The sequence below is a fragment of the Enterobacteriaceae bacterium ESL0689 genome (genome assembly GCA_029433525.1).
In the GTDB taxonomy this organism is placed as follows: Bacteria; Pseudomonadota; Gammaproteobacteria; order Enterobacterales; family Enterobacteriaceae; genus JAQTIF01.
This window is the reverse complement of sequence record JAQTIF010000002.1, coordinates 634,150-691,820: the sequence shown is the minus strand read 5'-3', so window position 1 is coordinate 691,820 and position 57,671 is coordinate 634,150. Positions and strand designations below refer to the sequence as shown.

44 protein-coding genes, 1 tRNA gene and 6 pseudogenes (2 of these 51 only partly in view) are annotated in these 57,671 nt (G+C 48.2%); 18 read left to right on the top strand and 33 right to left on the bottom strand.

Annotation, left to right across the window (positions count from 1 at the left end; translation table 11 throughout):
* From PT300_15005 to tssB, 16 genes are all read right to left on the bottom strand, one after another.
* Positions 1 to 337: the 5' portion of a phospholipase D-like domain-containing protein gene (locus tag PT300_15005; GenBank protein ID MDF7681816.1), read on the bottom strand. The gene continues 308 nt to the left of window position 1, outside the view; the window shows 337 of its 645 coding nt (coding positions 1–337); it begins with the start codon at positions 335 to 337; the stop codon falls past the left edge of the window.
* Complete coding sequence (locus PT300_15000; protein MDF7681815.1) at positions 312 to 1,043, bottom strand: hypothetical protein; 732 nt, start codon at positions 1,041 to 1,043, stop codon at positions 312 to 314. Before PT300_15000 ends, PT300_15005 begins: the two co-directional genes overlap by 26 nt.
* 23 nt (positions 1,044 to 1,066) lie before the next feature.
* Complete coding sequence (locus PT300_14995; GenBank protein ID MDF7681814.1) at positions 1,067 to 1,720, bottom strand: hypothetical protein; 654 nt, start codon at positions 1,718 to 1,720, stop codon at positions 1,067 to 1,069.
* 117 nt (positions 1,721 to 1,837) lie between these two features.
* Positions 1,838 to 5,236, bottom strand: coding sequence for an ImcF-related family protein (locus PT300_14990; protein MDF7681813.1), 3,399 nt, complete (start codon positions 5,234 to 5,236; stop codon positions 1,838 to 1,840).
* Between the two features lie 45 nt (positions 5,237 to 5,281).
* Positions 5,282 to 6,523, bottom strand: a complete 1,242-nt coding sequence (locus tag PT300_14985; protein MDF7681812.1) for a hypothetical protein — start codon at positions 6,521 to 6,523, stop codon at positions 5,282 to 5,284.
* Between the two features lie 2 nt (positions 6,524 to 6,525).
* Positions 6,526 to 6,789, bottom strand: a complete 264-nt coding sequence (locus PT300_14980; protein MDF7681811.1) for a PAAR domain-containing protein — start codon at positions 6,787 to 6,789, stop codon at positions 6,526 to 6,528.
* Between the two features lie 169 nt (positions 6,790 to 6,958).
* A complete protein-coding gene (locus PT300_14975; protein ID MDF7681810.1) occupies positions 6,959 to 7,207 on the bottom strand; it encodes a hypothetical protein in 249 nt (82 codons plus the stop codon).
* Between the two features lie 12 nt (positions 7,208 to 7,219).
* Positions 7,220 to 8,509, bottom strand: a complete 1,290-nt coding sequence (locus tag PT300_14970; protein ID MDF7681809.1) for a DUF6396 domain-containing protein — start codon at positions 8,507 to 8,509, stop codon at positions 7,220 to 7,222.
* Positions 8,509 to 10,530 carry a phospholipase D-like domain-containing protein gene (locus tag PT300_14965; protein ID MDF7681808.1) on the bottom strand — a complete coding sequence of 674 codons (2,022 nt, stop codon included), beginning with the start codon at positions 10,528 to 10,530 and terminating at the stop codon, positions 8,509 to 8,511. The genes PT300_14970 and PT300_14965 overlap by 1 nt, the downstream gene beginning before the upstream one ends.
* A complete protein-coding gene (gene vgrG / locus PT300_14960; GenBank protein ID MDF7681807.1) occupies positions 10,527 to 13,247 on the bottom strand; it encodes a type VI secretion system tip protein VgrG in 2,721 nt (906 codons plus the stop codon). The genes PT300_14965 and vgrG overlap by 4 nt, the downstream gene beginning before the upstream one ends.
* Before the next feature lie 321 nt (positions 13,248 to 13,568).
* Complete coding sequence (gene hcp / locus PT300_14955; GenBank protein MDF7681806.1) at positions 13,569 to 14,060, bottom strand: type VI secretion system effector Hcp; 492 nt, start codon at positions 14,058 to 14,060, stop codon at positions 13,569 to 13,571.
* Between the two features lie 14 nt (positions 14,061 to 14,074).
* Positions 14,075 to 15,778 (bottom strand): OmpA family protein, encoded by a 1,704-nt coding sequence (locus tag PT300_14950; GenBank protein ID MDF7681805.1) that lies wholly within the window; start codon positions 15,776 to 15,778, stop codon positions 14,075 to 14,077.
* A gap of 6 nt (positions 15,779 to 15,784) precedes the next feature.
* Positions 15,785 to 16,438: a type VI secretion system protein TssL, short form gene (gene tssL, locus PT300_14945; protein ID MDF7681804.1), complete on the bottom strand. Its 654-nt coding sequence runs from the start codon at positions 16,436 to 16,438 to the stop codon at positions 15,785 to 15,787.
* Entirely contained in the window at positions 16,435 to 17,772 is a 1,338-nt protein-coding gene (gene tssK / locus PT300_14940) for a type VI secretion system baseplate subunit TssK (GenBank protein ID MDF7681803.1), read from the bottom strand. Before tssK ends, tssL begins: the two co-directional genes overlap by 4 nt.
* 281 nt (positions 17,773 to 18,053) lie before the next feature.
* Positions 18,054 to 19,604 carry a type VI secretion system contractile sheath large subunit gene (gene tssC / locus PT300_14935; GenBank protein ID MDF7681802.1) on the bottom strand — a complete coding sequence of 517 codons (1,551 nt, stop codon included), beginning with the start codon at positions 19,602 to 19,604 and terminating at the stop codon, positions 18,054 to 18,056.
* A 46-nt stretch (positions 19,605 to 19,650) separates the two neighbouring features.
* Complete coding sequence (gene tssB, locus PT300_14930; protein ID MDF7681801.1) at positions 19,651 to 20,151, bottom strand: type VI secretion system contractile sheath small subunit; 501 nt, start codon at positions 20,149 to 20,151, stop codon at positions 19,651 to 19,653.
* Between the two features lie 655 nt (positions 20,152 to 20,806).
* On the opposite strand from tssB, the pseudogene PT300_14925 reads away from it, so the two are divergent.
* The 6 pseudogenes from PT300_14925 to PT300_14900 all read left to right on the top strand — a co-directional run bounded on the left by PT300_14925 (position 20,807) and on the right by PT300_14900 (position 27,534).
* A pseudogene (locus PT300_14925) lies at positions 20,807 to 21,463 on the top strand (Rpn family recombination-promoting nuclease/putative transposase).
* A 599-nt stretch (positions 21,464 to 22,062) separates the two neighbouring features.
* Positions 22,063 to 23,724, top strand: a pseudogene (ltrA, locus tag PT300_14920) (group II intron reverse transcriptase/maturase).
* Positions 23,675 to 24,151, top strand: a pseudogene (locus PT300_14915) (hypothetical protein). Before ltrA (PT300_14920) ends, PT300_14915 begins: the two co-directional pseudogenes overlap by 50 nt.
* Before the next feature lie 123 nt (positions 24,152 to 24,274).
* Positions 24,275 to 24,918: pseudogene (locus tag PT300_14910) on the top strand (Rpn family recombination-promoting nuclease/putative transposase).
* 599 nt (positions 24,919 to 25,517) lie between these two features.
* Positions 25,518 to 27,179 (top strand): annotated as a pseudogene (ltrA, locus tag PT300_14905) (group II intron reverse transcriptase/maturase).
* Positions 27,130 to 27,534 (top strand): annotated as a pseudogene (locus tag PT300_14900) (Rpn family recombination-promoting nuclease/putative transposase). Before ltrA (PT300_14905) ends, PT300_14900 begins: the two co-directional pseudogenes overlap by 50 nt.
* 327 nt (positions 27,535 to 27,861) lie before the next feature.
* On the opposite strand, the gene PT300_14895 reads toward PT300_14900, so the two are convergent.
* The 6 genes from PT300_14895 to PT300_14870 all read right to left on the bottom strand — a co-directional run bounded on the left by PT300_14895 (position 27,862) and on the right by PT300_14870 (position 33,661).
* Positions 27,862 to 28,320: a tellurium resistance protein TerW gene (locus tag PT300_14895; protein ID MDF7681800.1), complete on the bottom strand. Its 459-nt coding sequence runs from the start codon at positions 28,318 to 28,320 to the stop codon at positions 27,862 to 27,864.
* A 325-nt stretch (positions 28,321 to 28,645) separates the two neighbouring features.
* On the bottom strand, positions 28,646 to 29,602 hold the full coding sequence (locus PT300_14890) for an HpcH/HpaI aldolase/citrate lyase family protein (protein ID MDF7681799.1): 957 nt from the start codon (positions 29,600 to 29,602) through the stop codon (positions 28,646 to 28,648).
* The gene (locus tag PT300_14885; GenBank protein MDF7681798.1) at positions 29,602 to 30,681 is read right to left on the bottom strand and encodes a cysteine protease StiP family protein; all 1,080 of its coding nucleotides are present in this window, start codon (positions 30,679 to 30,681) and stop codon (positions 29,602 to 29,604) included. Before PT300_14885 ends, PT300_14890 begins: the two co-directional genes overlap by 1 nt.
* Position 30,682: 1 nt before the next feature.
* Positions 30,683 to 31,456 carry a hypothetical protein gene (locus PT300_14880; GenBank protein MDF7681797.1) on the bottom strand — a complete coding sequence of 258 codons (774 nt, stop codon included), beginning with the start codon at positions 31,454 to 31,456 and terminating at the stop codon, positions 30,683 to 30,685.
* A complete protein-coding gene (locus PT300_14875; protein ID MDF7681796.1) occupies positions 31,449 to 32,591 on the bottom strand; it encodes a phosphoribosyltransferase domain-containing protein in 1,143 nt (380 codons plus the stop codon). Before PT300_14875 ends, PT300_14880 begins: the two co-directional genes overlap by 8 nt.
* Positions 32,592 to 32,602: 11 nt before the next feature.
* A complete protein-coding gene (locus tag PT300_14870) occupies positions 32,603 to 33,661 on the bottom strand; it encodes an ATP-grasp domain-containing protein (protein MDF7681795.1) in 1,059 nt (352 codons plus the stop codon).
* A gap of 311 nt (positions 33,662 to 33,972) precedes the next feature.
* Here PT300_14870 and PT300_14865 point away from each other — a divergent pair, with 311 nt between their 5' ends.
* From PT300_14865 to terD, 5 genes are read left to right on the top strand one after another with little or no spacing between them, the layout of a single operon-like run.
* Complete coding sequence (locus tag PT300_14865; GenBank protein ID MDF7681794.1) at positions 33,973 to 34,560, top strand: tellurium resistance TerZ family protein; 588 nt, start codon at positions 33,973 to 33,975, stop codon at positions 34,558 to 34,560.
* Entirely contained in the window at positions 34,557 to 35,708 is a 1,152-nt protein-coding gene (locus PT300_14860) for a TerD family protein (protein ID MDF7681793.1), read from the top strand. The genes PT300_14865 and PT300_14860 overlap by 4 nt, the downstream gene beginning before the upstream one ends.
* Before the next feature lie 22 nt (positions 35,709 to 35,730).
* A complete protein-coding gene (gene terB / locus PT300_14855) occupies positions 35,731 to 36,186 on the top strand; it encodes a tellurium resistance membrane protein TerB (GenBank protein MDF7681792.1) in 456 nt (151 codons plus the stop codon).
* A gap of 23 nt (positions 36,187 to 36,209) precedes the next feature.
* On the top strand, positions 36,210 to 37,250 hold the full coding sequence (terC, locus tag PT300_14850) for a tellurium resistance membrane protein TerC (protein ID MDF7681791.1): 1,041 nt from the start codon (positions 36,210 to 36,212) through the stop codon (positions 37,248 to 37,250).
* Between the two features lie 38 nt (positions 37,251 to 37,288).
* Positions 37,289 to 37,867, top strand: a complete 579-nt coding sequence (terD, locus tag PT300_14845; GenBank protein MDF7681790.1) for a tellurium resistance membrane protein TerD — start codon at positions 37,289 to 37,291, stop codon at positions 37,865 to 37,867.
* Between the two features lie 331 nt (positions 37,868 to 38,198).
* Here terD and PT300_14840 read toward each other — a convergent pair.
* A tRNA-Ile gene (locus PT300_14840) sits at positions 38,199 to 38,274 on the bottom strand.
* A gap of 315 nt (positions 38,275 to 38,589) precedes the next feature.
* Here PT300_14840 and PT300_14835 point away from each other — a divergent pair.
* Positions 38,590 to 40,020 carry a DNA cytosine methyltransferase gene (locus PT300_14835; protein ID MDF7681789.1) on the top strand — a complete coding sequence of 477 codons (1,431 nt, stop codon included), beginning with the start codon at positions 38,590 to 38,592 and terminating at the stop codon, positions 40,018 to 40,020.
* 136 nt (positions 40,021 to 40,156) lie between these two features.
* Positions 40,157 to 40,651, top strand: a complete 495-nt coding sequence (locus PT300_14830; GenBank protein ID MDF7681788.1) for an isochorismatase family protein — start codon at positions 40,157 to 40,159, stop codon at positions 40,649 to 40,651.
* 143 nt (positions 40,652 to 40,794) lie between these two features.
* On the opposite strand, the gene PT300_14825 is transcribed toward PT300_14830, so the two are convergent.
* The 9 genes from PT300_14825 to PT300_14785 form a co-directional block, all read right to left on the bottom strand.
* The gene (locus tag PT300_14825) at positions 40,795 to 41,937 is read right to left on the bottom strand and encodes a Fic family protein (GenBank protein ID MDF7681787.1); all 1,143 of its coding nucleotides are present in this window, start codon (positions 41,935 to 41,937) and stop codon (positions 40,795 to 40,797) included.
* A gap of 205 nt (positions 41,938 to 42,142) precedes the next feature.
* On the bottom strand, positions 42,143 to 43,471 hold the full coding sequence (locus PT300_14820; protein MDF7681786.1) for a condensation domain-containing protein: 1,329 nt from the start codon (positions 43,469 to 43,471) through the stop codon (positions 42,143 to 42,145).
* 393 nt (positions 43,472 to 43,864) lie between these two features.
* Positions 43,865 to 44,827, bottom strand: coding sequence for a hypothetical protein (locus tag PT300_14815; protein MDF7681785.1), 963 nt, complete (start codon positions 44,825 to 44,827; stop codon positions 43,865 to 43,867).
* A gap of 99 nt (positions 44,828 to 44,926) precedes the next feature.
* A complete protein-coding gene (locus tag PT300_14810; protein MDF7681784.1) occupies positions 44,927 to 47,164 on the bottom strand; it encodes an exopolygalacturonate lyase in 2,238 nt (745 codons plus the stop codon).
* A gap of 14 nt (positions 47,165 to 47,178) precedes the next feature.
* Complete coding sequence (locus PT300_14805) at positions 47,179 to 48,678, bottom strand: MFS transporter (protein MDF7681783.1); 1,500 nt, start codon at positions 48,676 to 48,678, stop codon at positions 47,179 to 47,181.
* A 353-nt stretch (positions 48,679 to 49,031) separates the two neighbouring features.
* On the bottom strand, positions 49,032 to 49,568 hold the full coding sequence (locus PT300_14800) for a YgjV family protein (GenBank protein ID MDF7681782.1): 537 nt from the start codon (positions 49,566 to 49,568) through the stop codon (positions 49,032 to 49,034).
* Between the two features lie 65 nt (positions 49,569 to 49,633).
* Positions 49,634 to 49,963 (bottom strand): cupin domain-containing protein, encoded by a 330-nt coding sequence (locus PT300_14795; protein ID MDF7681781.1) that lies wholly within the window; start codon positions 49,961 to 49,963, stop codon positions 49,634 to 49,636.
* 72 nt (positions 49,964 to 50,035) lie between these two features.
* Positions 50,036 to 50,836: a gluconate 5-dehydrogenase gene (locus PT300_14790; GenBank protein MDF7681780.1), complete on the bottom strand. Its 801-nt coding sequence runs from the start codon at positions 50,834 to 50,836 to the stop codon at positions 50,036 to 50,038.
* Positions 50,837 to 50,862: 26 nt separating this feature from the next.
* Entirely contained in the window at positions 50,863 to 52,035 is a 1,173-nt protein-coding gene (locus PT300_14785; protein ID MDF7681779.1) for an oligogalacturonate lyase family protein, read from the bottom strand.
* A 260-nt stretch (positions 52,036 to 52,295) separates the two neighbouring features.
* On the opposite strand from PT300_14785, the gene PT300_14780 reads away from it, so the two are divergent.
* Together PT300_14780 and PT300_14775 are read left to right on the top strand one after the other, a co-directional pair.
* Entirely contained in the window at positions 52,296 to 52,934 is a 639-nt protein-coding gene (locus tag PT300_14780) for an RpiB/LacA/LacB family sugar-phosphate isomerase (protein MDF7681778.1), read from the top strand.
* 60 nt (positions 52,935 to 52,994) lie between these two features.
* Positions 52,995 to 53,534 (top strand): YgjV family protein, encoded by a 540-nt coding sequence (locus tag PT300_14775; GenBank protein MDF7681777.1) that lies wholly within the window; start codon positions 52,995 to 52,997, stop codon positions 53,532 to 53,534.
* Between the two features lie 110 nt (positions 53,535 to 53,644).
* Here the strand turns inward: PT300_14775 and kdgR are convergent, their stop codons facing one another.
* The gene (gene kdgR, locus PT300_14770; protein MDF7681776.1) at positions 53,645 to 54,430 is read right to left on the bottom strand and encodes a DNA-binding transcriptional regulator KdgR; all 786 of its coding nucleotides are present in this window, start codon (positions 54,428 to 54,430) and stop codon (positions 53,645 to 53,647) included.
* 235 nt (positions 54,431 to 54,665) lie between these two features.
* Here kdgR and PT300_14765 point away from each other — a divergent pair, with 235 nt between their 5' ends.
* The 3 genes from PT300_14765 to PT300_14755 form a co-directional block, all read left to right on the top strand.
* On the top strand, positions 54,666 to 55,592 hold the full coding sequence (locus PT300_14765; protein MDF7681775.1) for a sugar kinase: 927 nt from the start codon (positions 54,666 to 54,668) through the stop codon (positions 55,590 to 55,592).
* Between the two features lie 10 nt (positions 55,593 to 55,602).
* Entirely contained in the window at positions 55,603 to 56,220 is a 618-nt protein-coding gene (locus tag PT300_14760) for a bifunctional 4-hydroxy-2-oxoglutarate aldolase/2-dehydro-3-deoxy-phosphogluconate aldolase (protein MDF7681774.1), read from the top strand.
* Between the two features lie 709 nt (positions 56,221 to 56,929).
* Positions 56,930 to 57,671: the 5' portion of a dimethyl sulfoxide reductase subunit A gene (locus PT300_14755; protein MDF7681773.1), read on the top strand. 1,685 nt of this gene lie beyond the right edge of the window; 742 of the gene's 2,427 nt are visible here — the first part of the coding sequence; its start codon is at positions 56,930 to 56,932; its stop codon lies off the right edge, out of view.

The window sequence follows — 57,671 nt, the reverse complement described above, 5'->3', positions numbered from 1 at the left end:
GCTTCGAGTGAATATAGACCGGCATCCAGTTATCCGCGGGCGAATCCAGCGCCACCAGCGAGCAGATATGCACCTTCAGCCCCGGGCGGTCCTCCGACAAAATTTTACTGGCCTTAATTTCATCCACTTTCCCTTTATAGTCTGCAATAACCTTGCCCTGTTCCGCCGCCATTTCCTGCATAACCGCTTTATCAGGTATCCCTCCGCTATCCAGCTGAGATTGATATTTCTCAGCAATACTGCCAGCTTTGTCGAAGGTTTCTGCGGTCAGTTCATTGATTTTAAGCTGTTTAACCACCCCGGATATCGCATCATTTCGTCCGAGAAGCGCAAGCATTCGCTGGGTATTCAGGGGTCCCTTTACCAATCCCTTCATCAATAACATTGGTTACCACAAACAGATGCAGGCTGCCGTGCTCTTTCGGGTCACGCCCGCCTTTCGTCTGCGCCGCCGCCGATTTAAGAATGACCTCCGCCAGCGGCGGCCAGCGAAAATACTGGTTTTCAATATAGATAAACTGTGTGGCGTTACGTACCGTCTGCAGATAGAGTCTTTCTATATCATCTGTGTATTCCTTTCCGGTCGCCTCTGACTTTTCCTGCGCCTGTGTGCGTAACAGCTGGGCAAACACCAGTGCGCCACATTCCCGGTGTATTTTGAGGCGTGACGCCTTCTCATCGGCATTACGCAGGGTCAGCAAATCCTCACCACTGCTTTTAATCCAGCCAGTCGCACCCTGCCAGGCAACAGCAAAATTATCATGCAGTTGTTCAAGAACCGGATGGGTCACCATACAGGAGATGTCCTGGCGTGGCAGATTGCCTCCTGCCCCTCTGTCTGGCGGCAGACGGTCATCCTCTGTGCGGTGTTTTGACGAATGCGCATCCGTGTCCCAGTACTCATCCAGCATGTTATGGCCCATCACAAAACCCACCGCGATTTCCGGCAGTTCATAATCCACCAGCACCGTTTTCTGATGGTGCGTCGGGGCTAAACCCATCATGCCGATTGTGGCTGTGCTGAGTTCCTTATCTGCCGCCATGGAACTCGCCCGGCGCATGATTTTTACCCGTTCAGCAGGTAGAATCCACGACCAATAAATTCCGGCTTGCCGTATTTTTTCCTGAATTTGTCTTTAAGATATTCATGCATTGCCTCTTTTAATTCCCTGTACGGCAGGTCCGGGAGACAAAGCAGCTTCTCATAATCTGTCAGTTCTTTTTCTGCCTCTTTCCGGTTTTTCACTGTATCTGCGTCCGTCTCATAATACTGGAACCACTTGCGGTCATAGGCAAACTGCTTATCCGTGGAGGTCTGCCCGGCCCGGTTTTTAATTCCCCACCTGCCGGGAAGATTGGCCTCATCGGCAACACCGGCCGCATTTAACGGATATTTCCAGCCCAGAACTCTTACCCTGATATCCCTTTCCCGGGCAATTTTTACCAGCAGTTCCCCGATACAGGGATGTTCGCCGTCACGGATAAAATACATCGACGGCTGAAAACCCCAGCAGATGATGTCCACCGATTTCTGCGCTTTCTCAATCGCCAGATAGACTTCCCTGAACGCCTCCTCGCCATTGACCAGCGGTTTCCAGCTGGCAAGACGAGGCTCATGTTTCGTCCCGTTTACTATCCACGGTAATGTTCCGGTTCCCTTCCGGGTTTCATTGATGTTAATAGGAACCGTAATTTCTATGTTTTCATCTTCACTGTTCATTCTTTTTCTTCCTTATTCGTCTCTGTCCGGTCATTAAGTACGGCGTTATACTGGTTACGCAGTTCATGGCGCTCAGTCTCTGCCGTGGTTTCTGAGGCAAAGCACTCAGGTCACGAATTAATACATTCCCTGTATCGCTTCATTCGCCCCGGTCTCCACATCATCCGCCACCGGGGTGACACTGAATATCGTCTCCGGTAGCCGGAAGTGCCGCAGCTTCAGTAATGCCAGCGGCCCCTCTCCCGCCTCCGTGCGCAGGGTGTAATTCAGTGATCGCCCGTCCGGGGCATGCCAGCTCAGGCGATAGCTGCTGTCCACCCCCGGCCACGCACTGACCGTTGCCTTGTCCAGCAGCCGTATCCAGCCCCAGCTCCCCGCTATATTCGCATACTGGCGGGTGCCCGCACGGGTGCTTATCCAGCTTAAAGTCGCCCCCGGCGCTTCACTGTCGGCTGGCCAGGCGAAACGCTTCCATTCCGGCATCTGATTCATGTAACTGAGCCGCTGGCTGTCGATAACCAGCTCGGTCTCCATCACCCCTTCCGCCGTCCCCGGGCGCAGCTCAAAATGTATTCCGCTGTTGCCGTCAGCAAAGGCCACCTCCGCTGTCTGGCTCAGGATGTTGATGGCACGGATAAACGCCGGATTAAATGTCAGCCCCCGGGCATTGATGCTGTCCGCCACCCAGTGGTTGCCCTCCCGGTGCAGCAGTCCGTTCAGCCGGGTGTGTAAAAAACGACTGATATGCCCGTTATCAGCACTGATATAGCGCGCCAGCAGGGACAGTGAGACATCACTGCTGCTGTCCGCAAACGGATAACGACCACCAAAGGCGGCATTCCATTCACTGACCACCGCGTCCTGCCACTGAACATTCAGACTTTCTGCCGCCGGGCTCAGTACCTGCTGCCATGCCTGCTCCATCGGCGCGACAAATACCGTGCGGCCAAATCCGCTCCACTCCTGACCCAGACCGGCCGCCAGCAGACTGCCATAGTCGCGGGTATCGGTGAGATCCACCGATTTTCCCTCAAATACCGTGCGCGCCAGGGTGTGGGTCATCGCCTGCGGATCGGCCGCATTGGTCACCTGCTGCAGCCGCAGCCGTACCTGGGTCACTCGCGTCAGATAGGAGGAAAATACCGGTGCCTCACCGCCACTGCGGGTTCGATCCAGCAGCGCCAGCAGAGGACCAAAGGTCTCTTCCAGTGGCCCGTGCTCACCCGCCTGCTGGTCGATGACCGGCCGCTCCTTATTGAGCAGATTTTTCGCCGATTTCACCAGCGAGGCGGCGATCGCCTCACCGCTCTGCCCGGTGCGACCCTGTACACTGAGGGTGTTCATCAGCGCCACCAGCGGCGACTGACGCACATCAGCCATCAGGGTCAGCTGGTCGATGGCATCAGATAAGGTGGTCGCCCGCTTCCAGCGCAGGCTGTTGAGGAAACCCAGCCACGCATTGCCAAAATCGGCAAAGTAACGCTCAGTCAGCCGCTGCTCCAGCGCCTGCGGGGAGATATCTTCCAGGGAGATAAGTGAGTGCTGACTGTCGGTCAGTACCCAGTCCAGCTCATCCCGCCGACTCTTCACTACCCCGGCTATCGCTGGCTTCACCGCCTGCTCCCACGCCTGGCGGGTAAACATCCCCGGCACCACTTCATCCGTGCTGAACAACCTTCCGGCATCCGTATCGCCCGTCATATCCTCAAGCCGCATATCACTGTACAGATTTGCCACCCTGGCAAGCATCTTCTGATACAGCCCCGATTCGCTGTTACGCATCCCCATCAGCCGTATCAGCAGCGCCCGGCTCTGCCCCGTCAGCGACTCGTCCGCCATCCCGTGCCAGTCAGGATGTTCCGCCAGCTGGGCACCATAAAATGACAGCAGCGATGGCGCTATTCCCTGCCAGACACCACGTTCCACGCCGTCGCGTACCGGCCAGTCCGCCAGCAGCGTTTTACTGAACCACGCCGCATTCATGTGCGCCGGACGGGTCAGCATCAGATACAGCTTCAGCTGGTCATAGGCACTTTTTGCCTGCTTCTCGCGCAGCGGGCTGTCCGGCGGTAGTGCCGTAAAGGCGCTCAGCTGCCCCTGCAGATGCGCCGCCGCCGCATCTCGCAACAGCGGCTGAGCACTGGCCTGATAACGCGGCCACAGCGCCGTCAGTAACTGCTCATTGTGACTCAGCCCGGCACGCTGATACCACGGCACCCCGTGCTCAGCCCGGTACTGCAGCTGCGCCAGCGTCTTCTGCAGCCCCGCCAGCGCCTGCAGCCGCGCCGTCAGCGACGGGCCGGTCTGTGCCGCCTGCGCAGCGATAAGCCCGCTCTCTGTTATCTGGCTGCGGTTGCTGATGTAGGATATTCCCATCCATATCGCCCAGCTGGCCATGCCTGTCGCCATCACGAGGCGCGAAACGCGCCATAACCCGACACGCTTTCTGCGGGCACACAGCGCGGGCGGAAGCTCTGGCAGAGAGGAGTGCAGCACATCCCAGCGGCTATCCCGGCCCCAGTGGTGTTTTGTCTCCCTGACGGCCTCAGGCGCCGCAGGGCTGAACATCATCCCCGCCAGTGGTAGCGGGCGGTATGGGGTCAGCAACACCGACAGTGGCTCGCTGATCTTCTCCGCGCTCTCCGACAACTGAATGCTTAAATCAAGCAACCAGCTGTAATGGGGATCGATACATATCTGTTGTATGCCCTGGGGGATCAGGGCTTCGCTGAGGGTGTTAAGCCGGGCGGTAATATCATCAGCGTTTGCCTGCGCAGGCAGCAGGTATCCCACTGACTGAACAACCCGTCCTGGCCGGGTTTCTCTTCCGGCGACTGACCAGACATAAAGTGGTAATCGCCAGCCAAGCTGATCAAAGCGGGTGTGAATACGCCGGGCAATGCTGTCCATCTCCGCCGACGACGGTGGACTGTTTTCCGCCGGGGCATTCAGGTAAGCCATGTGATCAAACGCCCGGGTTACCCACACTATGGCGTCTGCCGGGCGACGTGATAATTTACTGATATCACTGAACCATGCGTCATCCGGGGGGATATCCATATCGCCACCCCATACCAGTACGGTGCCCTGATCCTCAAGCCACAGCTGGGTACTGAGTCCGGGAGCCAGCGCGTCCACCTCTGCCGCCCGGCCGGTCAGCAACAGGATGCTCACTTTACGCCGCCATCCGCCGCCATACTGGTAATGCAGTGCCTGCTTCAGATCAGATAACCTCTCAGCACCATGAGAAGTGAGCCATGATTCACCGGCTGGCGGAGATCTGGTTGCCGTCGTGTCTTCACGCCGGATATTGCGCAAAAACAGAATAAGCTCTCCGCCATAACGGAGTAGCAGAATGATAAGACACAGGCATAAAAACGCATACAGCTTCGCCAGCGGGGTGTTCAGCCCCAGCAGGTCGCCATAGCGATAAATACCCCAGCCAATAGCTGTCAGTAGCGCGACGATAAAACCAAAGTGACCACTCCAGTGCCCGGTGTTATCTGATTTATCCATCTGTTTTACCTGCCATAATTATCTGAATAAATAATGGGGTGTCTGTTATTTTTCGCAGCTGTTATCCTGCGGATCTTCTTCCGGCGGCGTCACCATGGTGATCCACAGTGGCGTCGTATCCTGGTTATCGCCGCTGATAATCAGCTGTGGTTCCCCGCCATAACAGGCCGCCGCACAGCTCACTGCCACCCATGGCGTTGCCGGGCCGGGGTAGCCCAGCGTCTCGCCAAAATCACTGAGCGCCTGAGCGGCATTGATCGGACTATTGATCGCCTGTAAGCCAGTCATCACGGCTTTATGCCAGCCAGAATTAACGCCCGCCAGAAATCCCCGGCTGACCGCCTGCGGGGCGATCGGCACCCACTCCAGCGCCTGATTCAGGGCATAGCGGAAATCTTCCTCGCTGGTGTGATGCATTTTTTCCGGGCGATGTAAGCGGGCTATCGGTGCTGATTTCAGCACCTGTCCGGCCAGCAATAACCCGACGACGCTTTCTGCGGAACCGGTGGTCTGTTGCGGGATCACCTGAATGGCAATAATCAGCAGCAGCGCCCGTGCATTGCGCGGGTCATCCAGCCATTGATCCACTGCCGCCAGCCCGCTCCCGGTGAGCTGAGCGGAGGGGGCCCGGATGCCACTCGCTACCAGGCTCGCCTGCCAGAGTGCCGTCACCTCTCCGGCGGGCAGACTGCTGTGACTGTCCAGTAACAGTGTCAGCGGGATATCTGCCGACAGAGCAGTATACGCAGGCGTCAGTTCCTGAAGTGTTTTCGTCAGCATACGGCTCAGCATCTGCGGGTCGCTTTCCCCCTCTTTACGTATCAGACGACTGTGGCGTTCCCCTTCATCACTGTGCCAGGTGGGCTGTGTTTTCAATCCCTTTTCTTTTCCGCTAAAGGCCTGCCACTGTTTTTCACCCTCCGCATCATCGGGCTCACGCAGGGCGCTGTGCAGGCTCATCGCCAGAATATTTAAGTGCCGTTGCCCGCGCTGAATGGCATGGCGAAGCAGGTGCTCACGCTCCCTGTTCCGGCTGTGTGCCATTGCTGACTGTCCTTTATACCAGGTGACCCGTAATGCCAGTAAGATGAGCCAGCCCAGTACCGGAAGCCCCAGCGCTGAACTCCAGAAAGCCCCGGTGTTAATGGCCGGGCGGGAGAGATGACGCAGCAGGGTATCGGCCACTCCGGCCAGCAGCATGATTATCAGCAGCAGCAGCCAGAGCCACCAGAGCGGTGGCCGTGGCTGTGGAACAGGTGGTGGGATCTGCTTTAAATTGACGGCCATGGTTATTCCGCCATCGCCTGAGGCAGGCTGGAGATTAACCGGCAGCCACAGCCACAAAGATAATTATCAAAAGCGACCGGCACGCCGTGATCCTTAAAAGTGGGGTGACCCTGGACAATCACCGTCTGGCCATGTCCCTGGATGGCACAATTCACCGGGTCGCCCAGGCGGGCGACCCCAATGCCATGAAACTTCATTTTCGTGGAGCCACTTAAGACCCGACCACCGCCCGTGGTTTTATCACCTACACGAATAATACCTTTCATGATTTATTCCTCAGAGGAATGAAAAGGAATTTTATATAATGATTTTTTAAGTTTTTTAGATCGCACCGATAACATCTGCTGTCATTACGGTAAAAATCATGTGCTTTTAATGATAAAAAAGTTCACTGCATTACATAATAATGACAAGACAGGCAATAGCGACATAATATTACTTTGGTATTTCATCATTCTTTTTTTTAGATGATGAGGGAATAAAGAAAATGACAACGGCCAGAGCGGCTAATATACCACTCGCCGTTTGAAGTATTGACAGGTTATTACTGCATACTTCTCCACATCCACTACCACTGATTGCCGCCCCTATCTGAGCCGCTTTTTTATCTGAAATAACAGAAGAGGCGCTGGTGCCGTCACAGGCCGCCAGCAACAGGCACAGCAGCAGGGTCAGACGATTCATGTTTCTTCTTCCTTATGCTTCGCCCATAAACTTCCAGTCCACATGCTGGTCTTCCTGCAGCCATTTGGCCTTGAACGGCCACGGGCGATGGATGACTTTGACGACCCGGTCGGTGGGCATAATCTGCCCTTCGCGGAAATAGCGCGTTTCTTCTTTACTGACACCCACATTCGGTATCCAGGCGATTTTCCAGTAGCCACTTTTCGGGCAGGGTTCACCGGTGCGGCACAGGATGCGGGGGGCACTGTTGCTGGCGAAGTCCGGTGAGCTGGGCAGTGGCCGCCCGGTTTGTGGATTCAGTTGTTTTGCGTTGGCCAGGTCGACGATCAGTCTGTCGCTGGGTTTTGGGGGTTCGATATTGGCTTTGTATTCCTCTACCCATTTCAGTTTGCCATCCCAGGCCGGGAGCGGCGCAGGCGGCAGCGGGACGATTTCATTGATTTCCGGGACTTTGGGGTGGGCATAGGAGTACCCTGACAACATATCACCAATGGCTTTATAGCGACGGGAACGTTCTTCATCTTTTTGCTGACCCAGATAATAAAGACGATCTGTTGGGTCTGTGCTAATAAACCCATGTTCCAGAAAACTGGCAGAACCAGGTGCTCCTGCAGCAACTCCTAACTGAAAAGCTTCAAGTGCTTCCTGATATCGTTTACGGTTTTTAAGATTAACGCCCAGATCACTGGCAGCCTCTCCTTCCCCTTGTTCAGCAGCACATCGACGCATCTGCCGGGCAACATCCGGTGCTAAATCGATGGGGGCCAGTTTCTTTCCGATATAAGCTTGTGCATTAGCACTGCCTTCATCTGCTGCCTTACGGTAGTAGCGCAGTGCCATCTCTTCATCCTGCTTCAGTCCGGCAATACCATTCTGCAGAAAGATAGCGATAAAGTAATAGCCGGTAGCCACTTTCGCATCAATTAACTGCTGGCTGAAGCGCAGACGCTCCTCACGGTTCAGGTGAAAATGACCACGCAGCCCACCATTCTGTAAATTAATCATCGCTTTATAGTGACCATTCTCCGCTGCAATGCGATACAGCCGCCCTACCTCTGTATCTACAGCTTCATCCTGCTTCAGCAGATTATTTTTCTGTAACCAGCGGGCGTATTTAAACAGTATATCGCTGTCGGCCGAGGGTTCCGGAATAGTCTCATGAACACAGGTAAATGCCAGACGGGCATTGATATCATTCAGCGGGTCCATCCGGACCTCCTTTTTATCTGAAATAACAGAAGGGGCGCTGGCACCGTCACAGGCGGCCAGCCACAGGCACAATAACAAAAGTAAGGTGCGCATCAGTCAAGGTCCGTAATGTTATAATTGGTGTAATTGAATTTTATCAGCGGGGCTAATGGTGATAATTTATTGTCTTGGTTATCGCTATTGTCCCTTAGAAGATTATCCCAGGCTTTAAACGCCTCTTCCGCATCATCCTGATCCCCCATCCCGTTCGTATGCAGCTTCCACAGCCTTCTCCGTAAGGCCTGCGTTACATCATTACGCGCATGAGCAATATTCATTTCACTGTCCACCTGCATACTCCGGGTGTTGATATTCGCCGAACCGTGGGTGGTAAAAACATCATCGATGATCATCAGCTTCGAGTGAATATAGACCGGCATCCAGTTATCCGCGGGCGAATCCAGCGCCACCAGCGAGCAGATATGCACCTTCAGCCCCGGGCGGTCCTCCGACAAAATTTTACTGGCCTTAATTTCATCCACTTTCCCTTTATAGTCTGCAATAACCTTGCCCTGTTCCGCCGCCATTTCCTGCATAACCGCTTTATCAGGTATCCCTCCGCTATCCAGCTGAGATTGATATTTCTCAGCAATACTGCCAGCTTTGTCGAAGGTTTCTGCGGTCAGTTCATTGATTTTAAGCTGTTTAACCACCCCGGATATCGCATCATTTCGTCCGAGAAGCGCAAGCATTCGCTGGGTATTCAGGGTCCCTTTACCAATCCCTTCATCAATAACATTGGTTACCACAAACAGATGCAGGCTGCCGTGCTCTTTCGGGTCACGCCCGCCTTTCGTCTGCGCCGCCGCCGATTTAAGAATGACCTCCGCCAGCGGCGGCCAGCGAAAATACTGGTTTTCAATATAGATAAACTGTGTGGCGTTACGTACCGTCTGCAGATAGAGTCTTTCTATATCATCTGTGTATTCCTTTCCGGTCGCCTCTGACTTTTCCTGCGCCTGTGTGCGTAACAGCTGGGCAAACACCAGTGCGCCACATTCCCGGTGTATTTTGAGGCGTGACGCCTTCTCATCGGCATTACGCAGGGTCAGCAAATCCTCACCACTGCTTTTAATCCAGCCAGTCGCACCCTGCCAGGCAACAGCAAAATTATCATGCAGTTGTTCAAGAACCGGACCGGTCACCATACAGGAGATGTCCTGGCGTGGCAGATTGCCTCCTGCCCCTCTGTCTGGCGGCAGACGGTCATCCTCTGTGCGGTGTTTTGACGAATGCGCATCCGTGTCCCAGTACTCATCCAGCATGTTATGGCCCATCACAAAACCCACCGCGATTTCCGGCAGTTCATAATCCACCAGCACCGTTTTCTGATGGTGCGTCGGGGCTAAACCCATCATGCCGATTGTGGCTGTGCTGAGTTCCTTATCTGCCGCCATGGAACTCGCCCGGCGCATGATTTTTACCCGTTCAGCAGGGCCGAATCCACGACCAATAAATTCCGGCTTGCCGTATTTTTTCCTGAATTTGTCTTTAAGATATTCATGCATTGCCTCTTTTAATTCCCTGTACGGCAGGTCCGGGAGACAAAGCAGCTTCTCATAATCTGTCAGTTCTTTTTCTGCCTCTTTCCGGTTTTTCACTGTATCTGCGTCCGTCTCATAATACTGGAACCACTTGCGGTCATAGGCAAACTGCTTATCCGTGGAGGTCTGCCCGGCCCGGTTTTTAATTCCCCACCTGCCGGGAAGATTGGCCTCATCGGCAACACCGGCCGCATTTAACGGATATTTCCAGCCCAGAACTCTTACCCTGATATCCCTTTCCCGGGCAATTTTTACCAGCAGTTCCCCGATACAGGGATGTTCGCCGTCACGGATAAAATACATCGACGGCTGAAAACCCCAGCAGATGATGTCCACCGATTTCTGCGCTTTCTCAATCGCCAGATAGACTTCCCTGAACGCCTCCTCGCCATTGACCAGCGGTTTCCAGCTGGCAAGACGAGGCTCATATTTCGTCCCGTTTACTATCCACGGTAATGTTCCGGTTCCCTTCCGGGTTTCATTGATGTTAATAGGAACCGTAATTTCTATGTTTTCATCTTCACTGTTCATTCTTTTTCTTCCTTATTCGTCTCTGTCCGGTCATTAAGTACGGCGTTATACTGGTTACGCAGTTTATATTTATCAGTATCCGTCGTGGCTGCTGATTTATAATGCGGTATCCCTTTGTTAGCCAGCTCACCCTGCTCAGGATTGCGGTACGCCTCCACCACCGGGATCTGATAGCTGACACCATTTGCCAGTTTCAGCTGGTAACGCCGCGTCACCACCTGATGGTCAATTTCCACACGACCATTGCTGTCCAGTACCCCTTTTTTCATCTCTTTACCATCCGCATAAAGCGTCCATGGCATACCTGCCAGACTCAGACCGGCTGTATCTGGTGCATGAAGCATGTCAATATACATAGACTGTTTCACCGTCTCCTGCAGGCGCGGGTAGTCCGGATGGGTGGCGTCCATTTTCGCCGGGCCGCTGTAGCTGAAATCCACTGACTTCACGTTAAAATCACCCGTCGTCCCCAGCTCTATGCAGTACGGGTCGAGGGTGATGTACGAGCCTCCGGCGTTGAGCGTGATTTTCTTTTTCGCCACAATATGTATTTCTTCATCCGTACTCACTATCTCCAGTCCCTTGCGCGCCAGTAACTGCATCTGGTCGTTCTGCGCCTGTACCGTCACCGGCCCCTGGTTCGCTATCAGCTTCATCCCCACCTTACGGACAAACAGGCTGAGCCCTTCCCCCACACCAATAAACAGCCGTTTCATTACCCCCATGTCGGCATCTTTTCCGGCGGTACATATCAGGTTGTGGTCCGCCGCCAGCTGCAGGTGCTTTCCACTGCTCAGCGCAATGCCCTGTGGCGCACTGAGCAGCGTGACCGCGGCGCTCAGCTTTTCTATCTGCTCACGCATGAACGCCAGCTGCGCTTCCACCTGCGACGGCTCCGCCTGCGCGCGCTGCGCATCAGCGGAGAGCGATTCCATGACATTCGCCGACTGTTCCAGACGGTTCAGCGCTGGCTGCATCTCCAGCATCATGCCTCCCGCCTGCGGCTGTCTGTCAGCGGTGATAAACACCCCCGCGCCACCACGGATGGCAACATGGCGGTCAGTGCGCAGCTCTGCGCCTTCACCGCGCAGTCTGCGTGAGGCATCCACATTGTGACCAAGATTCAGCTGGGTTTTTCCGCCATATTCGGTGCTGAGTTTGATGTGTTCTTCACCGCGTTTATCCTCCATCCGCAGCTTGTTCAGTCCCGCCGTGCGCAGTATATTGCGCGTGTGATTCGCCTCCGTCACCGGGTCCTCGTGCCGCGAGTCATGCAGCACATGTGCAATATAGGGCCGGTCCGGGTCGCCCTCATGAAACGCCACCCCCACTTCCGTTCCCTGTATCAGTGGAAAGTGAAATCCGTATCTGTCCCCGCCGTAGGGCTTCGCCAGCCGGACCAGCATGCTCTCCATCCCGCGGCTCTTTTCATCACGGTCAGCATCAAACTGCACCCGGTACAGCCCCGAACCATCCTGCCATGCATAAATGTCATCACTTTTCGCACTGGTCACCCGCGCCATCAGCGTGCCGCTTATCACCGGCCGCGCCTTCTCCTCCGGCCGCCAGCAGCGGTTATCACGAAACGGTATCCCCCGCCACTCCACCCGCAGCGCATTCTTCCGGCTCGCGCTGTAATCTGCCACGGTTATCAGCACGCCGCCCGCCGCCTCACGCGGCAGCGTCGGCGGTATCACCGTTTCACTGATGTCCAGCACCTGCCCCGGACACAGACCCGCATCACTGCTGCTCCCGCTTACCGCGCTCTGCCCCGCCAGAAAACGTTCATGGGCCAGCTGCGCCAGAAAGTTGCCGCTTTCCGTGGCCGGACTGATTTTCGCTCCACGCTCACGGTGCCGCGTTCCGTAACGGTAAACATCGCCATACGTCATCCCCTCCCCTTCGCCGCGACTCATATCCGCCGCCTCTGAAGTCAGGATGTTCTGCGCCTCACGGTGACTGTAGTCCCCGGTGGTTACCGTTCGCGCCACCATCCTGTGCCCGACCTGCACGCCCCACACCGACTCCACCCCGCCGTCATTCGCCCCCGACGGACTGTTCAGTGGCAGCTTTTTTCCGTAACGCCACGCATGCTGCCCGTCGGCAAAATGAATCACCTCTGTCTGCGTGTCCGGCTGCAGCGTGAAGTAGTAAAATATCCCCACCTCCGCCAGCAGACGCTCTGTAAACGCCAGGTCACTCTCGCGGTACTGGTTTATCTGCTCCCTTTTCGGGTAGTCCCTGTGAAGATGAAATTCATATTCCCACCCCTGCAGGCCGTGCTCTTCCAGCACCGCCTTCACCACCTCCGGCACCGATTTATCCACCAGAAAACGATGGCTGCGGAACTGCCTGTCCAGGCGCGTCAGAGACGGCTCGAGTACAATCTTATAGGTCGCCTGCTCGCGCGAACCGCCCACCCGGCTGAAGTACGTCACCACGCCGTGAACCCGTTTCTGCCCGTTCAGCGCCAGCAGCGGCCCGGTGCCCATCGTCAGCGTGGCCCCCTGGTTCAGTATCTGGCGTGCATCGATATTCCTTTCGTCACTGGTGAACTGAATGGTGTAACGGTACAGCTCACTCAGTGATTCCCGGCCACTGAACTCCTCCACATCCAGCAGTGCCGGACAGGAGGGAATAATCAGACGGTAGCGGTTCAGGCCCTTTGCTGTCAGGGCGCTGAGCGGAGGGGTTATTAAATCGGGCTGATTGATCATATTGACTCCACAGAAATAAAGTTTTGTCAGTAACCGGTTTGCTCCGTTAATGACGCAAAAGTCATGAGCCGGATTTCCAGGTGGCATATCAGGAGGTGAATTTTTTTAATTCAGAGTATTGCTGGTTATTGACGACTATCCGGCCATGCTGACAGCAGGCTCTGCTACTGCGCTTTCACACACGCTACCGCCGTCGCCGTTTCCCGCTCTCCAGGAGCCCCCGGCACACAGGGTCAGCAGCAATGATTTCTGTCGTCAGCCGAAAAGATGACCACAGAAATCCACTCATCACGGGCTGGCTAACGCCAGCCCGACCCGTCATTACGCGGTGGCGCGTTCATTCCAGGCGTCGGAATGAATGATGTTGCCGTCTTTGTAGGTCCAGGTGATTTTTTCGTAGCGCAGTTCTACCTGCTCAAGATGGTTGTGCTTCTCGTAAGCCGGGTCCTTGATGTCGTGCATCACCGGATTGACTTTCACTACCTTGACGTTCTCAAGTTTGGTGTTGAAATACTCCACTTCCTGACCCGCGTCGTTGATTTTGTACCACTTAAACTCTGCCGACTTGAGGGTCTGACCGGTGGTCACCGCTTTGTACAGATACGGACTCGAGGAGTCGATCTCTTTGGTGAATTTAAACGGCGTGTGAATACGGGTGCCGGTCAGCTTGCCGGTATTGTTGTCGGTCGGGATGTACAGGTTATGCTCCTGTGCCACCACTTCAATACTGCCGTCGCGGCCCTGAACATCCACAGACCCTTTGATGTCCGCGCCGCCGTCGTCTTTCAGCCAGAGATAAACAGGAATGGCCATTTTTATTTCTCCATTTATTGTTGAGTGGTAACGTCACCTGTCTCGGGTGACGCCGGAGTAATGCCAGGTAACTGACAGGCATCCGCCTGCGGTACCAGACTGATTTCGACACGGCGGTTAAGCGCCCGCCCTGCCGCTGTGTCATTGGTGGCAATCGGCCGATCTGCGCCATATCCCTGCACCGCAAAACAGCTCTCCGGTACATCGCCGGTATCACGCATCCAGTTGCGCACCGCTTCGGCACGTTTCAGTGATAACGCCTGATTCAGTGCAGCACGCCCCGTGTTATCAGTGTGACCACTGACCACAATCAGCCAGCCGGGTTTTGCTTTGATGCCCACCAGGGAGTTGATCAGTATTTTTGTCGAGTCGGTTTTCAGTGCTGACTGCCCGGAGTCGAACAGTGACATGCTGTCAAGGCGGATGGTTTGCGGCCCGGTGATAATTTGCTTAATTACTGGCGGTGACGGTGCCCAGTCACTGATCGCCGTTTCCAGCGGCAGCATCAGTCGCCCGCCCTGATACAGCCCCAGCCGGTAGCGCAGGGGTTCGCCCCGACGTTGCCAGCCATCCAGCAAGGCCGCATCAGCACGCAGGCGCTGTTGTGCCCGTAGCTTAGGGGCCGCAGGGTCACCGCTGAGCGTGTGATAAAGCGCCAGATGGTCACTCACCTGGCGGATAAGACGCTGGTTATTGAACCACGAGGCCAGCATAGCCAGCAGCAGAAACAACCCAACCAGTCCCCCAGCCGCACGCCAGAAGCGCATCCGCGGGCTGATCCCCCGGATACGGGGCAGCGCCGCCAGCAGACCATCTGGCAACGGCAGCAATTCAGGTGTGGTTGTTACCGGCGGTGGCAGGGTGGTACAGGCGGTAATATGCTGCTGCCAGAGATTTCCGCTCACTCCGTTTACCGGAGTCAGACAGATACCGTGAAGACAGGGTTCCAGCGCGGGCAGGTTGCGCGAGCGGGCAGTCACAATGGGGTACAGTGTTTCATGTTGCCAGTCCAGCACACTCTCCAGCCACAGCCTTTGACACAATCGGGCAGAGCCCGTGGTATCTTCATGGCACCACTGTGTCAGTGGCAGGAAACCTGCGCCGGAGTGACAGATCATCAGATCAGGATGTTGCCGGGTGGCAGACAACCACAGCGGTTCTGTCGCGAAAGCCGGTGCAGGTGGTGAAACCCAGCTGATTATCCCGCGCGGTGGCAGATGCCCGGTGACACTCCGGCACTGTGCTATCGTCCGCTGCCATTTTCGCAGCTGGCTGGCAAAAGCTTCGCTGTCGGTGTGCTGTTCTGGCACAATAGCCAGCAGCAGGAAAAGCCGTGGCAGCAGTGCCTGGCGAGTATCGCTGAGATAACGGATTAGCAGCGGTAACTGCTCCGCCCTCTCCACCTGCAGATACCAGCCCTGGCGACTTTCCCGATGGCGAATAGCGGGAGCAAACAGCGGCGCACTGTCACCACACACCAGCACCACCGCACCGGTATAGTTTTCCGGCGGCAGCTCATCATCTGTCATCTCTTTCTGTATCTGTGTGCTGCGTCGCGCGATCCGGCGTTGTTGCCAGAGCAAACCACCACTGACCGTCATCACCAGCAGGCTGAGCGCTACACGACTGCCGATCGCCAGCGGCCAGAAGCCGAAAATCAACCACAGCGCCAGTACCGCAGCCGTGGCTGTTAATCCGATTCGTTCAGCATTACGCATGATGATTTATCCCGGATTAATGGTCTGGCTCACCAGCTCAGTGAGAGAAGAAGAGAGGAATAGCCACAATGCTGCCAGTGCTATCACGCTGGCAATCCAGCCTGACCAGTACAGGCCGCGCCCGTGGGACAGATGTCTTGTCCGCACCGCCACCGGTGTGGATTGACTGAGGTCGAGCACGGGCACTTTTTGCGCGAGGGCACGCATTGTCGCTTCGCGCTGGTCATTGTTTTCCGTCCGGTAGCGGCCGGTAAAGCCTAGTTGCAGGGTGCGATACAGGCAGGTCAATACCACTGGATCAGCAGCAGGCTCATTCAGCAAGTCCCCGATACGCTGCCATAGCTCTTCACCGGCATTCAGGGTGCCGAAGAAGCGCGCCTGTAACGGATCACGGTGCCAGGTCAGATAGCCGTCATCAGTGGTGCCACGGTTCATCACGCTTTCATCAAGCAGGGCGCACAGGGCATATACCATTATATCGCGGTGACTATCGCTGAAACCAGCAGCACTCAGCGCTACCCGCGCCTTCTCCACCAGCTCGCAGGCACGACGATACAGGGCTTCCCCATCGTGTATCGGCTGACCGATACGTAACTGGGTGACCATCCGCCAGCCGGGAGAGAAAATACGTTCCGTTTCTTTAAAGAGGGATGATTTCATGTGCGCAGTACCGCGAAGAGTTCAAGTCTCACCTCACCCAGCGACAGGGGGGTATAGAAGGTACAGTTGCCCATTTCGAGCATGGTGCGAGCCGCTTCTGAGCTGAGATCAAGAGCAAAATACTGATTTTCCAGACGCAGCGGTATCGCCGCCGGAACCCGACTCAGTGGCTTAATCACCACTCCGCTCAGTGCTGAGTTAACCACCTGCTGTACTTCATCGACACTGCCCGCCTTACACAGCAACGGGAATTTAGTCTGCAGTTCGTGATTGGGCATCGCCGACTGCACAGAGAGGTAAAAATCAGCCCCCTCGCGCAGCCGGGGATCATGCAGCGAACCTTTCCATATCTGCTCCTGACAGGTCAGCGCAATACTCACTACCCGCGATGGCAGGCTGGCTTCCAGCAGTTTATCCAGTAACATCAGCAGTGGCGGAAAGATCCGTTCCGGTTCCTGATGCTGATAGGCCGGAACATCTGAGGTGTCATGTTCCAGTGAGAAGGTCAGCAAACTGCCCGCCAGCCGCACCAGTTCGCGATACAGCAGTTCCGGGTGGCGCGATGGGTGCTGTGACAGTTCCATCAGCACCGGTTCGGTGCTGTTCAGGGCATTGAGCAGCCAGAACAGCGACACATCCGCCACTGCAAAATCGGCCAGTCTTTCATTGCTCTCCCGTCGCATCGCCATCAGTCGTCGCCGTCGCGCTTGCAGACGTACCAGCAAATCGCCCACCGCGCTCACTAGTGACGGACTGGCAGATAACGCCAGCAACGGCGGCAAAAAGGCCGAGTCTCGCTCCCACTGTCCCTGCGCATTGCGCACCAGCCGCGCCACCGGACAGGTCAGGTAGGCGCTGTTTTCCTGAGTGGCTAACCGCAGGGTGACGGCATGACGCAGTACAGCCAGTTCACTGCTCTCATGACCCGCCAGCTCCTGAACGTTGACCCGCTCCGCCTGCCAGCGACGGGGGCGCTCACTCTGCTGACCGTTATCCAGATTGCCGCCCCCGGCGCTGAGCAGTGGTAATGCGGCGACCACCAGCATACTGTCACTGTCCGCACTGACGGGCAGGGTACAAACTGGCGGCAGGTTATCGGCCATGTCGCTATCCACCAGCGTGCCATCCTGAAAACGCACCACCAGCCTGGTAGCACTGAGGCGGGATAAGGCCAGTGCAGCGTCATCAAATTCGGCACTGATGACACCCCACGGATGGGCAATGACCATGCCAGCCACCGTGTCAGTAAGATGTGCCTGCCAGCGATCCTGTTGCTGGAACTGCTGAGGATAGATAAACGCACCATCTTCCCATAACGGACGATAAATTTTCATTGTCGGCCTTCCTGCGCGCTGTTTTCCGCCGACAGATCGTTGTGATATCTGCTCGCCCCCATATCTTGCGGGAGATACCGGTTCTGCGTTGGCACGCAACCTGATATCCGCAAAATATCATCCGTCATGACTGACACCCCGACAAAATATACTGACGCGAACGGAGACACTGAGCGCGAAAAATCTGTTCCGTTCCGGCTGCGGGTGGTACTGCTGGTCAACCCGTTGTCCCCTGTTCCACCACAGAGAGCGATCACTTTTCATCACCCGTTCTCTCCGCTTTATGACTTCGCTTTCGGCATCTGGGATACCAGAGATAAATTAACGTCCATCCCTTCCACCTGGAAGTGCGGCACTGCGTATAGCTTCACGCGGAAGAAACCGGGATTGTCTTCGATATCCTCCACGACCACACGGGCTTCACGCAGCGGGTGAGAAGCCTGTAGTTCGTCACCGGGATCGGTCATTTCTGTGACCAGCGTTTTTACCCAGGTATTGAGTTCCAGTTCCAGCAACCGGCGATCTTTGGTAGTACCGATATTTTCCCGCTGGATAAGCTTCAGATAGTGGGCAATCCGCGATAGCAGAAAGATATATGGCAACCGGGCATTGATTCGGCTGTTAGCCGTGGCATCGGCCGTATCGTAGATAGCGGGTTTCTGTGCTGAGTTGGCCGAGAAGAAACAGGCATAATCACGATTTTTGTAATAACTGAGCGGAATAAAACCGAGACTGGCAAATTCAAACTCGCGGGTTTCCGGGATCATGACCTCTGACGGGATTTTTACCTGATTGCCAGTACCGAGGTCATACAGATGGATAGGTAGATCCTGTACTGCGCCACCTGCCTGCGGACCACGAATTTGTACGCACCAGCCATTGCGGATAAAGCTACGTACCATGTTGGCCGCAAAGGCAAAAGCCGCACTGGTCCACAGATATTTGCTGTGATCCGGCCCTTTGACCTGTTCGACATAGTTGAAACTGCGCACTGGCACAGTGTCTGGGCCATAGGGCAAACGACCCAGCACTCTCGGCATGACCAGACCGATGTAACGGGAATCGTCGGTTTCACGGAAGGATTTCCATTTGATGTATTCAGCGCGATCAAAGTAGTTACCGATATCCTGGATGGCTGCGACCTCTTCCATGGTTTTCTTCAGGAAGAATTTTGGTCCAACTGAACCAATAAATGGCATATGCGCCGCTGCCGAAATTTTCGAGATATTACGCAACAGCGCCACATCCTGTGCTGACGCATCGAACTCCCAGGCGGAAATAATTGCCGCTATCGGTTCGCCACCTGGGGTGTCGTATTCGGCAGTATAAGTTTGCCGGTACAACCCGCTCTGGACGATCTCCGGGGCATCGTCAAAGTCCTGACGCAGCTCCTCTTTCGCGACATCCAGTAGCTCTATTTTGACATTTTGACGGAAATCGGTTTTATCCACTAGCCCGCGTAACCCCTGCCACACAGCTTCCACTTTCTGGAATTCTGCGTGATGCATGATTTCATCCAGCTGACGACCTATCTGATAGTCCAGTTCAGCGATATGTCTGTCTAACAGGGCTTTATCCAGCTTTTCCACTTTACTGTCGGATTTTGCCAGGCACTCCATAAACACCTGCATGCTGGCCGTCAGCCGTTCATCGGCGGTGGTGTCCGACATGGCTTGTGGGTCCTGCCAGAGATCCAGCGCACTCAGTGATGTAACAGGACTGAGGTTAATTTTTTCAAACAGCGAAGCATACACCCCACCCTGCGGCAATACCTTTTCTACGGTAGCACCGGCACCTTGCGACTGCGTTTCATTATTAACTGATAAAGACATAAGAAATATTTCCCGTTATTTCGTTGTTCCACGATCCGGTAATAAATTATTTATTTCCCGCTGCTGACAGTGCGTTAAGCTCACTACGCAATTCATCACTTAATGCCGGATCCTGTAATATTTTGCCGAACTCTTTCTTAAAGGTGGCGTTGTCCAGCAGGTTTGATTTCAGGTCGCGCAATAAGTTACGCATAGCCAGCATCGCTTTTAATTGTGGGATCTGACGGGCTACCGCTTCCGGAGTGAAGTCTTTCATGCTCTGAAAGTTCAGATGGACATTCTCTTCCGAACCATCATCCGCGAGCGTATTTTTAACCGTCAGATTAACTTGCGGATTCAGTTCTGCCAGAACCGCATCGAAGTTATTTTTATTGACATCAATTTTAGTTCGTTCTGCCAGTGGCCCGCTGGCCTGGCCGTTACTGAAATCGCCAGTTGCCAGTAATTTTAGTGGGATCTCCACTTTTTTATGTGCACCGCCAGTGTGTAAATCTAAAGAAATGTTAATCCGTGCTTTAGGGATCTCACTTTGAAAACTTTGTGACATAAGGCTGTCTCCAGGATGGATTATGAGGGGAGGTCCTGCCAGATAAAGAGACACATAAAAAAGAACATAATGACAGGCCGTATGATTTTTTTGCTATTATTGCGTTAACTTTTTATTTTGTAAACAAGTAAAGAAAATTATGTGAGCTGGCTTCCGATTCAGTCAGTTAACGCGATTGTTTTACTGGAATATCTATATGATGGTATTAAGTATCGGGTTTATCAGGACGCTGTTATTCACTATTTTTCTCCGAATCAGGGCATGATATCTTCATAGAGTGCCTGCATATTGTGATTTATCTGGACTGTCCGTATCCAGGCGGCAATACTCATTATTTAACACTTTAATAAAATCAAACTCACAAATAATTCATTTATAAAACCAATTAATAAAAAAAGAATAAAGTTGCAGAAACGAGGTGTCATATATTTAATAACGATGTGTTTATTATTAAGCGTCTGGCCCACTTGGTTATTGGCGCAGCCAGTCTGGACACGGACAGCGCGGATAAACCGCAGCGTACAGGCAATCGATGAGGATGTCGGGGACGGCCCGGAACCCAAATAGCCTGACGGGACAGGCTCTGAACAATCCGTTTTTCACCCAATAATTCAGACTGTGATAATATATCTCCCTGTCATTTTTCAACCCAGGGATGATGATGAAAAACCGCTCCCCTACTCCCCACGATGCCACATTCCGGCAGTTCCTGACTCAACCGGATGTTGCCCGTGATTTTATGGAGATCCATCTGCCGACAGAACTACGCGCCGTTTGCGATCTCAGCACCCTGAAACTGGAGCCCGGCTCGTTTGTCGAGGATGATCTCCGTCAGTATTTCAGCGACATTCTCTACAGCCTGAAAACCACCGCTGGCGATGGGTACATTCACGTCCTTGTGGAGCACCAGTCGACGCCAGACAAACACATGGCCTTTCGTCTCATCCGCTATGCCGTGGCGGCCATGCAGCGCCACCTTGAGGCCGGGCACAAGAAATTGCCGCTGGTGATACCGCTACTGTTCTATACCAGTAAGCGCACCCCCTATCCGTATTCCACCCGCTGGCTGGACGAATTTGATGATCCGGCAATTGCTGGCCAGCTCTACAGCCGGGCTTTTCCGCTGGTTGATGTTACCGTTATTCCCGATGATGAGATCGCAGGCCACCGCAGTATGGCCGCCCTGACACTGCTACAGAAGCATATTCATCAGCGGGATATGGCCGAACTGGTCGATCAGCTGGTGCCCATTTTACTGGCCGGATATCTTTCTTCATCGCTGGTCGTATCACTGGTACACTATATCGTACAGGTGCGACGAGAAGTCGCTTAACATATTGTTTTAAGAGTAAATTCTATAAAACCTACTGTCCCATCAGTAGTAGCCTATCTGAGATCTTCTTTCTGGTAACGGAAGGTGGATAAGCCTCAGAGACATCGCTTTCCAGTAAATATGGCGGACAACCGTGAGGTATGTTTGTTATTTGTGAGCATCACACAGATAGAAAGTTGGCTGTCTGGCAAGGTTAACACAAGTGAACTGTTGATAAACGTCGTTAGATAGAACAAGCCAAAGATGATGACAGGCTTGAACCAAAAGGTAAGTGATCAGGCTGTTCTTCTTTGTACAAAGAACACATGGGCATCAGAATCACCGGCGGACAGACAGAACCTAACCCAGAACTTGTATGTTAAGTGGAACTCGGTAAGCCCGTATCACTGCCTAATGGGCAAGCTGACCGTAAGGAAAGCCTTTAGTTATGCGGGTAAAGGATGGCGGAAAAAGCGAATGTCACTCTGTAATGGAGCGAATAAGGGTTCGAACTTTGCCCTAATATGAAAATATGCAGACTTCCGTCGAGTCTCTAATCGTGAAAATAGCTGTAAAGTTTTCAAAAGGGAGCAGGCAAGATGAATACATTTCCCCATGTATCTGCGGCTCCGCGCCTTGAAGGATGGCACTCGATTGATTGGGAAATTCATTACCGATTGGTGAGAAAACTACAGTTACGTATCGCGAAAGCAGCCAGGAATAAGCAGTGGCGCAAGGTTAAATCTTTACAGCGTATGCTTGTTCGCTCCTTTTCAGCAAAAATAATTGCTATAAAACGAGTTACTGAAAACAAGGGGAAAACAACCCCGGTGTTGATGGCGAAGTATGGACAACCCCGACTTTAAAATGGAAAGCCGTCGTACTTCTGAAAAAGACAGGCTACAAACCACGTCCTCTCAGAAGGATCTATATCCCAAAAGCAAACGGCAAACGCCGACCTTTAGGGATACCGACGATGCTTGACCGATCTATGCAGGCTTTACACCTGATGGCACTTGAACCAGTATCAGAATCAACAGCAGACGATAACAGCTATGGGTTTCGAAAAGCCAGATGTACGGCTGATGCAATTGTTCAGTTGCATATCCTCCTTGCGAGGAAGATCGCAGCAGATTGGGTACTGGAAGGGGACATAAAAGGTTGCTTTGACAACATCAGCCACGACTGGTTACTTTCTAATATCCCTATGGATAAGGAAGTGCTGAGGAAATGGCTGAAAGCTGGATTCATGGAAAATGGAGCTTTTTTCAAACAAAGGCCGGAACGCCACAGGGCGGTATTATCTCTCCTGTTCTGGCAAATATGTGCCTTGATGGTCTGGAAAAGGAACTTATCGATCACTTTGGTCGGAAAGGAACAAAAAAGGCCAACAGTCACAAGGTAAACTACGTACGTTATGCAGATGATTTCATCTGTACTGGTATCTCACCGGAATTGCTTGAAAATGAGGTAAAACCAATCATTGAAGCATTTATGGCAAAGAGAGGACTTACTCTGTCACAAGAGAAAACCAGGATAACAAATGTAGCGGAAGGGTTCGATTTTTTAGGACAAAATATCAGAAGGTACGATGGTAAGTTAATCATAAAACCATCAAAGAAGAACCTGAAAATTTTCCTTAATAAGATACGCGGAGTTGTTAAAAATAACAAAACGGTTACACAAGTCAACCTGATCAGATTACTCAATCCCATTATTATAGGTTGGGTAAACTATCACCGACATGTGAACTCAAAAGTTATTTTTGTCGTGTTGATCATGAAATCTGGCAAAGGCTATGGCGTTGGTGTAGAAGAAGACACCCTAAAAAGAACTGTCTCTGGATAAAAAAACGGTACTTCATAAGAAAGGATATGAAAGACTGGATATTCAGTGACAGGGATGTTGAAGGGAAGGTACATACGCTCAAGCTGGCATCTTCCACACCAATAAAGCGTCATGTAAAGATAAAAGGTCAGGCAAACCCATACGATCCAGCTTGGGAGCCTTACTTTGAAAAACGCATGGATTATCTTTGGTTACAGAGTCAGCATGGAAGGAAAAAAGTTGTAGAATTATGGAAACGGCAAGGAACATTCTGCCCTGCATGTAACCAGAAAATCTCACAGGAGTCAGGCTGGCACATACATCACTTGATCCCAAAATGTGAAGGTGGAAAAGATCATCTAAGTAATCTGATTCTACTTCATCCTAACTGCCATCGACAAATACACAGTCAGAATGCTGGCTCAATCAAACAAGATGAGCTTCTAGAGATTTGAGCGGAGTGCGGGGAAACTCGCACGCTCCGTTCTTAGGGGAGGATACGACAGTAATGTCGTATCCTTACCCGACGCAGGCGAAACCGCTGACGCCGAAGCCCTGGTACGCGAACTGGCACAGCGTGTGCCGCAACACGGAGACACTCTTATGACCATCGCACAACAGCTTGAACAGAAGGGTATGCAGAAAGGTATCCAGGAAGGTATCCAGCTTGGCAGACTGGAGGGTCTCAATGAAGGCAGGCTTGAGGGCCGCCATGAAGGCAGACTGGAAGGTCGCCATGAAGGTAGGCTGGAAGGAAAGCTCGAAGTGGCCCGCACCATGCTGAAGAACGGTATCGACCGCAATACGGTTATTAAAATGACTGGTCTGACAGAAGACGAGCTAACGCAGATTCGCCACTGATCCTTTGCCAGCTGTTGCTGTCTGACTATAAAATTAGCCTGACGGGACAGGCTCTGAACAATCCGTTTTTCACCCAATAATTCAGACTGTGATAGTATCTCCCTGTCATTTTTCAACCCAGGGATGATGATGAAAAACCGCTCCCCTACTCCCCACGATGCCACATTCCGGCAGTTTCTGACGCAACCGGATGTTGCCCGTGATTTTATGGAGATCCATCTGTCGGCAGAACTACGCGCCGTTTGCGATCTCAGCACCCTGAAACTGGAGCCCGGCTCGTTTGTCGAGGATGATCTCCGTCAGTATTTCAGCGACATTCTCTACAGCCTGAAAACCACCGCTGGCGATGGGTACATTCACGTCCTTGTGGAGCACCAGTCGACGCCAGACAAACACATGGCCTTTCGTCTCATCCGCTATGCCGTGGCGGCCATGCAGCGCCACCTTGAGGCCGGGCACAAGAAATTGCCGCTGGTGATACCGCTACTGTTCTATACCGGTATCCGTATTCCACCCGCTGGCTGGACGAATTTGATGATCCGGCTCTCGCTGGCCAGCTCTACAGCCGGGCTTTTCCGCTGGTCGATGTTACTGTTATTCCCGATGATGAGATCGCAGGCCACCGCAGTATGGCGGCTCTGACACTGCTACAAAAGCATATTCATCAGCGGGATATGGCCGAACTGGTCGATCGGCTGGTGCCTGTTTTACTGACCGGATATCTTTCTTCATCACTGGTCGTATCACTGGTACACTATATCGTACAGGTGCGACGAGAAGTCGCTTAACATATTGTTTTAAGAGTAAATTCTATAAAACCTACTGTCCCATCAGTAGTAGCCTATCTGAGATCTTCTTTCTGGTAACGGAAGGTGGATAAGCCTCAGAGACATCGCTTTCCAGTAAATATGGCGGACAACCGTGAGGTATGTTTGTTATTTGTGAGCATCACACAGATAGAAAGTTGGCTGTCTGGCAAGGTTAACACAAGTGAACTGTTGATAAACGTCGTTAGATAGAACAAGCCAAAGATGATGACAGGCTTGAACCAAAAGGTAAGTGATCAGGCTGTTCTTCTTTGTACAAAGAACACATGGGCATCAGAATCACCGGCGGACAGACAGAACCTAACCCAGAACTTGTATGTTAAGTGGAACTCGGTAAGCCCGTATCACTGCCTAATGGGCAAGCTGACCGTAAGGAAAGCCTTTAGTTATGCGGGTAAAGGATGGCGGAAAAAGCGAATGTCACTCTGTAATGGAGCGAATAAGGGTTCGAACTTTGCCCTAATATGAAAATATGCAGACTTCCGTCGAGTCTCTAATCGTGAAAATAGCTGTAAAGTTTTCAAAAGGGAGCAGGCAAGATGAATACATTTCCCCATGTATCTGCGGCTCCGCGCCTTGAAGGATGGCACTCGATTGATTGGGAAATTCATTACCGATTGGTGAGAAAACTACAGTTACGTATCGCGAAAGCAGCCAGGAATAAGCAGTGGCGCAAGGTTAAATCTTTACAGCGTATGCTTGTTCGCTCCTTTTCAGCAAAAATAATTGCTATAAAACGAGTTACTGAAAACAAGGGGAAAACAACCCCGGTGTTGATGGCGAAGTATGGACAACCCCGACTTTAAAATGGAAAGCCGTCGTACTTCTGAAAAGACAGGCTACAAACCACGTCCTCTCAGAAGGATCTATATCCCAAAAGCAAACGGCAAACGCCGACCTTTAGGGATACCGACGATGCTTGACCGATCTATGCAGGCTTTACACCTGATGGCACTTGAACCAGTATCAGAATCAACAGCAGACGATAACAGCTATGGGTTTCGAAAAGCCAGATGTACGGCTGATGCAATTGTTCAGTTGCATATCCTCCTTGCGAGGAAGATCGCAGCAGATTGGGTACTGGAAGGGGACATAAAAGGTTGCTTTGACAACATCAGCCACGACTGGTTACTTTCTAATATCCCTATGGATAAGGAAGTGCTGAGGAAATGGCTGAAAGCTGGATTCATGGAAAATGGAGCTTTTTTCCAAACAAAGGCCGGAACGCCACAGGGCGGTATTATCTCTCCTGTTCTGGCAAATATGTGCCTTGATGGTCTGGAAAAGGAACTTATCGATCACTTTGGTCGGAAAGGAACAAAAAAGGCCAACAGTCACAAGGTAAACTACGTACGTTATGCAGATGATTTCATCTGTACTGGTATCTCACCGGAATTGCTTGAAAATGAGGTAAAACCAATCATTGAAGCATTTATGGCAAAGAGAGGACTTACTCTGTCACAAGAGAAAACCAGGATAACAAATGTAGCGGAAGGGTTCGATTTTTTAGGACAAAATATCAGAAGGTACGATGGTAAGTTAATCATAAAACCATCAAAGAAGAACCTGAAAATTTTCCTTAATAAGATACGCGGAGTTGTTAAAAATAACAAAACGGTTACACAAGTCAACCTGATCAGATTACTCAATCCCATTATTATAGGTTGGGTAAACTATCACCGACATGTGAACTCAAAAGTTATTTTTGTCGTGTTGATCATGAAATCTGGCAAAGGCTATGGCGTTGGTGTAGAAGAAGACACCCTAAAAAGAACTGTCTCTGGATAAAAAAACGGTACTTCATAAGAAAGGATATGAAAGACTGGATATTCAGTGACAGGGATGTTGAAGGGAAGGTACATACGCTCAAGCTGGCATCTTCCACACCAATAAAGCGTCATGTAAAGATAAAAGGTCAGGCAAACCCATACGATCCAGCTTGGGAGCCTTACTTTGAAAAACGCATGGATTATCTTTGGTTACAGAGTCAGCATGGAAGGAAAAAAGTTGTAGAATTATGGAAACGGCAAGGAACATTCTGCCCTGCATGTAACCAGAAAATCTCACAGGAGTCAGGCTGGCACATACATCACTTGATCCCAAAATGTGAAGGTGGAAAAGATCATCTAAGTAATCTGATTCTACTTCATCCTAACTGCCATCGACAAATACACAGTCAGAATGCTGGCTCAATCAAACAAGATGAGCTTCTAGAGATTTGAGCGGAGTGCGGGGAAACTCGCACGCTCCGTTCTTAGGGGAGGATACGACAGTAATGTCGTATCCTTACCCGACGCGGGCGAAACAGCCGACGCCGAAGCCCTGGTACGCGAACTGGCACAGCGTGTGCCGCAACACGGAGACACTCTTATGACCATCGCACAACAGCTTGAACAGAAGGGTATTCAGAAAGGTATCCAGCTCGGCAGACGGGAGGGTCATAATGAAGGCCGCCATGAAGGTAAGCTCGAAGTGGCCCGCACTATGCTGAAGAACGGCATTGACCGCAATACGGTTATTAAAATGACCGGTCTGACAGAAGACGAGCTCCACTGATCCTTTGCCAGCTGTTGCTGTCTGACTATATAGATAACAGTAACAGCTTATTTAACCGTACACGATAAAAATATTCTATCCCCCGGCATTGCTGGCGCAGACTCTTAAGCCAGATATAATCTGACAGATACCTGTATAAATAACCGGTGACCGCCAAATCAGGTCTAAGCTAATACAGCTATTTCTGCCGCAACCCATCCGTCTGATGAGCTTGTGCTACTCATTTATTGATTCTTTTTTCGAGATAATCTACTTCAACGCCAACAATCCGACCTGACACCTGTCGTATCAATATCACAGGGTATGATCTACGACATTTAATTAAAATCATTTATGAAACGCGATGATAGCCTCGTCAATTTTCATTTCGACTAATTTTTCTACTGTCTCGCTTCTTGACGCTCCACTTAGCGTAGCTAGCTTATCAATTTTGCGAAGAATACGGCGTCGAATAGACAGGGAAACGGAAGTTTTTATATCCTTATCCAGTACAACCCGTGAACTATGATCATGCGTTTTTAAATCAGTATTAAGGCTTAGTGCCTCACTCATTCTCTTGAGTATTTTCTTATCCAGTAATCCGGAGTTTACCAGCTGATAAGAGTGACTCGCTTTATTGTATTTGATTTCAGCAAAGTAGCTTTCTCTCAGCTCTTTAAGCGCCCGGCTGAGAGTCGGTTCAGAACAAGCCAGCGTCGCGGTAATAAATGCTGCTGATACAGGTTTTCCTGAGCCCAGTAGGTTAGCCAGGGTATATACTCTTTCCTGTCGGGTGTTTAATTGCATATTCAGTCAGTACCTGCCATTTGGGTCAGTGGCTCTATTGGCTGAAAATGGTAAGTTGAGCTCATTTTCCGGATAAGTCCTCTATAACCCAATGCTTCAATGGGATCAACGCTATGCCGATTCCCAAAATTAATACTTTCGATGCCAGAGCGGCGAACACGCCAGGAAATCATGTGCTCGTTCGTGGCTAATCTCAACAGACAACCATGCACGTATTTTGCGTAACTTTCCTGGTGAGGCTCCACGGGAACCTATATTCAGATTTACCCTGACCTCCGGGATAATGCTGATCGATTGTCGAAATCTGAATCCCATAAATGCTTCCTTAGTGCTGCTTAGATACTGGCATAAGCCTTATTCCTTCCGGGGTTTGCCCGGTAGTCAGTCCGTAAACCTGACTCCGATCCAGAAGCCCCAGCGCCCATCTGTGATGGGTAGCCAGTTCACACATCGCCCCCCGGGATTTAAAGACTGCCTGAGTGGCGTTGAGAATACGTAATGCATCGGCATGCTCACCAGGGGACACCTTAAACGCCTCTTCTATTACACGAATCTGATCCGGATGAATGGCGGTTTTACCTACCAGTCCATGAGCTATATCCATCGAGAGCTCTCGCTCCAGTACCCCATGATCGTCGATGTGTTCGCATACGGGTGCGGTCAGTGCAAAATCACGTGGTGCGAATACCGATACAAGCATTTTTATGACATAGCCTATAGGCGTGTCATAAAGGGTCAGATTCCGTGGTCGCCGCAGAGACACCACGTTCATCAGATCGTTTCCGCCGATCCGCAAAGCGATTATGCGGTCACGGCAGTCATGACTCGAAAGCTCAGTTGCGAGCATCTGCATTTTGATAACGTCATAGACCTCTTCGGTTTCAAGGGTTGGCATCATCATCAATGAGGTTCTGGCCATGATGTCCCACCAAATGGGGAGTGTGGAACGATTGAATTTGGGCAGTACAAAACCATCAACGGCACTCAAGTCCATATTTGCCGTTAACCATTTTCCCATATCAGGATGGCGTGGGCGGATAAATACCAGCGGCCACTTCTCATCAGCATTAATGGTTCTTGCGTTACGCAACCGCTGCAAAAATAGTGAAAGATTCTGAATTGCATGAGGGATATCATGATCGCTGACGGCATCTTCCAGGCAGACCACCAGAGAGCGTAGTCCTGCTATTTTTCCCTCCAGAACGACCTCTGCGATGTCCTTGCGTGTCGCAGGCATATAAAGCGTGGCTCCGAGATCCCATGGGGTCAATTTTTTTTTCATCAGCGTACCTTTTTGATAATGGTAACCGCACGATACTGACCGAGTGTATCTCCGGCTTCTGTCACCGGGATACCTTTCTCTTTTGCCAGTCCAACCAGAAGAGAGACATCCGGGTCATTGATCTGGCGAACCAAAACATGATCAGGTACACGACGCAGCACCGCTCGCGTCGCTTCAGCGATGCCCGGCTTAATACGGTTAATGCTGTCCACGTCATAACGAACAGCAAGGCTGTGGATAATTTTTCGACTCAGCTGCCAGCGAGCCATATTATCCCCAGGGTGCCAGTCTGGGGGAGGAAGCGAGCTCTCATCCAGTGGCTTGCGGAATTGTGCGACCGTATCAACCAGCATCTGGCTGCATTCATAAGACCGAAGGTGATCGCAGACCACGCAACCGTGCAATCCGTCCTCTGCCCAGACTGAGCGTGAAATTAATCCCGATACAGGCGCACCCATGATACCGAACGGGATCAGCCAGTCATCATCACTGGCGGCAAGCCAGGCGCATCCACAGGGATCCGCCAGCACAACCAAACGGGGGTGTTCAGGATATCCCGCCCGTCCCTTGAGTGTTCGGGACAATTCGCCGCTAATGGCGCCTTTACCCGTCCAGCCATCAACAAACACAATGCCGGTCGTACTATGACGTGATTCGATATAATCAAGCGCGGTTATATCAATTCCCCGGTCGCGGATGATGCTGATCCCGTAATGGTAAGACTGTTTTCCCATCGCACGCAGGGCCTGATGTAGCATAACCCCCAGTGGAACCCCCGCCCTGACCAAACTGACCAGGACAACAGGCTCTTCTCTTGTGCGACGGATCAGCTCACGAGCAAGCTGAGAGACCTCCCTGGCCAGTCGTGCCGCGCCAGAATCCAGTGCACGCGCAAAGAGATCCAGATGCCACCGCGTGGGTTCTGGCTCCTGACTCAGCATGTCGGAATAATGCATTTTCCCTGACTGAATCAGTGTCTCCTTGATATCTACCGGGGTCATTTCCATGACAATGGGCTTCAGCAGAAACTGAACATCTTCAGATTTATACGAACCGGAAAACGGGGTGATGTGAGACATCTTATTTCCCCCCAAAGATGTGCTGTGAAATGGCCTCGGCAAATTGGCTCTGGCGAGGCAGACCAAACCAGCTGCACAGTTTCATGAAACGGTGATCACTCAGGCTGTCTCCTAGTCCTATCACAGGGAAAATGCCGCGCTCATGGCGGAGCTTCTCCAGCAGCCACGAAACGGCCAGCCCTTTTTCTACCGGGCAGGGTAACCAGGCGATATTGTTATTGTTGCGATGGATATAAAAACCGTCCGGCGAAAAAATGTGTTCGACTTCATCTCCGATAGCATTCAGCTCATCAAGCTTTGTGCTGTCACGATGCTTCATCACCAGATAAACGGGTGTGCCCTCATACTCGTAATTAATCCGCGCCCAGGCATCGATCCCGCGCGCAGCCATGAGTTCGGTAATCGTATGTTGCATTGATGTCAGACGCTCAGCATAAGGGGAGAGCTGCTTTAACATATGGGCACGCCAGTCACTGTCTGGTGTACCGTCCGGGCGCAGGATCACCGCACCATGCGTGGTTACCGCCCATGAACGAAATGGGATTTGAACCCGACTAATCTCTTCTGTCCCCCGGCCAGTCACCGGAATAAGGTCGGCGTTTTCCAGTAACCAGTCCACCAGCATGGCCTGCTCTTCGGTCATAAAGCTGCGTGGCGTCAGGTTTCGGTCCAGTGCAGCTGTCCGGAATGGTTCAAGCGCAAGTTCATCGACCATTTTTCGGCGCGTCTGGAACAGCGTGTCATCAAGATCACTTAATACAACAGGGTTATTCATAAGTAATGACCTCAACAACCGGGGCAACAACGGAAAGTGCTTCAAGCAGGCGGGGATCGACGCTGGAAGCTGGCGTTTCGCAACAAATCAGGATCCGGTCAAACTGCTGATGGGTAACGTTATAGACATAATTTGGGATACCCAGTCCGTAGTTATCACTGAACGCAAGGGAGGACTGGATCGCATAACCGATGGAAATCGGTGAGCGGGTCGTGGAACTGTACACAACCTGAGCACCTGCCGCTTCAAGGCGTTCAGCCAGCAGGAACGGCTCCCAGACGAATTCCCCGGTACCTAACACCAGAATGTTTTCTCCCGAAGATACCTGCACATGGAGGCCCAGATCGTTTGCGGGTTCCTGCATTCCGAGCCGTCCCCAGGACTGTTTACCGGTGACAGGCACACTCCCTCTGGAAGTGACATTCACCGGGGGCATTACCGGCAGAGGGGCGTCAGGATCTGGCGTCCAGCGCCAGCTTCCCGATATGAGGGATACGGTATGTACCGGCAGGGGACACTGCCGAAGGATCGCATCTCCGCTCCAGTCGGTGAGCGTGACAATAATCACCCGTTGCAAGCGTTTGAGGGCGTCCGATTCACGCAGGGAGGCGATAAGATTAAGGAACGTTTTTCCAGTCGTGGCTTCATCATCCACGAGTACCAGTGTTTGCGCCTCCGCCACAGTTTGCCGCATCCTTGCAGAAACGGGATAGTAAATCAGGTGGTCTGTGGCATGGCTATGCTCTTCTTTAAACTCACAGAGCAGATCACCATCAACGGGATGACGGGTTGATGCCAGATAAACACAATCAATGTGAGACTGCCGAACCTCATGAAACACACCAGCACCAAGACCCACAGCAGTTTCAGCCATCCCGATAAAGACAACAGGCCCTTCTAACGACTCAATAAACTGGCCCGCGAGCTGCTGGTATACGTTTCGCATCACCCGGGGGGATACCGGGATATGTCGCCCCAGTACCTTGCTGACAAACAGAAAGACACGCTTAGGGTTACGGCGTTCGGCGATATCGAAGAGATCGGACAGGGGGTAAACGGTATCTTCACTGCTCACCTCGATACGACCACAGGATAAATTCTTTCTGTAAGTATTGAGTTCTGTCAGTAATGACATATTCATCTCCATCATTGGATTTTGTTAGTCAATGACACCGGATATCGAAGAACATCAGTGACGGCGCGAACGACGGCAGGTGAGAAGTTAGTTTTCGCTGAGTGCCTAACCTGTTCCGCATCCATCAGTCCCAGGGTATGAAAAGCATAAAGTCCGGGCAAATTCACGCCACTGTGCTGTGTATAACCAATCCCGCCTGACGGACGCATGTTAATTTCCAGCAGTACCGGTCTGCCATCCGCATTATGGCGGGTCTGAACATTGACCATCCCATCTGCATGCATCAACGCTGCACAGGTAACAGCAAGCTCAATGGCTTCACCTTCATTTTCAAGATACTGAAGTGCTCCTTCCTTGCGTCGTCCGATAGCGGCAAGCACTTCGCCCTGGCTGACCACCATATCCACAGAGTATTCAGGTCCGGGTAAATAGGGCATCAGTACTTGTGGCGTAAAGCTGTCCATCCGGGCATGAGCAGCCAGATACTGTGAGGGGTGGATAACACGGCTATCAGGGTTGTTGAGAAAAGCGACCGGGGAGACAGTGTCATCAAAACGCCAGAATCCCATGCCATAAATGCCGGTGACAGGTTTAATGCAGAGGTAATCAGAAGAGAAAGGGGGATCACTCAGCAGTGCGCGAAGCTCATCAACATTTTTGACCCGAACCGACGGGACAACCGGAAGTCCATTTTTTTGCATAAATTCAGAAAAAGTCACTTTGTCGTCGGCTAACTCAAGCCAGCGAATACCCGTTGCCCCGGTAGTCAGGTGGACACCAGAACGTTGAATATTTTCCCGGTGCCTTTCAAACCATTGACAGTTACGACCCGTATGAATTGCACTTATGCCATGATCCTCGGTAATCGAATGAATAAAAGAAAGGCGTTCTTGTTCCTCTTTTGGCTCGATAATTGAAAAATCAGCAACGGACAAAATTTCATTTCTTTCATTACGGTGAGACGAAAAGAGAGCAATATTCTGATTTTCCTTTTCCGCAAATGATTTAACTCCAAGAATAATGTCGCGTTGGGAGGATAATCCTTCCATAAACCAAATTTTCTTATTCATATTTTATTATTATCGCCTGAAGAGAGAATAAGTATTCTATGATATCTGAGTCTAAGAACGCCCACGCTCAGTGTCAATCATAATATGATAAACCTTTGTTGTTTTTTAATTTCCAAAAAACAAAATAAAACATTTACACAACAAAAATATAAAATAAATATTAATGAGAAGAAGCAATGTAATGAAACGTAAATCATGAAGCTATGCCCGTTTTTATCTTGCGAGTGAACTTTGTCATGATATGATTCCAATGCGGCTTATCTGAGTATTAATTTTATAAAGTTTCAATCAATACCTTTTAAGGAATGAATATGGTTTCTTTAAGTAAAAACCAGACGGTATCACTCAGCAAACAAACCACCGCTCTCAACCAGCTTCAATTCGGACTGGGCTGGGATCCTGTAAAAAAGAAGAAAGGATTATTTGGTGGCCTTTTTAGTGGCAATGACGCCATAGACCTGGACGCAAGTTGCGTTCTGATGGATGCCGCAGGTAATGAAATTGACACTATCTGGTTTTGTAACCTGGAATCCAGTTGCGGTTCCGTTGTTCACTCCGGGGATAACCTGACAGGCGAAGGTGACGGTGACGATGAAGTCATCCACGTCAACCTTTTAAAATTACCGGCAAATGTTGAATATCTCGCTTTTACCGTGAACAGTTTCCGTGGTCAATCTTTCAATGATGTGGATAACGCTTTCTGCCGCGTCGTGGATCAGACGAATAAAGAACTAGCACGTTATCAGCTGACGGAACAAGGCCCACATACCGGTATTATTATCGCTTCCCTGCGACGCAATAACGGTAACTGGGACTTTACCGCTCACGGTAAAGCAAGCAGTGGCCAAACAATCGAAGATATGCATCACGATATCATCAGCACGGTGGTAAAAGCATGAATCTGACACCGGGGGGCAATGCCCCCATACCTGCCCAGGAGCTCCGCGTAAGGATCCTCTCTGGTGGCGCCATTGATGCTTCCGCGTTCCGTTTGTTCGCCGACGGTAAAGTCCGGGGAGACAGCGATATGGTCTTTTACGGGCAACCCCGTAATGAAGATGGCTCAGTCAGTTTTAATATTGAAGGAACCAATAGCACTTTTATCGTCGACCTGCCACGCTTAAAACCTGACGTCCAGAAAATCGCTTTCACGGTCACCTGTGACGGTAACCACACGGTTTCCTCCCTGAATCATCTGTCCATACAGATTGAAAAGGGTGATACATCGTTGATCAGTGGTCAGGTAGAACTTGCTGGTCGCCAGGAAACGGCACTGATCCTCGGTGAATTCTATCGGCGAAATGGCGAGTGGAAATTTCGTTTTATCGCCCAGGGCTTCAATGGTGGCCTGAAACCGCTCGCTGAATATTATGGCGTAAACGTGGCTGACGAACCCACTCCCGTCACGCCGCCGCCAGCACCTCCCGCACCTCCTAAAGTTAACCTGAGCAAAGTTTCTCTGACCAAAGAGAAACCAACCATCAGCCTTGCCAAAAAAGATAATTTCGGTGAGATCCGCATTAATCTGAACTGGCATCGTGGTTCGGGATCAGGAGGCATACTGGGTGGGATATTCGGTTCGAACAAAGCAATAGACCTGGATTTAGGCGCATTCGTTGAGCTGGCAGATGGATACAAGTCTGTCGTTCAGGCGCTCGGTAATGCTTTTGGTAACTATCACACTGAGCCATATGTTCAACTTCAGGGAGATGATCGCACCGGCGAGGCACAGGATGGTGAATGGCTGCACATCAATGGCCGGGAATGGAAAGCAATACGCCAGGTACTGATTTATGCCTTTATCTATCAGGGGGTGCCCAGCTGGGACAAAACCGATGGCGTAGTGACATTACATGTTCCGGATCAACCACCGATTGAAACGCGTCTGACTGAGGGGAATAACAAACTTACGCTGTGTGCGATTGCTCGTCTGGTCAACGAGAACGGTTCGATTCGTGTGGAACGTGTTAACCAGTACTTCAACGACCAGGGAGAAATGGACCGTGCTTACGGCTGGGGGTTTCGCTGGTCCAGAGGTTCCAAATAAACGCAATGATGAGGGTGTGATAATGAATTTTTTCGACAAAGTAAAAGGGGCTTTGACTTCAGGTCGTGATGAACTGACCCGGCAGGTAGGTCGTTACAAAAACAAGAAATTTATGCAGGGTACTGTCGCGGTATGTGCCCGCATCGCTGTGGCCAGCGATGGTGTGAGCTCAGAAGAAAAACAGAAGATGATTGGATTTCTGCGCTCATCAGAAGAGCTGAAAGTCTTCGAAACAACAGAAGTTATCGAGTTTTTTAACAAACTGGTGACCAGCTTCGACTTTGATCTGGAAATTGGAAAAGGCGAAACGACGAAGTATATCCTCGCCCTGAAAGACCAGCCTGAGGCAGCCCAACTGGCTCTCCGTGTCGGTATTGCTGTGGCTAAAAGTGATGGCAATTTCGATGATGATGAGAAGAGTGCCGTCCGTGAAATTGCCCGTTCACTGGGGTTTGACCCGGCTGAATTTGGCCTCTGATAAACCACAAATAAAGGTACGATATGGTTTCCACTCACATCGGTTTTCCAGCTGAAACAGTGGCAGTCTTTATTGCATTGTCAGTCGGCGCCATCTTTATTGACCTGTTCATGCACAGACATGACCAGCCGATATCGCTCAAAAGCGCGGCCTTATGGTCCATTTTCTGGGTCGCCGTCGCGATGGTCTTTGCCGGTTTCCTGTATGTACATCACGGTGCCGAGGTTGCCAGCCTGTTTGTCACCGGGTATGCACTTGAGAAGGTGCTGTCAGTTGATAACTTGTTTGTCATGATGGCGATTTTCTCCTGGTTCTCTGTGCCCGATCGTTACCGTCACCGGGTTCTGTACTGGGGGATTATTGGTGCCATCATTTTCAGGGGCATTTTTGTTGTGATCGGTACTGGTCTGCTTAGTCTTGGCCCCTATGTCGAGCTGCTCTTTGCCGTTGTTGTTGCCTGGACTGCGGTCATGATGCTCAAAGGCGGGGATGATGATGACGAAATTGAGGACTATTCTCAGCACCTTGCTTATCGTCTGGTTAAACGTTTCTTCCCGATTTGGCCGAAACTGTCCGGACATGCATTTCTGCTGACCCAAAAAGAAGTGGATGCCGAACTAGCTAAGCCAGAAAACAAAGACATCTCTGTTGGGCGACTGAAAAAAGCGGTGCTTTACGCTACCCCATTAATGTTATGTGTGGCTGTGGTGGAACTCTCTGATGTGATGTTTGCCTTCGACTCTGTCCCGGCAATTATTGCAGTCAGCCGGGAGCCACTGGTTGTCTATAGCGCAATGATGTTCGCAATACTGGGCCTGCGAACCATCTATTTTGTACTGGAAGCCCTGAAACAGTACCTGTCCCAGCTGGAGAAAGCCGTTATTGTCCTGCTGTTCTTTATTGCGTTTAAGCTGGGTCTGAGCGCTACCGATCATATCTGGCATCATGGTTACAGCTTTTCTGCGACCACCAGCCTGTATGTCGTACTGGGTATACTGGCTCTCGGTATTCTTGCCAGTGTCATATTTCCGGAAAAACCGGAAGCCGAAAACAAAGAAAGCTGATCTCAGCTGATTGATGATTAACAAAAGAGGATAAATAGATGAGCGTTTCACTATCTAAAGGCGGCAACGTTTCCCTGAGCAAAACTGCACCAGGCATGAAAAATGTTCTGGTTGGCCTTGGCTGGGATGCCCGTTCTACTGATGGTCAGGACTTTGACCTCGATGCATCGGCATTCCTGCTGGCGGCCAATGGCAAAGTCCGTAGCGATGCGGATTTTATTTTCTATAACAACCTGAAATCAGCCGATGGTTCAGTCACTCATACCGGGGATAACCGTACCGGTGACGGTGACGGTGACGATGAATCCCTGAAAATCAAACTGGATGCCGTACCGGGTGATGTGGACAAAATCATTTTCGTTGTCACCATTCATGATGCTCAGGCCCGTCGCCAGAGCTTCGGCCAGGTTTCCGGCGCATTTATCCGCCTGGTGAATGATGACAATCAGACTGAAGTCGCTCGTTACGATCTGACTGAAGACGCGTCGACTGAAACTGCCATGCTGTTTGGAGAACTGTACCGTCACAACAGCGAATGGAAATTCCGCGCTGTCGGCCAGGGTTATGCGGGTGGACTCGCTTCCGTATGTGCACAATACGGCATCAACGCATCCTGATAAAAAGTCACTTTCACACCCATATCATTCGGGGGGCAACTGCCTCCCGATATCTATGATTAGCAGAAGTATTAAAATGGCCGTTTTCTGTCGGTATTAGCCAGATCCTCACGGATAACGGAAAAGTGTTCCTGGGAAACTTCGACAAAACGCTGCAGGAAGCCAGAGACCTATGAACACACCGAAAAGATCGGTTAAATGACATCATTGCGAAGCATTATCCAGGACAACTATCTGCCATCTGAATCAGGTGGAGAAAAAGCTTACCTGACCTAGCCCAAAGATAAAAGCAAAAGGGTTAGCCAATTTATTAGCTAACCCTTGTTATGTCTGGTGGCCCCTGCCCGACTTGAACGGGCGACCAAGCGATTATGAGTCGCCTGCTCTGACCACTGAGCTAAGGGGCCGTTGTGGCCGGGGATTATAAAGTAACTCTTTGATGCAATCCAGCGATAACCGCGCGAGTGCTGCTTTTATAAACAAAGCCTATTCAAACTGTTATATTTTCACCATGATGCAGAATCGCTGCTACTTTTATATACAACGATGATTCACGTTGCCCATGGGCGGATGTTTTATCCCACATCATACATGGCATGCAACATGATTATCAGCGATATCCGCGACTTGCCCTGTTTATCGGGCATCGTCAGCCAGATAAATTTTTCGTTCCACATGCAATGAGTGATATCATTTTGCCGCAATTCCCCGGCGGAGAAATTATGTCTGAGTTTGAATTACTGGCCCGACATCGGTCTGCACAAGCAGAAAAGGAACAACAACGCCAGCAAAGTGACAACCAACTTCTTGCTCAGGTATTAGCCATCTATGACCAGAAATATGTGGCCGCGTTACTCAGAAAAGCCGGTCACAACGCCTGGCGGCAGGAAACCCTTCATCGCTGGCTTAAAGGAGAGGGTTCCCCTCAGCCACTGACAGCCGACGAAATCACACTGCTGCGCGAAATACTGCCGCAACCGCCAGCACACCACCCCAATTATGCCTTTCGATTCATTGATCTGTTTGCCGGAATTGGTGGGATACGGTATGGCTTTGAAGCTATCGGCGGTCAGTGTGTCTTTACCAGTGAATGGAATAAAGAGGCAGTACGCACCTATAACGCCAACTGGTTTAACGATCAACAGACACATAAATTTCATCCCGATATCCGGGAAGTGACCCTGAGCCATCAACCTGATATACCGCAGGAGGTCGCCTGTACCCATATTAATGATCATCTGCCGGATCATGACGTGCTGCTGGCGGGTTTCCCCTGCCAGCCTTTTAGCCTTGCGGGCGTCAGCAAAAAAAATTCGCTAGGCCGCGCACACGGTTTCGAGTGTGAGACTCAGGGCACGCTCTTCTTTGACGTCGCCCGAATTATACAGGCTAAAAAACCGGCTATTTTTGTGCTGGAAAATGTCAAAAATCTGAAGAGTCATGATAAGGGAAAGACCTTCAAAGTGATTATGAAGACACTCGACGAGCTGGGCTATGCTGTTACAGATGCCGCCGAGAACGGCAAAAACGATCCTAAAATTATTGACGGGCAACATTTTCTGCCTCAGCACCGTGAGCGTATTGTTTTAGTGGGTTTTCGTCGTGATCTGAATCTTCACCATGACTTCACTCTGCGCGATATCAGCCGGTTTTATCCGGCGCGACGTCCCACCACAAGCGAGCTGCTGGAGCCGGTGACCGATAGCAAATATATTCTGACGCCGAAATTATGGGAGTACCTCTATCGCTATGCTAAAAAGCATGCGGCCAAAGGTAATGGCTTTGGTTTTGGCCTCGTCGATCCTGACAATAAGGAAAGCGTAACACGTACACTTTCAGCCCGTTATTATAAAGATGGCTCTGAAATTTTAATCAATCGCGGCTGGGATATGGCGCTGGCTGAGAGTGACTTCATGAATGAAGCGAACCAGGCGCGCCGCCCACGTCGCCTGACGCCCCGCGAGTGTGCACGGCTTATGGGGTTTGAAAAACCGGGTGGTAAACCTTTTCGTATTCCGGTTTCGGATACGCAGGCATACCGTCAGTTCGGTAACTCGGTGGTCGTCCCGGTTTTTGAGGCGGTCGCCCGATTGCTGGAGCCTTATATCCTGAAAGCTGTTGCAGGAAATACGTCACCCACGGCCAGTGAATAAAACAGTGGCTTTTTATCGCCATTGTTTTCTGTTGTAACCCATTGCTGTTTCACTGACTGACAGCACCGTCCGGCAAAACAGAAAAGCTCTTTTTCCTCTGCCAGGATGTGCTGTCAGCGATATAAGGAGAGAGAGTATGAAGAAAGCACTGATTATTATCGATGCACAAAATGACTATCTGACCAACGGCCATTATCCGCTCTGGAATATTGATAATACGCTTAAAAATATTCAGCAAAGAGCAATAGCGTCAAGCAATAATGGTGACTTAATCGTATTTGTACAGCATCTTTCACCGCCAGACTCCCCCTTTTTTGCCGAAGAAACGGCGGGAGCTGCGCTGATTTCATCACTCACTGATCGTATAAACAATCCCGTTATTGTGACCAAAAAATATGCCGATGCGTTTGATGAAACGCCTCTTGATGAGCTACTACAGGCGAATAACATCAATGAGATAGATATTACCGGGATGATGACGCAAAACTGTGTTTTATTCACAGCAATATCGGAGCAAGCACGAAAATATACTCCCCGTATTATCGCAGATTGCTGTACCAGCGTGACACCGGTTATCCACGCCGTGGCAATACGTGGTTTATCACGTATTGCGCGAATAAATGTTGTCTGAAATGATTTTATTCAGCCTGATAGCTGACTTTTCAGGCTGATAATAGCTAATGGGCTGGCCAGCGGCGGGAGTACCTTACTCGTTCGGTGCTGTTCGTCTCCAGACTGGCTGCGCCAGCAACGCATGGTGGGCAGGCGCTACAATCACAGATTACATATAAACCCTTCTTCCCGCAGAACCTTAATCACTCCGCGTATCAGATACGAGTTAGAAAACTTCGCCGTATAGCTACGAGCCCCCTGCTCTACTGGCTGAAGTAATCCCCGTTCAATCAGCCTGCCAAGCTGATAAGTCACCTGCGCCGGTTTCAGATCGGGCAAAACAGCACGCAGGTCACCCGCTTTTATCGTCCCCAGTTCAACAGACCGTTTCAGAACCTTTGATTCCAGCGAGTTTATCAATCCCCTCTCCGATGAGAAATCGATGGCTGGATAGAGGATCTTTTCGCTCAGGAAAGCGTGGCTGGTCAATTGATCGACCTTCTTCAGCTCAGAGGAGATCCCCGAAAGCACATATAAGCACCACTCTTCCAGATCCTGCGTAGTTCCCTTATCGGCTAACGAAAGCATGGCGTAATAACGTTCACGATCGTTACAGAATACCGCTGTCGGATTGAGAACCCGTCCCCCCGCCTGCACATTAAAACCATACTTGATAAGCAACGCATAAGTCAGCAGTCTGACCGTTCTGCCATTACCGTTGCCAAAGGGGTGTATCCAGCCAAAGCGGTGATGCACCAGTGCGATCTTCATCAGATCGTACTTTGGTTTATCAGCACGATTAATGAAGGCCGTCAGTTCCGTCATATAATCAGCAACGCGGATATGTTCTGGCGGCAGATGCTCAGACTGAGCAATGCTGACGTTATGTTGCCGGTATGCACCTGGCGTTCGGTCTCCCTCCTGTTGCAGTCCGTCTACCGCCAGACTATGCAGCTCACGGATAAAATATTCCGTGATCTCATCGCCATGGCTCAGACTTTCGTCGATATACGCCATCGCGGCTTCAATATTGTTGATTTCTTTGATCTGCTCCGTCGAACTCTGAGTTCCTTCAACCTTGCTTTCAACATAGTCGGCAAGCGTGGTGTGATTTCCCTCAATCCTGGCAGAGCCCAGACTCTCCAGCATGTGGAAAACGGCCTTTAACTGGGCAAACAAGATGGGATGAACATCGGTTTCCAGCCGCAGGTGCCGGAGTAACTCCAGCTCCGTCAACGCATCGACCAAAGGGGAGTCAAAATCAGGGTTCAGCAGCGCGAGTTCAAAGTGATTAAATTGAGCCATGATGTTTAGTTATCTCTAATGAGGTATGACAACATCTCAAAAATATAGCAAAAAAAGTAATAAATTCCATAAATTAGGGAAAACACTTTTGCTGATTATCTCAAAAACCCTTATCCCAGTATCTCAAATGTCAGTATGAAAGATGTTCAACAGCATGGGACAGTATATAATAAACGGCCATCAAAACGATGGCCATCTGCGTTGTTTAGCAATCTCCGGGTAACAGGCGATCCCACTGTTGTTCTGCCAGCAAGTAAGTCAGATAACTGATTAAACTGTGGCTCATGGCATCGGGATCTATACCATTAAATTTATCCGCTTCGGCATCGATATCAAGATGCAGCTCACTGCCGTCACTGCGTCCGCGCCAGGTGATATTAAATCCATCACCGGGACCGCTGGCCATCACCTCGCGGGTTGCTTCACAGCCAACAAAAACCGGTGGATCAAAGGGCAGTACATTAATCAGTGGAGAAAAAAAGTAACGCATCCCTCTGCCGATGCCACGATCAGCTGCCAGGGTTTCTATACGATAGCGACTGTGAGCACGCATATGATGTAAAGCGACGGTGATACGTTGCAGTAATGCGACAAGGGTTTCCGGCTCGTGGAGAGTAATAAATAGCGGTAAAATATTCACCGCCAGCGCCGGGGTATTCGCCGCAATATAACCGCGACGATTCATCACCGGCACCCAGACAGGCAGGACACCAGCACATTGTAAATCAGGAAGGTATTTTGCCACCCAGATGGCAGACAGTACCAGCAAGATATCCGGCCAGCCAGTATCACTGTATTCAGCAAGCGCGATAATCTGCTGGCCAAAGGCGGAGGGAAGCGATACGTCGCTATGCAGACACGCTGTGCCATAATTTTCCCCGCCTTTTTGCAGTACCGTTAATGGAGGTGCCTTTTCCAGCTGCTGATGCCAGTAGAGGCGATCCTTTTGCCATTTTTCACTCTGTGCATATTGATGCTCTTCATGCAAAAAGTCATTAAACGATCGGAAAGGCAGCCCGGAAGCGCTATTCTGGCAACCTGCCTGATATAATTCAGCGCAGCGATGTTCAATTAACGCCATACCAAAGCCATCGACGATAATATGATGCGCCCGGATATAGACCGCATAATGATCCGGTGAGAAACAAATCAACCATACGGCAGCTAAAGGCTGACGCAATAAATTAAGCTGACCATCAATATCCCCCTGCATCATGGCTCTGGCGACGACCTGAGTGGATGTCCGCTGTTGCAGATCGATAATCCGTACTTTCGGACTGTAGCGCAGATCACAACACTGTACCGGCTTCGTTTCTCCGTCAGGTAAGCGAAATTGTACGGAAAAGACATCCGTTTCTTCGATCACCTGATTTAACGCCGCAAGCAATGCGTGTTGGTTGATATTCCCCCGTAAGGTAATACAGTGGGCAACGGTTGAGACGGGCTCATGGGGGTGAAATGTAAATTCTTCCCAGAAATCAAACTGTTCCGGTGTTAACGGCAACCAGTGGCTGGACTGAAGCGTCTGAGACATAAATAACATACCTTTCAATATTATCATTCCCGTGAAACAGTCGACTGCGCGCATACTATTCGCGCACCTTTTCTCCTGTTTCTTCCTGGACTGCAAATACGTTACGACTTGCTCAGATTAAAATGAAAGGATCGGCCACACTCTTAACATTTAGTTAAGAGTTTTAATGTTTATTCATCAATAATATTATCATATCTTCACAAATAAAAATTATTAATTTTATTACTGCTATTGAATTAAGCGTCTGGCCCACCAGGCGTTGCTGATGCAGTTAGTCTGGATACGGACAGTGCGGAGAAACCGCCGCGTACAGATTTCGGGCACTGCCGGGAGCCAGAATGGCAAGTCAAATAGCCTGATGGGCCAGACGCTAAGAAATACCATGATATCAGACTAAAAGTTTTTCCTGATGCCTAACTTATAGAACATTCTGTTCTTATCTTCCGAGCTAACCCCTTGATAGTTTTCAACATGCGCCGTTTGCCAGTAAACTTCACCCGTAAGGCTAAATCCTGAATGAATAATGTAATTAAACGTTGTTCCGTAACGCTGCTCATCTTTATCGCGCGTGAGTCCTTTTGACGCACTCGATTCTATATTTGTTTCTTTGTAGTAAAGGTCATAACGAATATAAGGATTAATATTAAATGAATCATTAAGTTTAAAATTATAGCCTAAGCGTAATTGCCATCTGTCATATCTTGAGGCATATTCCTGATGTTTTCGTTCATTATAGATTGATGACCAGGCGGCATGATTATCATTGATAGTATATTTAACACCTAAAACCTGTAATTCCTGGTAATAATCGCCATTATAGTGGTTAGTTTTAAGTTCACCTTTGGTAAAATCAGCACTTTTTCTTGATTCCTGTTTTGTTTGCATAAAAACAGGAGCGATAAAACCATTCATATATAAACTGGCGTTCTTAGTTATTTTATAATTCATGTTAGGAAAGAAGCGCAGTTCTAATTTACGTTTATCTTGCTTGCTGGTATTACTGTAATCTATATCCCATGCTTCATATCTGAACCCGAGCTCCGGCGCGAGGGTATAATCACCGAATTTCCAGCTATAACCTTTTGCATACATTTCAATCCTATCACGATTTGTTTTAAATTTATCTTTTGATAATGTGGCATGTTTTTTACCATATTGATTCTGATACATATACTTCATTGATATATTCAGTTTCGAATCATCTAAAGGACTGAAATTAGTTGCAACATAAGGCATGAAAACATCTGCTGTATTATAATGATGATTATACTGCTCATTTTCAAAACCTAACTCAACCATCGCAGATAATGCATTGCCCGATACAAAACAAATGAGAAGCAGTATTCTTTTTCGCATAATAAATACCTTATTACATTTAACTAACAGGTTATTTTATAACTAAGTTTTGCATGCTTGAAACAATGCCATCTCTATAATAATAGAGATGGCTAATAATTAATGATATTTAATATCTGGGCTTAGCTTAATAAAGAAGTCAGGATAAATAATATTATAATTATCATCACGCAAGATTTTTATATCTTGTGGGATATCAGTAAGCTCTGTTGATGAGAGCACCTTATAATTAACCGCCTTAACTTGTTCACCAAGATAGTCTTTAATATTATCATGCCAGCTATCTCTTATAGAGTAATTGTTATTAAACATAATCGATGATGGCAATGAATAAGGATTGGTGCGCAAAATATAGTTATAGCGTGCATTATTTAATGCAATATTATTTTCAATAACTAACGACCCAGTGTTAAAGTTATCAGTAAAACCATCCATGTTGTTATTAAATGCAATGGAGTTAATCACTTTATGATTAACAGGCTGTCCTTCACCACCGAGTTTAAAACCATTACCAATACTACCTTTGGCAATATTTTGTTTATTAAATGGCAAGCCATTCGCATATGAAATGGAGTTTTCTATGGTAACTGGCTCATTCGGTCCATCTTCGATTTTATTAAACAGATCCCAGCCATCATCCGCATTATGGTGTGATATACATCCTCTGAAAACATTGCCTGCTCCGACACCCAGTTTGGCGGCGAAGCCATCAGCATTAATACCTGAGAGATCCAGATTATTGTACGAGTCTGAATTCAGAACTAAATTATGCGCAGGCCAGAATTGACGTTCCTTGCTTTTTGCACTAATCGCAATACCGGTATCATCATTATTTCTGGCAATAACTCTTTCGACAATATTATGGCTCCCAGAAATACGTAAGTAGGCCGGCTTGTTCTCTGTATTATCGACATTACCATCAAAAATAACATCTCTAAGGTGCCAGTAATCTGCATCCAGATTAAAGGTTTGAGTCATAAAGATAGCCTTATGTCGATTAATCGCTTGCAGGGTTTTTAGCTTATCCGGTAAACCACTCAATGATTTCTCTAATGTTATCCCCTGATAATAGCCATCATGTAACAAAATTTGACCACCGGGTGCGACAAGCTCGGTTGCTGTTTTTAAGTCAACAGGATCTTGCTCAGTTCCTGAGGCATCACTTTTACAGCTATTACAAACATAAATTTTTGATAAATCCGTAATGGTGGATTTGACAGAGTCAACCATCACCGTTTGCCTGTTTTCTGTTCCCTGAGCGCGGTAAGTGATGGTGAAACTGTTAACGCCTCTATTTAATTTAACAGGGAATCCAGTTAAATCACCGGCCTTAACATTTTTCGTTTCTTTGGTTTCCGCTAAGGTGAGCGATCCTGGCTGATTAACGGCAAACTGTAATATTATGTGATCACTGGCCACTTTATTCGCTGACGCCTGCAGAATCTCAGGTTTATGGCCCTGGACGAGGACAGATTTTTTATCAGGCAATTTAGCGTAATCAACGACGTCTTTACCGATCTTCAGGGTAGCGTTTTTAACCTCCAGTTTGGCATTTCTGGCAGCAAAGAAACCAACCGATAATTTTTTACTATCCTGCTGATTCATATAGCCCTGATAGTCATCAAAATGCCAGGTTTTCTTCTCACCACTCTGTTTATCTGTGACAGTTAAGATAAATTGTTTCGTGGTTCGCTCGATAGTGAGGTGCTGATGCTTATTTTTTGTATAATCAATATTCTTAACCACCGGTGTTTTACTGATGGTGATACCTTCATTCCCCCATGAGTTCATTACCCCTTCTCTGACCACGGAGGTTATCTGCACCAGATTATCATTCTTTTTGTTCTGTGTAATATAGGCATTCATCAGTAGATTAGATGATTGTGGAAACTCTTCAAAACCCAGCGATTGCGGCTCTTGTCGGGGAGACCCGATAATATCACGCACAAATAAGCCCGCCGCCTCCTGCGCAGCGGGAGATTTGCCATCCACTTCCGGGCCAAGTTGTTCCAGAGTTAAATCCGCTTCAAGTACAAATGTCTGATGGATATCAAGTGTAGTATAGAAAACCGTCATACCATCATGTGAATTAGCAATTTTTCCGCCACGACTTTCAATATAGAAGTCAACGGGCAGCTGATACGACTGGCCTGGCTGCAAAAACTGGCTATTTCCGGCAACCCAGACGTTATTGCGTCCGACTTTAGAGGGCGCAATCAACGAAGCAAAATTGGCATCAGTTGATTGTCCAAAAGCGGTTGCATACCAGTCTTGCGCCGATGCGTATGGGCAAAACAGCGCCAATGACAGAGGAAGAATCAATAATTTTTTTTTCATATTATAAAGTCTCATTATTTTTTATGTTTATAACCGACATTATTCTGGCCAAAACAGTGTTCATATTCATAGCCTGTTAACTGTTTTACCAGACTCTTTATTTCTGGCGTCGCATCTTCCTTTCTGCCACCCTGTTTTAATCGCTCCAGTTCCTGGGTTATTTTTGCATGAGATACTTTATCTAATTTCATTTTTATTGCGAAATAAATACTAATTAATGCCATACCAGCGACACCAAAGAGCATCACACCATTAATTGCATTGACCGCATTGGCGGGCTGATGATGAATACCTGATTCAAAACCAAATGATGTCAATACGACCCCAAGAATAAAGACAACCGTTGCACGCATTAGCTTACCGGCCATAATCATGGCACCGGCATATAAGCCTTCACGACGTCTCCCGGTTAAAACTTCATCAACATCTGCTAAAAATGCGTAAACACTCCACGGAATGTAATAAACACCACCAGTACCAAGACCAAACCAAATCGTAACTGCGACAATGACCATGGTAAGATGAGGAATATGGAAATAAAAGATCCCGACATAACCAATCACTGAGGAGATAACAATCAGAATGGCAATAATAAATGGACGTTTAAAGCCGCGTTTTGCACACCACATCATAAAGAATGCTGTTGAAACAAACTGGCAGATACTACTCAATGAATTCATTTGAGAAACAAATTCACGTGGTTGTTCTAAGTTGAAAACAATGAAGTAAGTAAAGGTAGAAGTAAAAAGCCACTCGGCGCCGAAACCAAACAGATACATTCCCAGATGGGTTCTGAATGTTTTTAATTTGAACGTAGAAAACAGATCCAGAAATAACTTCATAAAACCATCATAAAAGGTTTTTGTTACTTCATCGACAACATCTTTTGGGTTCTTTTCCCAGCTATTAAAATACAACAAAATTAATGCTACCGCCATAATAATACCGTAAGTCACACCGGTCAAGAAAAAAGGCGTCGCTGATTCTTTATTAAAGAAGTAAAAGAAAACACCGGGAATTGCCGCTGCCAGAAAATTAGCAACCTTACCAAACATCGCTTTCGAACCGGTTAAGTAGGTTCGTTGATTAAAATCTTTAGTCATTTCAACAGGCAATGTATTGTAGGGTATCATAATCATCGTATAAATAACTTCAAATAATATATACGTTGATAAGTAATACCAAAAATTCATGCCACTAACCCACAGCAATGGATAGATAACCATGCATGGAATGGCAATCATAATAAAGAACCGACGCCGGCCAAAGCGACGGCCCAGCTTACTTTGATTAAAATTGTCAGTGATAAATCCCATCAGTGGATTCAGTATCACATCCAGATAGGTTGCGATAGAGAATATCAATGTTGCCTGAATGACAGATAGACCACAAAACGTTGTATAGAAATACAGCAACCATGCGCCACTTATTGCTAATGCACCGCTACCAATTAAATTACCGCTCCCATACGAAAATCGGGTTAGTGCGGTAATATTTTTATTTTCAGCAACCATAGATATCACCTTATCAATGCAATAAATAAAAATAAAATTGAAGTTCTTAAATAATGAAATACTGTTTTATTATGTTGCTATATATGAAAATAAAAGAGAAGTTTTTTTTTATCAGTATGTGATAGAGGTCAAATAAGATTTATAAAATATTTTCTCCGCGCATGCATAACATATCTTATTGATATTTATAATGATTTTATGCTACAGATGAAAAATTACACATTGCGGTTACATTTGCTGCATTTTTTATTATCAATAAATGGAAATAGCTATAAAGTATATTGCAAAAATTGACATTGACTGTTCAGATTCGCGTGTTCCGTTGTCAACGAAATGGTTTGATATGAATAAAATCAGGAGTGACTAAAGGGGTCGATCCCTTTTTTGAGTAATAATCTGAAACGCAATATCGCTATCCCATTAATAATAAGAAAACTCGTTTCAATTAATGTGCCACCAATAGTGCCGAGCCACAGGTTATAAGCTACCCACTGTGCGGTTGATAACCACATGATGACTCGCAGTTTTAACCGTGTCGCAGTAAAAAAAGCGATGGTACTCATTACTGTGCCAGATACGGGTAATATTTCCATTCCGTGTTTTATATCAGGAGCAGCCAGAGCGAGTACCAGAAAAATAAATATATACATAAATATTTTTTTTCTGAAGTAGATTGAAATCAATGTTCTGACTGAAGTTAATAGTGCACTAACCCCCGCAGGTGTGGCACCGAGAAAAAAATAGTGCAGAGAAATACATGATGAATAGATGACAAGTCGCTGTTTTAATTTTTTATCATCACGTTGTATGAAGACAGTTAAACCAATAAAGAAAGCAAGGATCCCAATACATTGACCGATATAATATAAACTATTGTCAGTAAAATTCATGATAAGGATCCTTTATCAGCACAGAAGTCCCCTGGCCACGATAAAAATATTTATCGTGGATATAATTATGCTTTTGCAATAAAATCCAGGCGCTGAGGGGTAAACGTATCTAATAGTATACCGGCTTCCAGACAAACACAACCGTGCATCACATTAGGTTCTTTATAAAGTGTGTCACCGGCCTTAACAACATGAACCTCATTGCCAATAGTAAATTTAAAAACACCCGATAAAACATAGGTCAGTTGTTCATGGGGATGATTATGCAAAGTGCCGACCGCATCTTTTTCAAAATGAACTTCTACGGCCATCATTTTACCACCATGAGCAAGTATTTTTCTTTTTATTCCTGCACCCAGATCTTCAATCTCTATTTCATCATTAAATACAAACACATTAACCTCCAGCATAAAAATAAAATAAGTAGTTAAAAAACTACTTATTTATTATTCATGATATATGATTGATTACGGTTGTTTACCGATATAGGCTAGTATACCACCATCAACATATAAAATATGACCATTAACAAAATTTGATGCATCAGAAGATAAAAAGATTGCTGCACCGGCTAAATCATCAGGTGTTCCCCACCGCCCAGCAGGTGTTTTGGCAATAATAAACTGGTCAAACGGATGGCGGCTGCCGTCACTCTGTTTTTCTCTGAGCGGTGCGGTTTGCGGAGTCGCAATATATCCAGGACCAATCCCATTACACTGGATATTTTCTGCACCAAATTCGGAGCAAATATTTTTGGTTAACATTTTCAGGCCACCTTTAGCGGAGGCATAACCAACAACAGTTTCACGGCCCAGCTCACTCATCATTGAGCAAATGTTAATGATTTTACCATGACCTTTTTTGATCATTGACGGTAATACAGCTTTTGCCATAATAAATTGACCGACAAGATCAATATCAATGATTTTGCGATAATCAGTCACTGATGTTTCTAACATCGGTTGCCGCTGAATAATACCTGCGTTATTGACCAGAATATCAACAACACCGACTTCGCTTTCAATTTTATTTATATTAGCAGCAACACTTGCTTCATCAGTGATATCAAACAAATATCCGTGAGCATGAATTCCGGCAGCTTTGTAAGCGTCCAGTCCTTTTTTTAGATTAGACTCATTGAGATCATTAAAGACGATGGTTGCACCGGCACTATGAAGTGCCTTCGCAATTTCAAAACCGATGCCGTATGAGGCTCCCGTCACTAGCGCAATTTTATCTTTTAGAGAAAACATATTAATAACAGACATTTTCAACTCCACGGAAAGAGATTAAATTATTTTTGATTTAAAATTTCATCCGGTACTTTCGCTAAGTACAGTGCGGGAACGTCTTCTGCATCACATGAATATAAAACATATTTATTATCAGGTGTGAAAGAAGGATGAGGATGAGTCACTTGCCTGTCACCATTTAAAACCTGCCATGAACTGTTATGTTTTACCAGTTTATACGCTTGTTGGTTTTTAGGTGTTAATATATACAACCAGGGGTCGTTCTCTATCTTATAAGCGGAAGTATCTTTAACATCGACAGGGCTTCCTGTACCATCACCGATATACATTGTGCCATCGTCATTACTCATTAAATGCGAGCAAGCGGGCATTTCCATGACTAAGTTATCTTCGTTGGTGGTCGGATTATAGGTACGAATATAGCGTTCCTGCTGGCCTTTTATGTAAGAAACATAAGCCAGTGACGAACCATTCGGGATCCAGAATTCGTGAGTGCAGCTTTCACCTGGTAAATGGTCATGAACCTTACGTTCATTTGCACCATTACGATCAATGAGCCACATTCTGGAATCCACTAAATCGTGCGGGCCTTCATGGCAAAAAGCAACGGTATTATTATCATGCGGACGATAAATAGGATGACCCAGCCAGGTATTTTGCTCAAGAATGACATGAGTGGTTCCCGTTGCGATGTTGATATTAATGAGTCGGCACAACGGTTTTTTATGATAGAACTCTTTAAAGATTTTCCAGTCACTCAGTGGCGTCCAGTCACGCTTCGAGATTTCAATACCGACAATATCGGTACAATCTGAGTTAGCAACCCAGGTACCATAACCTACCCACTCATCAGGAACAGTGTAGATTGTCTTTTCTTCTAATGTTTCAAGATCAACACGTTGTAAACATTTTTCGTTTTTAACGTAAAAAAGGTATTTATCATCCGGCGATAAAAAACCACCAAAGGTGTTATCACCTTTTCCTTCAGTTAATTGTTTTGCTGTTTTTTCGTTTAGATCAAGTAGATAATAATTTCTGTTTTTATCAAATTCACCGGCAAAAATTAATTTTGAGCCATCGTTAGTAAAGCATTTTTGATAAAAATAGTTTCTATGGCAGAGAATACCAGCAGGTGTTAAGCGAATAATCTCATTATTTGATTCACTGTCTACTGATACCACGAAATCAAGAGGTCTAATATCACCCTTAGCCATATATCCTCACTTAAAATGTAAGCTATAAAATATAATATGTTAAAAACTTCCAGACATGGTGCATAACCTACCGGAATCGGCAAAGATAAACCGTGATCATGATCACGGCGATGAAAGATATCAAAACATCGTTTCATTTTTATTGAAATCTATTGTCAAAAGTTCAGGATTACTATATGCTTACTGCCATGACTGGTTTTATGATTATTCTGCTGATAATAAAGTGTTTTATGTAGTTTTATTCTAATTTGAGGTTAAAAATGAAAATCGCGCTAATGAATGAATTTAGCCAGGCGGCTAAAAATAGCATCATTTTAAACGAACTGAACACTGTCACATCAACGAAAGGATATTCTGTTTTTAATGTTGGGATGAGTGATGATAATGATCATCGTTTAACTTATGTCCATCTTGGCATTATTGGTGCTATTCTTCTGAATAGTAAAGCGGTAGACTTTGTTATTGCTGGTTGTGGCACCGGACAAGGCGCACTGATGGCGCTAAATTCCTTCCCAGGTGTTAATTGTGGTTATTGTATTGATCCAACTGATGCCTATCTGTTTGCCCAGGTGAATAATGGGAATGCGCTGGCGCTGCCTTTTGCGAAAGGGTTTGGCTGGGGTGCTGAGCTGAATATTCATTATATTTTTGAAAAAGCGTTCGATGGTGAGAAAGGGATGGGATATCCACCAGAGCGTCGTGAATCCCAGAATGCTAATGCTATTATTATGAATAATATGAAAAATGCTATGCATAAACCTTTCATTGAGTGCTTAAAATCACTCGACCAGGAGCTACTTAAACATGCGATTTCTGGCGAGCGTTTCCAGGACTGTTTCTTTAAAAATAGCCAGGATCAGGAATTAACAAATTATATCCGTGGTCTGTTAGCTAAATAATCCCATCCCACTGTTAATAAAAAATAGGCTAATTAGCCTATTTTTTTGTTTTATAGAAACATGATGAATTTATCTCAATATCAATTAATTATGCAGGAATTGCTGTCATTACCCCAGATCATTGGCTATCTGGGTTATCTTATTGGTGTGAGTACATTTTTTCAAAAAGATGATCATAAATTCCGTTTTCAGCTCACCCTGGTCAATATTACGATGGCAATCCATTTTTATTTATTAGGACCGGATGCTTATGTCGCGGCCATTCTGAACATTATCAATATATTCAGAAATATTGCTTCTATGCATACGCGAAATATTCTGGTGATGTTATTTTTTATCATTCTGATGTGGTGCCTGAGTTTACCTGCTCTCAGTGTGCCGATCCAGTATCTGACGGTTATCGGTACGACGCTTGTCACCTACTCACTGTTTCGCTTAGAAGCTCAAAGGATGCGCATCGGTATTTTAATCAGCAGTTTGCTATGGATTATTTATAGTCTCTGGGCAGGCTCCATTGGCGGATTAGCGATTGAAATAACATTTGCCATCGCAAATATTATTACGATTTTAAAAATAAAGAAGAATACTGTTCCATGTTAACTGGTAATCTCATTGCTGTACAGGAATAAAATTCCCGGGAAAAATCACTTCCTGTAATTCTTATATTAATTGACTATCAGTGATCAAAGTGTGCTTGCGACAGGCAAAAATTATATTAATGGATAATCATGAAATCCCATTTTCTCAGAAATATTTTTTCCTGCATGCTTAATTAAGCTAACGTACTCATCTATTTTGTTCTCATCGAAACGAATTGTCGGAAAGGAGATCGATAAACCCGCAATGACCGTGCCTAAACGATCGTAAACAGGTACGGCAATACAACGAATCCCGACTTCCTGCTCTTCATTATCTTCTGCGTAAAATTTTTGTCGCACAGTACTTAAACCTTCAAGAAATTGCTCTCCATTCTCCAGGGTATTTTTTGTGTTCTTAACGAAAACAATTTTACTTAAACATTGTTTGATAAACTCATCATCTTTCCATGCGAGTAAAATTTTACCAATTGCCGTGCTGTACAATGGATTACGACGCCCAATCCGGGAATACATCCGTAAATTATACGTTGAGTCAACCTTATGTATATAAATAATCGCATTGTCATCAAATGTGCCTAAATGTACAGCTTCATTTGTCACTTCACCAATCCGGCGCATTTCTTTATCTGCAATCTCAATGAGATCAACGTACTCGAGCGCTTTGGCACTGAGTTCAAACAATTTTAAGGTCAGCGAATATTTATCGGCATCGCCTTCCTGAGCAACAAAACCAAGCGATTTCATGGTTTGCAGGAAACGATACGTTGTTGCTTTTGACATCATCAGGCGGGTAGAAAGATCAGTGACACCAATCTCTTTTTGTTCACTTAATGCTGTTAAAATACTAAATACTTTTGTTACCGAGGAAACTGATTCAGATTGGTTGGTCTTATTCATTTTTTATTTTTCATCCCTATAAAAATAAATACCTTAGCGCATTTATCAGGTATTTTGACATCAATACTTACTAACGCATTGTAATCATAGAAGGATACTGATTCACAAGCAAGATTTTTTTTCAAAACGCCGTTTCATTTGTTGCAAAAAAACCTAACTTGATGTTTAATGAAACAATTAAATTTACTTTTAATGTGCTTTTTAACACCGGGTTAAGCTTAGCAGGAAGGAAAAAATGGTAGTCAAAAATGTCGCTGTGATTGGCGAGTGTATGATCGAAATGAAAAAAATAGGCAGCACTTATACCCAAAGCTTTGGCGGTGATACGTTAAATACCGCAGTCTATTTTTCTCGCTTAACGAAAGATGATCCTATCAACACCTATTACTATACTGGTTTGGGTCAGGATAAATTTAGCCATGACATGCTTAAGCAATGGCAGGGCGAAGGTTTACATACGCAACATGTCGCTATTTCAGAGCATCATATTCCAGGTCTTTATATTATTGAAACAGCGCCTGATGGTGAGCGTCAGTTTTTATACTGGAGACAACATTCAGCCGCAAAATATTGGTTAGAAAGCGTTGATATCGCATCCTTACAGCAACAATTTAATGACTGTGCCTTTATTTATCTGAGCGGTATTAGCCTTGCCATCCTGCCTGAAAGTTCTCGTCAGAAGTTATTTAGTTTATTATCAAATGCTCGCCAGAATGGCTCAGTAATTATATTTGACAATAATTATCGCCCATCATTATGGCCTTCCGTAGAGGTCACAAGAAATACCTATCAGACCATGCTTTCGTTGACTGATATTGCATTTTTAACACTCGAAGATGAAACGGCACTTTATGGCAATGAGTCACTGGAAGAAGTGATAACCAGAAGCCAGGCGATGGGCGTTAATGAAATCATAATAAAAAGAGGCGCCCAACCCTGTGTCGTTGTAATTGATCAACAACGTATTGAAGTTGCTGCTTCGAAGGTAGCTCATGTTATTGATACCACGGCGGCAGGTGATTCATTTAGTGCAGCCTATTTAGCCAGTCGACTCAAAGGAAATAGCGCGGAGCAATCTGCACAGCATGCCCACTTATTGGCAGGAAAAGTTATTCAATATCATGGAGCGATTATCCCACAACACGATATGCCTGAAATTTAAGGAGTATTTAATGAGCCAGATTATTGAGCAATTAAAAAATTTTAAAGTTATTCCTGTTATCACCATCAATAAGGTATGTCATGCATTACCATTAGCTAAGACACTGATTGATAATGGATTACCTTGTGCAGAAATCACGCTCAGAACGCCTGCGGCGATTGAAGTGATACAAAAAATTCGCACTGCATATCCGACATTACTAATTGGCGCGGGAACGGTTCTTACCACTGAACAGGTTGATCAGGCGTTGCATGCGGGAGTTGATTTTATTGTCAGTCCCGGATTTAATCCCAAAATCGTTGCGTATTGCCAGAGCAAGAATATTGCTATTATTCCGGGCATTAACAATCCCAGCCTTGCTGAACAAGCCTTAGAATTTAATTTATCGGTGGTGAAATTTTTCCCGGCGGAACCCTCTGGTGGCGTCGCTATGCTAAAAGCGCTGAGTGCGGTATATCCGATTAAATTTATGCCCACCGGTGGCATTACCACGAAGAATATTGCGCAATATTTAGCATTACCTTCGGTTATCACCTGTGGTGGCTCCTGGATGGTTCCGACTGATCTGATTGAGCAGGAAGACTGGGCAGCACTGGGAAAATTAGTTTACGAAGCGGCACATCTGTAAGCACACGATGAAGGATCTTTGCTATCAAAAGATCCTTTTATCCTGATACTGAAATAATTGATCACGCCTGTATTTCTATTTCGCCACCGGTTTAGCGCCCAGCAATCAATATTATTTTACTGATCTGCCTGGGCCATCATTCACCGCAACATCACGTCTGCTGTTTCTCACACTCTTGATCACCAGAAAAATCGGGCCCACAACCCAAGCGATAGCATTAATAACCCTGGCTTTAGGAAGAGTATGCGGCAAAAATGCCCTTTTACCTGATATATAACCACCCACAATCAGATTAATAATTTCTACTTCAGTAGTGGTAGGGATGCCATATTATTTCAATCATCCGTGAATGATTTTACTGTCAATATTTCGGCGATAACTTCGCTAATCACAGCGATATTTTCTGGATTATTTTCAGCACCGTATCGCATCCCCTCCCGCTGCTAAGCGCCTATCCCATTAGGCGTTATTGGCGTAGCCAGTTTGGACACGGACAGCGCGGAGAAACCGCAGCGTACACGGAGTACGTGAGGATTTCGAGCACTGCCCAGGGCCAAAATGGCAAGTAAAATAGCCTAATGGGATAGGCTCTAAAAAGCATTGACGACACCACAGGATGTCGTGGCCAAAAGCCTGAATATTGCCGTTGCCGAAGACAGGGCCGGACAAATGAAAGCACAACGATTTTTTATCAGCAAAGTGAGCAATTATGAAAATCACCCTACCTGACACCATCATGACGGCCAGTATCAGTCGCCGTAATCTGGTGAAAACATCGGCGATGGGCAGCCTTGCGCTGGCCAGCGGTGCTTTCACCCTGCCCTTCGCTCGTGCCGCTAACCCGGCGTCCTCCGCAGCCGTCGAAGAAAAAGCGGTCTGGAGTGCCTGCACCGTTAACTGTGGCAGCCGCTGCATGCTGCGGCTGCATGTGAAAGACGATTCCGTCTATTGGGTTGAGTCGGATAACACCGGTAACGATGAGTACGGTAATCATCAGGTTCGCGCCTGTCTGCGCGGGCGCTCTATTCGTCAGCGGATGAATCACCCGGACAGGCTGAAATACCCGATGAAACGTGTTGGTAAGCGCGGCGAAGGAAAATTCGAGCGTATCTCCTGGGAGGAGGCACTGGATACTATCAGTGATAATCTGCAACGTGTGCTGAAAGATTACGGCAACGAAGCGGTACATGTACTGTATGGCACCGGGGCGAATGGCGGCAATGTTTCCAACTCCAAAGCTCCCTTTCGTCTGATGAATGCCTGTGGCGGCTTCCTGAGTCGTTATGGCAGCTATAGTACCGCACAAATCGGTGCCGCAATGAGCTATATGTTTGGCCGCAACGACGGTAATGGCCCGGATGATATTGCCAATACCCGCCTGGTGGTGATGTTTGGTAATAACCCTGCCGAAACACGGATGAGTGGCGGCGGCGTGACCTATTTTGTCGAGC

What these genes read in the sequence shown, in the direction of transcription:
- PT300_15000 (MDF7681815.1), bottom strand. Translation starts at nt 1,043, where the DNA reads ATGGCGGCAGATAAGGAACTCAGCACAGCCACAATCGGCATGATGGGT.
- PT300_14995 (MDF7681814.1), bottom strand. Translation starts at nt 1,720, where the DNA reads ATGAACAGTGAAGATGAAAACATAGAAATTACGGTTCCTATTAACATC.
- PT300_14990 (MDF7681813.1), bottom strand. Translation starts at nt 5,236, where the DNA reads ATGGATAAATCAGATAACACCGGGCACTGGAGTGGTCACTTTGGTTTT.
- PT300_14985 (MDF7681812.1), bottom strand. Translation starts at nt 6,523, where the DNA reads ATGGCCGTCAATTTAAAGCAGATCCCACCACCTGTTCCACAGCCACGG.
- PT300_14980 (MDF7681811.1), bottom strand. Translation starts at nt 6,789, where the DNA reads ATGAAAGGTATTATTCGTGTAGGTGATAAAACCACGGGCGGTGGTCGG.
- PT300_14975 (MDF7681810.1), bottom strand. Translation starts at nt 7,207, where the DNA reads ATGAATCGTCTGACCCTGCTGCTGTGCCTGTTGCTGGCGGCCTGTGAC.
- PT300_14970 (MDF7681809.1), bottom strand. Translation starts at nt 8,509, where the DNA reads ATGCGCACCTTACTTTTGTTATTGTGCCTGTGGCTGGCCGCCTGTGAC.
- PT300_14965 (MDF7681808.1), bottom strand. Translation starts at nt 10,530, where the DNA reads ATGAACAGTGAAGATGAAAACATAGAAATTACGGTTCCTATTAACATC.
- vgrG (MDF7681807.1), bottom strand. Translation starts at nt 13,247, where the DNA reads ATGATCAATCAGCCCGATTTAATAACCCCTCCGCTCAGCGCCCTGACA.
- hcp (MDF7681806.1), bottom strand. Translation starts at nt 14,060, where the DNA reads ATGGCCATTCCTGTTTATCTCTGGCTGAAAGACGACGGCGGCGCGGAC.
- PT300_14950 (MDF7681805.1), bottom strand. Translation starts at nt 15,778, where the DNA reads ATGCGTAATGCTGAACGAATCGGATTAACAGCCACGGCTGCGGTACTG.
- tssL (MDF7681804.1), bottom strand. Translation starts at nt 16,438, where the DNA reads ATGAAATCATCCCTCTTTAAAGAAACGGAACGTATTTTCTCTCCCGGC.
- tssK (MDF7681803.1), bottom strand. Translation starts at nt 17,772, where the DNA reads ATGAAAATTTATCGTCCGTTATGGGAAGATGGTGCGTTTATCTATCCT.
- tssC (MDF7681802.1), bottom strand. Translation starts at nt 19,604, where the DNA reads ATGTCTTTATCAGTTAATAATGAAACGCAGTCGCAAGGTGCCGGTGCT.
- tssB (MDF7681801.1), bottom strand. Translation starts at nt 20,151, where the DNA reads ATGTCACAAAGTTTTCAAAGTGAGATCCCTAAAGCACGGATTAACATT.
- PT300_14895 (MDF7681800.1), bottom strand. Translation starts at nt 28,320, where the DNA reads ATGCAATTAAACACCCGACAGGAAAGAGTATATACCCTGGCTAACCTA.
- PT300_14890 (MDF7681799.1), bottom strand. Translation starts at nt 29,602, where the DNA reads ATGAAAAAAAAATTGACCCCATGGGATCTCGGAGCCACGCTTTATATG.
- PT300_14885 (MDF7681798.1), bottom strand. Translation starts at nt 30,681, where the DNA reads ATGTCTCACATCACCCCGTTTTCCGGTTCGTATAAATCTGAAGATGTT.
- PT300_14880 (MDF7681797.1), bottom strand. Translation starts at nt 31,456, where the DNA reads ATGAATAACCCTGTTGTATTAAGTGATCTTGATGACACGCTGTTCCAG.
- PT300_14875 (MDF7681796.1), bottom strand. Translation starts at nt 32,591, where the DNA reads ATGTCATTACTGACAGAACTCAATACTTACAGAAAGAATTTATCCTGT.
- PT300_14870 (MDF7681795.1), bottom strand. Translation starts at nt 33,661, where the DNA reads ATGAATAAGAAAATTTGGTTTATGGAAGGATTATCCTCCCAACGCGAC.
- PT300_14865 (MDF7681794.1), top strand. Translation starts at nt 33,973, where the DNA reads ATGGTTTCTTTAAGTAAAAACCAGACGGTATCACTCAGCAAACAAACC.
- PT300_14860 (MDF7681793.1), top strand. Translation starts at nt 34,557, where the DNA reads ATGAATCTGACACCGGGGGGCAATGCCCCCATACCTGCCCAGGAGCTC.
- terB (MDF7681792.1), top strand. Translation starts at nt 35,731, where the DNA reads ATGAATTTTTTCGACAAAGTAAAAGGGGCTTTGACTTCAGGTCGTGAT.
- terC (MDF7681791.1), top strand. Translation starts at nt 36,210, where the DNA reads ATGGTTTCCACTCACATCGGTTTTCCAGCTGAAACAGTGGCAGTCTTT.
- terD (MDF7681790.1), top strand. Translation starts at nt 37,289, where the DNA reads ATGAGCGTTTCACTATCTAAAGGCGGCAACGTTTCCCTGAGCAAAACT.
- PT300_14835 (MDF7681789.1), top strand. Translation starts at nt 38,590, where the DNA reads ATGTCTGAGTTTGAATTACTGGCCCGACATCGGTCTGCACAAGCAGAA.
- PT300_14830 (MDF7681788.1), top strand. Translation starts at nt 40,157, where the DNA reads ATGAAGAAAGCACTGATTATTATCGATGCACAAAATGACTATCTGACC.
- PT300_14825 (MDF7681787.1), bottom strand. Translation starts at nt 41,937, where the DNA reads ATGGCTCAATTTAATCACTTTGAACTCGCGCTGCTGAACCCTGATTTT.
- PT300_14820 (MDF7681786.1), bottom strand. Translation starts at nt 43,471, where the DNA reads ATGTCTCAGACGCTTCAGTCCAGCCACTGGTTGCCGTTAACACCGGAA.
- PT300_14815 (MDF7681785.1), bottom strand. Translation starts at nt 44,827, where the DNA reads ATGCGAAAAAGAATACTGCTTCTCATTTGTTTTGTATCGGGCAATGCA.
- PT300_14810 (MDF7681784.1), bottom strand. Translation starts at nt 47,164, where the DNA reads ATGAAAAAAAAATTATTGATTCTTCCTCTGTCATTGGCGCTGTTTTGC.
- PT300_14805 (MDF7681783.1), bottom strand. Translation starts at nt 48,678, where the DNA reads ATGGTTGCTGAAAATAAAAATATTACCGCACTAACCCGATTTTCGTAT.
- PT300_14800 (MDF7681782.1), bottom strand. Translation starts at nt 49,568, where the DNA reads ATGAATTTTACTGACAATAGTTTATATTATATCGGTCAATGTATTGGG.
- PT300_14790 (MDF7681780.1), bottom strand. Translation starts at nt 50,836, where the DNA reads ATGTCTGTTATTAATATGTTTTCTCTAAAAGATAAAATTGCGCTAGTG.
- PT300_14785 (MDF7681779.1), bottom strand. Translation starts at nt 52,035, where the DNA reads ATGGCTAAGGGTGATATTAGACCTCTTGATTTCGTGGTATCAGTAGAC.
- PT300_14780 (MDF7681778.1), top strand. Translation starts at nt 52,296, where the DNA reads ATGAAAATCGCGCTAATGAATGAATTTAGCCAGGCGGCTAAAAATAGC.
- PT300_14775 (MDF7681777.1), top strand. Translation starts at nt 52,995, where the DNA reads ATGATGAATTTATCTCAATATCAATTAATTATGCAGGAATTGCTGTCA.
- kdgR (MDF7681776.1), bottom strand. Translation starts at nt 54,430, where the DNA reads ATGAATAAGACCAACCAATCTGAATCAGTTTCCTCGGTAACAAAAGTA.
- PT300_14765 (MDF7681775.1), top strand. Translation starts at nt 54,666, where the DNA reads ATGGTAGTCAAAAATGTCGCTGTGATTGGCGAGTGTATGATCGAAATG.
- PT300_14760 (MDF7681774.1), top strand. Translation starts at nt 55,603, where the DNA reads ATGAGCCAGATTATTGAGCAATTAAAAAATTTTAAAGTTATTCCTGTT.